Origin of the sequence: Cupriavidus sp. H18C2, assembly GCF_049393795.1 — a bacterium.
Taxonomy (GTDB): Bacteria; Pseudomonadota; Gammaproteobacteria; order Burkholderiales; family Burkholderiaceae; genus Cupriavidus; species Cupriavidus pauculus_C.
The window spans coordinates 3522972-3580282 of record NZ_CP186010.1 but is presented as its reverse complement, the minus strand read 5'-3'; the positions used below and the strand labels follow the sequence as shown (position 1 = coordinate 3580282).

Genomic DNA, 57311 nt, shown 5'->3' with positions numbered 1-57311 from the left:
GAAGCCTTCCAGCGGTTCCAGCAGCGCCGGCGCGACGCCCACCACCGGCGCGTCGCCCAGCGGCACATCCATCTGCCAGACCGGCGTGTTGCGCGCGGCAAAGGCGCGCTCCACGGCGGGGTCGGGTTCGGCCAGTCCGGCCTCGTGGATCGAGATCAGTTGCTGCGCGTAGTCGCGCACGAACGTCAGCTTGGACCGCTCGGCCGCGAACACGGCCTCCACGCCCAGCGCGCGCAGCGTCAGCTCGTGCTGGCGCAGCGACAGCACGCGTTCGCGCAACTGGTACAGGTCGCGCGCGCCGACGATCAACATCATCAGCATCGCCAGCCCGAAGCCCACCACCACCACGCGCTGCGGATGCATCAGCGCCGCACGCGGCAGCCAGCGCGGCCGCGGCAGCATTTTGCGCCACGTCATCGAACGTCTCCCCGGCAAGGCCCGCCGCCGGTGGCGGGCTATGGCACGACGACTGCTGCTCGGAACTTCAGCGGCCAAGTGTAGTGCAGCCGATGCGCGCGTGCCATCGCCGGCACCTGCCGGCGATCAAGCCGGCGTCACGGCGCGGCGTGGCGGTGCAGGGAGACGTAGTAAGCCGACGACTTCAGCGCGGCTCGGTGCGGAAGTAGACCAGCGCCAGCGCGGGCAGGGCAAAGCCGATCCAGCTTGCCAGCGGCCAGCCGGCGCGCGCGTAGGCCCAGGCGCCGACCGACGACCCGATGGCGCCGCCGACGAAGAAGATCGCCATGTACAGGCCGTTGAGCCGGCTGCGGTGCTCGGCCGACAGCGAGAAAATCGCGCGCTGGCCGATCACGAGGTTGGTCGACACGGCAAAGTCCAGCAAGACCGCTGCCACGGTCAGAGACAGCAGCGACAGCATCGACCCCTCGGCGCCCACGCGGCTGAGCAGGAACGATCCGGCGCCCAGCGCCAGCGCCAGCGCGGTCATCTGGCGGCCGTGGCCGCGGTCCGCATAGCGGCCGGCCATCGGCGCGGCAATCGCCCCGGCCACGCCTACCAGCGCGAAGATCGCGATGCCGGTCTGCGACAGGTGGAAGGCCGGCCCGGCCAGGTACAGCGGCGTGGTGGTCCAGAACAGGCTGAACACGCCGAACATGCTGGCCTGGTACGCGGCCCGGCGGCGCAGCACAGGCTGGGTACGCAGCAGGTGGGCCATCGAGCCGAGCGTCTGCAGGTAGTTCGGGCCCGGCGCGGGCTGCCGCCGGGGCAGCTTGCGCGCCAGCACGACGCCGAGCAGCACCATCGCCACGGCCGACGCCGCAAAGATCGCGTGCCAGCCGAGCACGTCGGACACCAGGCTCGACACCGGGCGCGCCAGCATGATGCCCATCAGCAGGCCGCTGGTGACATTGCCGACGGCGCGCCCGCGCGCGTGCTCGGGCGCCAGGTGGGCGGCAAACGGCACCAGCACCTGCACGGCCACCGAGCACAGCCCGATCATGCAGCCGGCGATCAGGAACACGCCCGCGTGCGTGGCCAGCGCGGCGGCCACCAGCGCCACGGCGCAGCCGGCCACCAGCACCAGCACGAGGCGGCGGTTCTCGACGATGTCGCCCAGTGGCACCAGCAGCAGCAGCCCAGCGCAATAGCCGATCTGGATCAGCGTGACGATCAGCCCGGCGATTTCCGGCGACAGATGCAGCGCCTGCGCGATGGGCCCGACCAGCGGCTGGGCGTAGTAGAGGTTGGCGACGATCATCCCGCAGGCCACGGCCAGCAAGGGGGTGATCCAGGCGGCGGGGGCGGCGGGGCGCGCGGCGGTGGTGGAGGTCATGGGGGCGGCTCGGGATGATGCCCCGGCATCGGGCCGGGAGCGCCGCCGATTCTACCGGGAGATAGATAGATGTGCTGGCGGCGGGGTTTCTTACTCGTCCAGCTCGTCCTCGTCGTCGAAGCGGAACGCCTCCTGCACCGGCGCGGGGTTGTCGCCCTGCTCGGCGGCCGGCATCAGCGCGCTGACGCGCACGCCCAGCAGCCGGATACGCCGCTCCAGCGGGATGCGCTTCAGGCATTCGGTGGCGCCGCGCCGGATCTCGCCGCCATCGGCCGTGTGCGCGGTCATCGTCAGGTCGCGCGTGACGGTGCGGAAATCGTCGAAGCGCAGCTTGATGCCCACCGTCCGGCCCACGTAGCCCTTGCGGCGCAGGTCGTCGGCCACGCGCATGCACAGCTTGGTGAACTGCTCGGACAGCACGGGGCGGTCGCCGCGCGGATGCAGGTCGCGCTCGAACGTGGTCTCGCGGCTCATCGACTTCGGCTCGGAACTGACCACCACCGGCCGCTCGTCGCGCCCGTGGGCCACCTCGACCAGCCAGCTTGCGTAGTTGCGGCCGAAATGGGCCTGCAGCAGCCCCAGGTCGGCTTCGGCCAGGTGCCCGACCGTCTCGATGCCGATGGCCTGGAGCTTTTCGGCCGCCTTGGGGCCGATGCCATTGACCTTGCGCGCCGGCAACGGCCAGATCCGCAGCGGGATATCGGCCGGCGTCAGGATCGTCAGGCCGTTGGGCTTGTCGAGTTCCGAGCCGATCTTGGCCAGCAGCTTGTTGGGCGCCACGCAGATCGAGCAGGTCAGGCCGGTGGCGTCGTGGACGGCCGCCTTGATGCGCGCCGCCACATCGCGCGCGTCGCCGTCGACATCAGTCAGATCGATATAGATCTCGTCGATGCCGCGATCTTCTATTTGTCCGGTGAATGTTCGGACCGCCGCCTTGAACAGGCCCGAGTACCGGCGGTAGGCGTCGAAGTCGGTCGGCAGCAGGATGGCGTCGGGCGCCAGCTTGGCGGCCTTCATCATGCCCATGGCCGAGAACACGCCCAGCGCCCGGGCCTCGTAGGTCGACGTGGTCACCACGCCCCGGCCCACGTAGTTGCGCAGCCGCGCGTAGCGGCGCGAGCCGTCGGGCAGGGTCTCGGGAATGGCGTTGCGGCCGCCGCCGATCACCACCGCCTGGCCGCGCAGGTCCGGATAGCGCAGCAGTTCCACCGACGCATAGAACGCGTCCATGTCGAGATGGGCGATGCGCCGGGGCACGGTGGAAGACATTGGGGGGCGCGGCTATACTGTATAAACGTACAGTATAGTGCGGCGGCCTGGTTTCAGGAATAGGGCGCGGCGCGGGTAGACCATTCCCATCATCAATGATCTACGACTATTTTCATGCCGCTTCATTTTTCACATCGATGACCCGCTTGGGGCCGAGGCGGCTGACCAGCACGCCTTCCGTTGCGTAGATCGCCAGCGAAATCCAGATCAGCGCGTACCCGATCTGCTTCTGCGCCGGAAACGGCTCGTGGTAGAGCCAGATGCCGAGCCCGAGCTGGATGGTGGGCCCGGCGTACTGGAGCAGGCCGAGCAGCGACAGCGGAATGCGCCGCGCGCCGGCCGCGAACAGCAGTAGCGGCACCGCGGTGACCGGCCCCGCCAGCAGCAGCAGGACTTGCGTACCCGTGGCTGCGGCGCGCGTGGTGTCCTGCCCGGTCAGGAACAGGAACGCCAGCGCCGAGGCCGCCACCGGGAACAGGATCAGCGTTTCCAGCGACAGCCCTTCCAGCGCCCCGAGCGCGCCGGTCTTGCGCAGCAGCCCGTAGCCGCCGAACGACGCCGCCAGCCCCAGCGCGATCCACGGCAGATGGCCGGCCGTCCACGTCAGCCAGAACACACCGGCCGCCGCGATGGCGATCGACAGCCACTGCACCGGGCGCAGCCGCTCGTGCAGCAGCAGCACGCCCAGCAGCACGCTGAACAGCGGATTGATGAAGTAGCCCAGGCTGGCGTCGACCACGCGGTCCGCGGACACGGCCCAGATGTACAGGAACCAGTTGGCACACAGCAGCCCGGCGCTGGCCGCGAAGTTCAGGATCAGGCGCGGCCGGGCCGCCACCTCGCGCAGCCAGCCGAAATGGCGGCGCCAGAGCACGATCGCGCCCAGGAACACCAGCGACCAGACCATCCGGTGCAGCAGGATTTCCAGCGGCGCCACGCCGTGCAGGGACTTGATGTAGAGGGGCAGCAGGCCCCAGATGATGTACGCCAGCAGGGCGTAGAAAATGCCGAGTTGCATGAGGAGGATTCCCGGGTAGTGTCCCGTTGTGGGGCGGATTCTACCGGGGTGTGGCGCCGGGCGCCGGGCAGGGTCCTTGCCATGAAAAAACCCGGCCGGAGCCGGGTCTTTCGGATGGCGGGCAGCCAGCGCTTACAGCTTGCGGGCGAAGCTGAACTGCGAGAACGCCTGCTCGGCCACGTTGAACCATGCGGCCTCGTTGTTGCGGAAGACGCGCCAGTCGTCGTAGATCTTCTTGAACGACGCGTTCTTGCCGCTTTCCTCGGCGTAGGCGTCCTGGGTGGCCTTGAAGCACGCCTCCATGATCTCCTTCGAGAACGGGCGCAGCTTCACGCCGTTTTCCAGCAGCCGGGCCAGCGCCTGCGGGTTCACGGTGTCGTACTTGGCCATCATGTTCGTGTGGGCCTCGATCGTGGCCGTTTCCAGCGCGCGCTTGTACAGCGCCGGCAGCTTGTCGAATTCCGGCTGCGACGCGTAGAACGACAGCTGCGCGCTGCCTTCCCACCAGCCCGGGTAGTAGTAGTACGGCGCCACCTTGTAGAAGCCGAGCTTCTCGTCGTCGTACGGACCCACCCACTCGGCCGCGTCGATCGTGCCTTTTTCCAGCGCCGGGTAGATGTCGCCGCCGGCAATCTGCTGCGGCACCACGCCCAGGCGCGACAGCACCACGCCGGCAAACCCGGCCACGCGGTACTTCAGGCCCTGCAGGTCGGCCACGGTCTTGATTTCCTTGCGGAACCAGCCGCCCATCTGGGCGCAGGTGTTGCCGCCCATGAAGTTGACGACGTTGTATTCCTTGAAGAACTCGCGCATCAGCTTCATGCCGTTGCCCTGCAGCATCCAGGCGTTCTGCTGGCGCGCGGTCAGGCCGAACGGGATGGTGGTGTCAAAGCACAGCGTGGGGTTCTTGCCGAAGTAGTAGTAGCCGGCCGTGTGGCCGATCTGCACGGTCTGGTTCTGCACGGCGTCCAGCACCTGCAGGCCCGGCACGATTTCGCCGGCCGCGAACACCTTGATGTTGAACTTGCCGTCGGTCAGTTCCTTCACGCGCTGGCTCAGGGTCTCGGCGCCGCCGTAGATCGTGTCGAGCGACTTCGGAAAGCTCGACGCCAGGCGCCATTCCACGGCGGGGTTGCTGCCGACGACGGCGGGCGCGGCCGGGGCACTGGCCGATGCGGCCGGCGCCGCGGGCTTGTCTTCCTTGCCACAGGCAGCCAGCGCACCCGTAGCGGCGACGGCCGAGGCCTTCAACAGGAAGGAACGACGTTCCATGGACATCTCCTCTTATATATATATATGCGGAACTGCCTGGGCGCCAATGTGTTGCCCAACCGACAGGTCGGACGATTATAGCGGTGGCCTTTTGGGCACGGCTTTCCTTCGGGATGGGGGTTTTCGCTAGGAATTCGGCACGGACACAACGGTTTGCGCCCCGGGCCGCGCGATGCCCGCAAACGGTGCGCCGGTAGTTTCGCAATGTGGGATTTCCAACGCTTTTCCAACGCTTTGTGACGACCTGGCGGGATTTTGTAACCCGGCTTGCGGTCAAAAAATTCGCCTGTTAAAACCGGAGCCCTCGTCCGGCTTTCGATCGCACCGCCAGATCCTCCGTCCGATCGCGCCGACGCCGTTGACCGTTGTTTCGATGCTGGAATCCGTACTGCTTCCCGACCGCCTGCTGCCCCGCCGCCGCCTTGCGTCCGCCATCCTGGCCGCGTGGGGCGTGGCCGCGTGCGCGCAGACCGGCGGCCCGGCCACCACGGCCCTGACGCGGCCGCCGCTGATCTCGGCGGCGCCCGTGGTCAGCCCGGTGGCATCCGCCGTGGCGACGGCCGCCGTACCCACCGCTGCGCCGGCCGACCCGCTGGCCGACGTGATCCAGGCTGCGAGCGCAATCGATGCAGTCGATGCCGCCCCGGCCACGGTGGCCCAGGCAGCGCCGGAGACTGCGGCCGACGCCAATCCGGATTTCGTCGGCCCGCCCGACGCGCTGGCCCCGCCGCCGCCCCCTCCACCGCCGCTGGTGCTGTTCCCGAACCGGCTCGGCGAATTCCCGGCCCAGCCGGAGCCCGTCGTGGCGCGCCGGACCGAAGGCGCGGACGCCACCGCGGCGGCATCCGATGCCTCCGGTGCGTCCGATACGCCACCCGCCACGCCTTCCGACGCCCCACCGGTGCTGCGGTCCCAGTTGCCCGCCGACGATCCGGCCGGCGACTCGGTCTGGCGCCTCGGCTACAGCGGCCGGGCCGCCGTGGAAGACCGGTCGGGCACCCAGCGCGCCTGCCCCGGCGGCGGCACGCCGTCGGCCAGCTTCGGCCAGGGTCTGGCGTGCACGAGTTCGGGCGAGGTCAAGATCCGCGAATCGGTGGCCGACATCGGCGGCGGCGCCCAGGTGCAGCTCGTGGCGCAGGCCAAGGGCACCAATGCGACGTCGGTCAACGGCAACGCGGCCGCGGTCGACCCGTACGCGCTGGTGCCGAATTTCTACACGTCGGTCAGCGGGCTGTCCGGCCTGTCGGTGCTCGACGGCGCCAGCGTCTGGGCCGGCCGCCGCGACAGCAGCCCGTTCCTGATGTCGTCGGGCCTGCTGCCGCCCAATTCCTCGTCGATGCGATTCGGCATCGACAACGCCAGGCTCGGCGATTTCGGGCTCAGCTACCAGTACACCGCCCGCAACGACCTGAACGGCGCCAAGCTGCCGAGCTACCACTCAGTGCTGACCGCCCCGATCGGCACCAACGATGACGGTTCGGTGCGGCTCGGTTTCACGCGCGTGGAGCCGCTGTCGCAGATCGAGGACACCGGCAGTGCGTGGTGGGCATCGGCCATGCACGAGCAGAAGGGCGTGCTCTACGGCACCAACCGGCTCGGCTTCCAGTACGGGCAGGGGTCGCGTACGGCCATGACGGGCTATTCGGGCATGGGCAACGAGCTGTCGCGCGTGCGGGTGTCGGAATCGATGGAATGGAAGGGCCGCTCGGGGCTGGCCGGATCGGTGGAATCGAGTCTGCAGCTCGACCGCTCGGGGATGGGCACGCTGCAATGGGCCGCCACGCGGGTACGGCCGGCCTTTGTCGCCAACGACCAGTTCAAGCTGACCTTCGAGGTGGCGCACGACCAGATCTCGTCGGGGTTTGGCGTCGGCGGGCAGCGCACCGCCTTTACCGTGGCGCCCACGCTGACGCTGGGCAAGTCCACCGGCAACGCCAACCTGCGCGCGTTCTACACCTACAGCCGCGCCAACGACGTGGACGGCATCACGTTCGCCGCCCCCGCCGACGCCTGGGCCTCGCAGGCCACCGGGTCGATCTTCGGCGTGCAGCTCAATCGGCGCTGGTAACCCCGGCACGGCGGCGCCACGCCCGCGCGGGCGCTGCCGGACGCTGCTTTTCCCGCGTCGCCGCCGGCCGGCACAGCCAGTGGAACAGCAGCGTGGCATTCATCGCACCAAATATCTGGGCGCCGATGAATGCCGGAACATCCATCATACGAATACCTGTAAAGGAATCGGTCAGCGCGCAGGCCAGCGTCAGGGCCGGATTGGCAAATGACGTGGACGATGTGAACCAGTAGCCGGCGGTGATATAGCCGGCCACCACGCCGGGCACAAGGCCGGGCCGGAAGCGCCCGGTGGCCATGGCCAGCCCGACCAGCCCGAACGACGCCAGGTATTCGCTCCACCACATCGGCATACCGGTCCGCGGCTGCGTGGACAACGCCAGCGGGGGCAGGCCGAACATCAGATGGGCGGCAATCACGCCCGCTACCGCGCCCGCCAGTTGCACGCACATGTAGCCGGCCGCCTCGCGCGCCGGCAGGCGGCCCTGCACCAGTTGCGACAGGCTCACGACCGGATTGAAGTGCCCGCCGGACACCGGCCCCAGCGACACCAGCAGCGCCACCAGTCCCGCGCCGGTGGCCAGCGCGTTGCAGAGCAGGGCCAGCGCCGTATCGCCGGCGGCCAGCCGCTCGGCCCGGATGCCGGACCCGACCACGATGGCGACCAGCAGGGCCGTACCCAGCGCTTCGGCCACGAGCCGGCGCGGCAGGTTCGGTACATCGGGAAGGGGGTCGGGAGAAGCGGGCAGGGCGACAGCGGTGGACATGCGGGAAATCGTCGAAAAGCGATCGCGCAGTGTTCCGTGGCGGGCACCCCCCCGTCAATGCAGCGGGACGATGTTGAGAAGCGACCGCCGGTACCGAATCGGCCCGGCTATTGCAGGTCGTTGCGCAGGATCAGCAGCCACGGCATGTGCGAATTCGTGAAGCCGTCGAGCTGGCCCGCGTCGTTGAGGTCAATCACGTCCATCGACACCGACTGCTGCACATTGCCGCCAATTGCCTTGACCACGTTGGCGGCCCGGTCGACCTCGACGACGATGTCGCAATGCATCGGCGTGGTGCCGAAGCCGATCTCGGACGGATCCGACAGGTATTTGTCGCGCCCGCGGCCGGCGCAGATCATGTCGCCGGGACGCGGCAGCCCCGGCACCGGTTCGACGTGGAACGCCGGGCGCGGCAGGATGCCGTCGCGCGCGTCCACCACGTACATCGAATGGGACTGGCCGGTCAGGAACTGGTCGTTGTCGAGCCCCGCCTTGCGCATGACCCACGAGATGAACACGGCCGACCAGGCCCACGCGCCCTGCGTGACCTGCCGGCAGTCGGGCGCCTCGCCGACGATGCCCCAGTAGCGCTGGGCCATACGGCAGCCCTGGGGCGTGGCTTCCATGCCGGTGCCGTCGGGAAAGCGCAGGCATTCCGCGTCGCCATCGTTTTCCATGTCGACGTCGGCCGACGGCTGCGCGCCCGCGCCAATGCCCAGGCCATTGGCCGCCACGGCGGGCGCCGGGGCCGGCAGCGGGCTGTGCGTGACGCAGGCCGAATCGTCGCGGCCGATATGGACCACCTGGCTGCCCCATTTGCGCCACTCCTGCAGCGCGATATCGACGATCCGCTCGCGCGGCGTGGCGCCGGCGGGCGTGACCACGCGCTCGGGGTCGGGCAGGGCCGGGGCCTGCGGCCGCGCGGTACGCGGCGGCGCCGTGGTGCAACCGCACAGCACGGCCAGGGCAACCGCGGCCGTCAGCGTCTGCCAGCGACGCATCGGCGCCTGTGGAGAATGCTGTGGAAGCTTGTGTGGAAAGCGCTGTGAATAAGGCTGTGGAAATCTGCGCGCGAGCAATCGGTGCAACATGTCAGGCCCGTGAATCCTGATCTGGCGCAAGGCCTTGAGTAGCCAAGCGTGAACGACATTCTCGCGCGGTGGTCGGGATCGTGCAGCGTGGCGTTGCCGGCTGTGCGATTCCGCGCGCGGAGCTGGGCGGGAAATCGTGTGGATAACGTCCCCGCGCGCTGCGCACCTGCGCCGCTTCAGGGCCCGGGCGGCGGCACGGCGGGGTCATGCGAGGCGGGCGCGTAGGCGTGCCCGTCGTCGCCATTACTGGTTCACAGCGTCCTTGAACTTCTGGCCTGCCTTGAACTTCACGGTCTTCGCAGCTTCCACCTTGATTTCTTCGCCGGTGCGCGGGTTGCGGGCCATGCGCTCGCCACGTTCGCCCTTGCTGAAGGTACCAAAGCCGATCAGGCTCAGGGTCTCGCCCTTGGCCACGGCATCCATGATGGCGTTCAGGGTCACGTTCAGGGCCTGTTCGGCCTTGGCCTTGGTCAGACCGTCCACACCGGCTGCGATCGCGTCGATCAGTTCGGTTTTCGTCATGCTTCACTCCGTCTCGAGTTGAAAAAACACTGACGTCCTGCCCGGGCGCTCCCGCTGGAAGCCGCCCCGGCAAAGACGCCGCGGGCCACATCATACCGTGTCGGACACGCCTCACCGGGAACAGTTTGTTACGGGTACGCGCCGCGAACCCGCTTCAGCGCTGGCTTGGCGGGCATCGGCACGGTCTGCGAGGGGGTGGCGCCAGCCATTCGGCCGGGTCCGTCGGCAGGGTGGGGGAGATGCCCCGGCATCACCGGGACGCCCGTATACGCCCGTAGCGGGCCCCTGGCGCGTTCGAGGGCTTGCGACAGCCCGGAGGGTGTCCAGCGACGTATACGCCCTTGGAGGGCCCGCAGAAGGCGCGTATACCGCTGAGCAGGGTGCCGGGCGGGTATACCGCCGACGACCGGGCAATCACGTTCCGGCCTGCCCAAATTTTCATCGCGATCGATTTGCGCCAGATCCACCGGCGGACCTGGCAGGTTGGCGTATACCGGGCCGACTGCCTTCCTCCTCCGTATGGTTTACATCTTTCTTTTATGTATACGAATAGTAGTAACAGGTAAGCCACGCCCGTTTCTGTGGATAACCGCGTATACGTCAACGCAATCAAGCGTTTACGTATACCAAAACCCCGGGGACGGATTGTTGGCGGCGCGGGATGACTCATCCTTCCGGACGGGTTGAGGCACGTATACCGGCCGACTTGTTCGTATACGTTCCCCACGCCAGCCCCAGGCAACCCACACCAAACCCGCGCGCTTATCCACAAAAATCGCCCCGGTTATCCACATCGGTATACGTGCCCGATGCGTATACCTGCCACGGCCGCGCGGGTATCATCCGGTTCGCGCCGGACTGGGCCGGCGCGCATCAACCGCACACGGGAACCTATGTCGGACAAGGCCACGGACGCCAAGAAGGGGAAGAAGACCGCCAGCGATCGCATCGAGGTGCGCCAGTCGGGCGTGCACGGCAAGGGCGTCTACGCGATCGGCGCGATTGCCGAAGGCGAGCGCGTGATCGAATACAAGGGCGAGCACATTTCCTGGAAAGAAGCGCTCAAGCGCCATCCGCACGATCCGGCCGACCCGAACCACACGTTCTATTTCAGCCTGGACGACGGCAACGTGATCGACGCCAAGTACGGCGGCAACCGCGCGCGCTGGATCAACCATGCGTGCGACCCGAACTGCGAGGCGCGCGAGAAGAAGGGCCGCGTCTTCATCCACGCGCTGCGCGACATCGCGCCGGGCGAGGAGCTTTTCTATGACTACGGCCTGGTCATTGATGCGCGCTATACCAAGAAGCTGAAGAAGGAATACGAGTGCCGCTGCGGCAGCCCCAAGTGCCGGGGCACGATGCTGGCGCCCAAGGACAAGCAGGGCAAGTAGGCGCGGCCTAGCCGGCGGCGACGCCCGGCGCCTCGCACGGGATCCGGATCACGAAGCGCATGGAGGGCCGCCGGGCCAGCGCCTCGGGCGCCGAGGGCTCGTCGGTGCCGCCGGCCATGGCCAGCGGCGCGGTCGTCGACGAGCTGGCGGAAGCGGTGGCCGCCGGCACGTCCTCGATCCGGATCGTGCCCTGGTGCAGCGTCACGATCTCGTGCACGATGGCCAGCCCCAGGCCGGCGCCGCCCGGCGCGGCCTGCAGCGTCGGGGCGCCGGGCGTGTGATCGCCCCGGAAGAAGCGCTTCAACACTTCCTCGCGGCGCGCGGGCGGAATGCCCGGCCCGTTGTCCTCGATCATCACGACGGCCATGCCGCGGTGGCCCATCGTCTCGCCGCCGGCGCGCACGGTGATGCGTCCGCCGGCCGGCACGTACTTCACCGCGTTGTCGATCAGGTTCGACAGCGCCTCGCGCATCAGCAGCCGGTTGCCGCGCACCATGGCCGGCGCGCCGCCCGTGAAGGTCGGGCCCGGCAACACCTCGAACCCCAGGTCCACGCGCCGCGCCAGCGCCTGCGGCACCCATTCCGCGCCGGTCTCGAACGCCAGCTCGGCCAGGTCGAAGTGCTCGACCGGCCCGAGCCGTTCCAGCGACAGCCCCGGCTCCGCGCGCGCCAGCGACAGCAACTGGTTCGACAGCCGCACGGCGCGGTCGGCCGCGGTCTGTACCTCGCGCAGCGCGTGGCGGGCCACGTCGAGCGAATCGGCCTCGACCGCGCGGTCGGCATGGAGCTTGACGGCCGTGAGCGGCGTGCGAAGCTGGTGCGCCGCGTCGGCGATGAACTTGCGCTGCGCGTCCAGCGCGTCGCGCAGCCGCGACAGCAGCGCATTGAGCGCCCGGATCAGCGGCTCCACCTCGGCCGGCACCTGGGTTTCGTCCAGCGCCGCCAGCGACCGCGCGGTCTGGCGGTTCAGCTTGTCGGTCAGGATCTGCAGCGGCACCAGCTCTTCCTTGAGCACGTGCGACAGGATCAGGCTGCCCACCAGCAGCAGCAGGATCAGCGGCACCGAGACCGACAGCAGGATCTCGTTGGCCGCCGTCTCGCGCCGGTCCAGCAGCTCGGCCACCTCGACCACGATCGGCCCGCGCGGCACCTGCACCTCGGCCCCCGTCGTCCCCAGTTCATCGGCGGCCGCGCTTGGCAGGCTCACCGGCAGCCGCACCGCGCGCACCTGGCGGCCGCTGAACCACGCGTAGAACAGCCGCGCGTCGTGCAGCGACGTCTGGCCCGTGCCGTAGCCCAGCCACGTGTCCATGCCACCGATCAGCCCGTCCGGGCCGTGGATGCGCCAGTAGATGCGGTCCGATCCCTCCGCTTCCACCAGGGTCTGGGCGATGACGGGGATGTCCTGCTCAAGCCGGGGGCCGGCAATGCGGATCTGCTGGGCGATGTTGTTGGCCACGCCATAGAGCGCGCGGTCGAACACCTGCGTCGTGTAGTGCGCCGCCAGCCAGTACGACAGCGAGCCGCTGGTCAGCACCAGCGCGAACAGCGGCGTGGCCAGCGCGCGCAGCAGGTGGATGCGCAGGCTCGGGTTCGACGTCCCGCGCTGGGTGGCGGCGCGCTGGCGCCCGCGGCCCAGGCCGCCGCGCAGGCGCCGGCCCGGGGCGCTCGCGTCGCCAGGCGGGGCGGAAGAGGATTGCGAACGCGGCCACATGGCGATTCAGGGCGTCATCGAAAGGCGGCCCGGCAGGCGCCGGCCGCGGGGTGCCGGCTCAGTGGCCGGCCCGGATCTGCAACAGGTAGCCAAAGCCGCGCACGGTGACGATCTCGACGTCGGCGTCCTCCAACTTCTTGCGCACGCGGTGCACGTAGACCTCGATGGCGGTATCGCCGACCGTGTCGCCGCCTTCGCCGGCCGGATGGGCAAACGTGGCCAGGTGGTCCTGCAGCTGTGCCTTGCTGACCACGCGGCCCTGGCGCTGCAGCAGCAGCTCCAGCACGGCGAATTCGCGCGGCGACAGCTCCAGCGGCCGGCCATCGACGAACATGCGGCGGTCGTTGCCGGACAGGCGCAGCCGGCCCAGCCGCACGTCGCGCTCGGGCGCGGCCTCGCCATGCTGGCTGCGGCGCAGCAGCACGCGCACGCGCGCTTCCAGCTCGGGCAGTGCAAAGGGCTTGACCAGGTAGTCGTCGGCGCCGGCGTTCAGGCCCGACAGCTTGTCTTCGAGTTCGTCGCGCGCGGTGAGGATCAGGACGGGCGTGGTGCGGTTGCGGGCGCGGTAGCGGGCCAGCAGCGTCATGCCGTCGATGCCGGGCAGGCCCAGGTCCAGGATGACCAGGTCGTGCTGCTCCTTGAGCAGGTGGTCGGTGGCATAGACCCCGTCATGCACCACGCGCACCTGGTGGCCGGCGCGGGACAGCCCGGCCTCCACGCCGCTGGCGATTTGACGGTCGTCCTCGATCAGCAGGATACGCATGGTGATACCGGTGACATGGAAACGGAAACAATGTCGCCGATTGTACAGGCCGGGCCCGCGGCCTGCCTTTCAGTTGGCCTACAGCGCGGGCGGCGCCGGCGGCGTCAGCGGGCCAGCCCGGCGGCGGCCTGCTCGATGAACGTCGCCAGGTCGATATCGCGCTGCGTCAGGCCGTTGGCGTCGTGCGTGGACAGCGTGATGTCCACGCGGTTGTACACGTTGAACCACTCGGGATGGTGATCCACCTTGTCCGCGTGCAGCGCCACGCGCGTCATGAATCCGAACGCGGCGTTGAAGTCGGCGAACCGGAACGATTTGTGGATCGCGTCGCGGTCCTGAACGGGCGTCCAGCCGGGCAGCGCGGCCAGCAGGGGCTTGCGGGCGTCTTGCGAGAGAGGGGTCATGATTGGGCTCGATCTGAAGGGTTGTCTGCGGGAGCGCAACAAAAGCCGGCCCGCCCCGGGCCACGGCGTGGCCGCGGGGCATGGCAGGCATTGTTTCACAAAGCGGGATGGCGGGGCGGCTCAGATGTCGTCGCTGTCGCCCCAGCCCTCGCGGGTGCCGGCGTGGATGACCCGGTCGCCCTCGGCGATGTCGCCGGCGCCCAGCGTCGGCAGCGCGCGCAGCGTCGGGTACAGGTCGGTGAAGTCCGGGCGCGTGGCGTCGAACAGTTGTTCGAAGCTGTCGATCACGAAGTACGTCTTCTGGAACGTGTCGATCCGGTAGCGCGTGCGCATGATACGGCGCAAATCGAAGCCGATCCGGTTCGGGCTGGCCGAATCGAGGCTGTAGATCGATTCGCCCTGGCTGGAGACGATGCCGGCGCCGAAGATCCGCAGCCCCTGCGGCGTGCGGATCAGGCCGAATTCCACCGTGTACCAGTACAGCCGCGCCAGCATGTCCAGCGCGCCCAGCCGCGCGGCCTTCAGGCCACCCTTGCCGTACGCCTCCATGTAGTCGGCAAAGACCGGGTTGATCAGCAGCGGCACGTGGCCGAACACGTCGTGGAAGCAGTCGGGCTCCTGCAGGTAGTCGATCTGCTCGGGCTTGCGCATCCACCAGCTTGCCGGAAAGCGCCGGTTGGCCAGGTGCTCGAAGAACACCTCGTCCGGTACCAGCCCCGGCACCGCCACCACCTGCCAGCCCGTGGCGCGCATCAGCATCTCGTTGAGCTGGTCGAAATCGGGCACGCGGTCGCGCGCCATGCCCAGCGTGGCCAGCCCCTGCAGGAATTCGTCGCAGACGCGGCCTTCCAGCATCGCCGTCTGGCGGTCGTAGAGCTTGCGCCACGTCGCGTGGTCGGTGTCGGTGTAGCGGTGCACCGGCTGGGCGATGGTGAAGTCCGGGCGCAGCTCCTGGCCGGACAGCAGTCCTTCCTCGAACTGTTCCTTGAGCTTGGCGGTCAGCGTGCCGGCAAAGTTGCCCGCAGGCTGGTCGGCGCGGGGCGTGGTGGCCGAGGGGGTCATGCGGCGTCTCCGTTTGATTTGTCGATCCGTTGCGGATTTCCTGCATAGTCTAGCCAGCCAATGGCGCAGAATGCGCGCAAAGTTGGGGTCTTGGCGCCATGCCGTGCATATAATCCGCGTACCGTCATCCACCGATGCAGGATTCTTGCAGCCATGCCTACTGCCCATCTCGACCCCTACGACCTGGCCCTGCTGGCCGCGCTGCAGGCCGATGGCCGTTCCACCCACCAGCAACTGGCCGAGCGGGTGCACCTGTCGCCCAGCCAGGTCGGGCGCCGGCTGGCCCGCCTGGAGACCGACGGGGTGATAACCGGCTACCGGGTCAACCTGTCGCTGCCCGCGCTGGGGCTGGGCGTGATGGTGTTCATCAGCGTCAAGCTGGCCCACCACGGCGACACGATCATCGAGCGCTTTGGCGAGGAAATCATGCTGCTGGAGGAGGTGCAGGAGTGCTACGCCGTGGCCGGCGAGGCCGACTACCTGATCCGCGTGGTCGTGCAGGACCTGCCGATGCTGGCCGATTTCACGATGAAGCGGCTGATGCGGGTGCCGGGCGTGGAGAGCATCCGGTCCAACATCGTGCTTACCCCGCTCAAGAAGGAGGGACCGCTGCCGCTGGCCCATTTGCGCTAGATCGGCGGTTCGTTCTGCCGAAATGTGCAGAGGCTTGCGCTTGCCACGGGCGCATGTCACGCTCGCGCGGAGCCAATTCGGGAGAAGGCAGCATGATCGGGAGGATCGCCACGGTAGCCGCGGCCGCCGCAGCAGGTCTCGTTTTCAGCGCACTGACATGGGCGCCGGCCGCCACGGCCGCGCAGATCACGCGCTTTTCGCCCGAGGGGGTGAATCCGCAGGTCCGTCAGGTGGCCATCCGCTTCGACGAACCGATGGTGCCGATGGGCGACCTCAAGGCCCAGGCGCCGGCCACAGTGTCCTGCACCGGCGGCGCGGTGGGCGGCAGCGGCCGCTGGGTCAACGCCAGCAACTGGGTCTACGACTTCGAGCGCGACCTGCCGCCCGGCGTGCGCTGCGCCGTGCAGGTGGTGCCCGGGCTCAAGAGCGTGGCCGGCAAGGCGTACGCGGGCAAGGGCGAGTACCGGTTCGAAACCGGCGGCCCCGTCGTGATCTCGGCGCGGCCGTCGGGCGGCGAGATCGAGGAAGACCAGGTGTTTGCGCTGCGTTTCAATGGCGCCGCCACGGCCGGATCGATCCGCAGCCACGCCTGGTGCCAGGCCGAGGGCCTGGGCGAGCGCATCCCCGTGCGGCTGCTGACCGGCAAGGAGCGCGACGGCGTGATCGAGGCGCTGCACTGGAAGGAAGTGGTCAAGCGCGACGCCGACGCCGTGCACCTGCTGGCCTGCCAGCAACGCCTGCCAGCCGGCGCGCGGATGCAGCTCGTGCTGGACGCCGGCATCGCCACGCCTTCCGGCCTGGCCACCACGGCGGCGCGCCGCTTCGAGTTCCAGGTGCGGGAGCCGTTCACCGCCGGCTTCACCTGCGAGCGCGAGCGGGCCGAGGCCCCCTGCACCCCGCTGCGGCCGATGACCGTCACGTTCACGGCGCCCATCGCACGCAAGGCCGCCGCGCAGATCGTGCTCAACACACCGTCCGGCAGCCAGGCGCCCGCCTTCGATCCCGACGACGCCCCGGACGCACCCGTTTCCAGCGTCACGTTCAAGGGTCCGTTTCCCGAGAAGGCCAGCCTGACCATCGAGGCGCCGCGCGATCTCAAGGACGAGAGCGGCCGCGCGCTGACCAATGCCGACCTGTTTCCGATCAAGCTGACCACGGCCGCGCTGCCGCCGCTGGCCAAGTTCGCCGCCGCGCCGTTCGGCGTGGTCGAGCGCTTTGCGGACCTGCCGCGCGGCAAGCGGCCGAACGACTATCCACCGCTGCTGCCCGTGACGCTGCGCAATGTCGAAGCCGACCTGCCGGCGCTGGCCGTGCGCGCGCAGCCGGGCACCGTGGCGCGGCTCAAGGTCGATGACGACGGCGCCATCCTGCGCTGGTTCGGCATGGTCAAGCGCATGCACGAGAACACCTGGACGCGCGAGCAGCTTGCGGCCATCCGCGCCGGACAGCCACCGTACAAGGTACGCGTGCCGCGCAACGCGCCGGCCATCGAGACGCGCTCGGTGTCGCTGCTCGAAGGCGTGCCCGGCGCCGGCAAGTTGGCCATCCCGAAATCGACGGACACCACGCCGCGCCCGTTCGAGGTGGTCGGCATCCCGCTGCCCGAACCGGGCTTCCACGTCGTGGAGATCGCCTCGCCGATGCTGGGCGCGGCGCTGCTCGGCAAGCCGGTGCCGATGTACGTGCGCACCGCCGCGCTGGTCACCAATCTGGGCGTCCACTTCAAGCTGGCGCGCGGCGAGGGCGACGGCGACATGAGCGGCCTGGCCTGGGTGACGGGGCTGGACGACGGCAAGCCCGTTGCCAACGCCCGCGTGGCCGTGCGCAACTGCGACGGCACGCTGCTGGGCCAGGGCACCACCGATGCCACCGGCGTCGCGCGCTTTGCGAAGCTGCCGGACCGCCGCTACGAAGACTGCGACAACGGCATGGAGGGCTACTTCGTGTCGGCCCGCATCGGCGCCGATCATCCGCAGGCGCGCGGCAAGGCCGACATGGCGTTCGTCATGTCGAACTGGAACCGCGGCATCGAGACGTGGCGCTTCAACGTGCCCACCGACCTGAGCCCGCAGCAGACCGTGCGCGCCCATACCGTGTTCGACCGTACGCTGCTGCGCGCGGGCGAGACCGTGTCGATGAAGCACCTGATCCGCAACGAGACCTCGCAGGGCTTTGCGCTGCCGCAGGCCATGCCGACGCAGCTCGTGATCACGCACGAGGGCACCGGCCAGACGTACGAGATGCCGCTGGCGTGGCGCACCACGGCCACGGGCGGGCGCAGTGCCGAGAACGCGTTCCAGGTGCCGGCATCGGCCAAGCTCGGCGTCTACGACGTGGCGCTGGTGTACGGCGACGGCCGCACGCTTGCAAGCGGCGGCTTCCGCGTGGAGGCGTTCCGCCTGCCGGTGCTGGCCGGCACGCTGTCGGTGGCCAAGGACCCGAAGGCGAAAGGCAACGCGCTGGTCGCCCCGGCCGAGGTGCCGGTGGGCGTGGAGATCCACTACCTGAACGGCGGCGGCGCGGCCGGGCTGCCGGTGCGGCTGTCGGCGCTGATGCGCAACAAGTCGGTGAACTTTGCCGACTACGACGAGTTCTCGTTCGACGTCCCGCGCGCGGCGCAGCAGAGCAGCAGCGGCGACGAGGAAGAGGACGATGCGTCGTCGCCCGACGCATCCGAAAAGCTGGTGGCCGACAAGCTGCCGCTGACGCTGGACAAGGACGGCAACGGCAAGCTGACGGTCAAGGACCTGCCGAAGGTGGACGCGCCGCGCGACCTGGTGCTGGAGGCCGGCTTTGCCGATCCGAACGGCGAGATCCAGACGCTGCGGCAGACCGTGCCGCTGTGGCCGTCGGCCGTGGTGGTCGGCATCCGCGCGGCCAATTGGGTATCGGTCAGCCAGAAGCTGGCCGTGCAGGCCGTGGTGCTGGACACGCAGGGCAAGCCCGTGGCCGAGTCGCCGGTGCAGATCAAGGCCCGCGCGCGCATCACCACGTCGGCGCGCAAGCGTGTGGTCGGGGGCTTCTACCGCTACGACAACCGCAGCGAGACCAAGGACCTGGGCGTGGTGTGCGATGCGCGCACCGACGCGCAGGGCCGGGCGCGCTGCGACGTGGCGCTGTCGCAGGCCGGCGAGGTGGAGCTGGTGGCCAGCGCGCGCGACAGCGACGGCCGCGCGGCGCAGGCCGCCACCACGGTGTGGGTCACGCGCCAGGGCGAACTCTGGTTCGGCGGCGACAACCACGACCGCATGGACGTGCTGCCCGAGAAGAAGTCGTACGCGCCCGGCGACACCGCCGTGTTCCAGGTGCGCATGCCGTTCCGCCGCGCCACGGCGCTGGTGGCGGTGGAGCGCGAAGGCATCCTCGACACGCAGGTCGTCGAACTGAACGGCAGCGATCCGACGATCAAGCTCAAGGTCAAGCCCGAGTGGGGGCCCAACGTCTACGTGTCGGTGCTGAGCCTGCGCGGCCGCCTGCGCGAGGTGCCGTGGTACTCGTTCTTCCAGTGGGGCTGGCGCCAGCCGATGGACTGGTGGCGCGCGTTCCGCAGCGAAGGGCGCGAGTACGTGGCGCCGTCGCCGCTGGTGGACCTGTCCAAGCCCGCGTTCCGCCTGGGGCTGGCGCAGATCCGCGTCGGCAGCGACGCCTACCGGCTGGACGTCTCGGTGACGCCGGACAAGGCCAGCTATCCGGTGCGCGGCCGCGCCCGCGTGACGGTGCAGGTCAAGCTGCCCGACGGCAAGCCGGCCGCCAATGGCGAAGTGGCGCTGGCCGCCGTCGACCAGGCGCTGCTGGAACTGATGCCGAACGCGAGCTGGAACCTGCTCGACGCGATGGTCCGGCCGCGCAGCTACGGCGTGGAGACGTCGACGGCCCAGATGGAAATCATCGGGCGCCGCCACTATGGCCGCAAGGCCGTGCCGGCCGGCGGCGGTGGCGGCAAGAGCCCCACGCGCGAACTGTTCGACACGCTGCTGCTGTGGAACCCGCGCGTGCAGCTCGACGCCGAGGGCAAGGCCACGCTGGAGGTGCCGCTCAACGACTCGCTGACGAGCTTCCGCATCGTGGCCGTGGCCGACCTGGGCGTGAACCGCTTTGGCAGCGGCAGCGCGACGATCGCCGCGACGCAGGACCTGCAGATGATCTCGGGCCTGCCGCCGCTGGTGCGCGAGGACGACCGCTATCGCGCGATGTTCACGCTGCGCAACACCACCCAGCGCGCGATGACCGTGGAAGCCACCGCGCGCGCCACGCTGGTCGACGCCCAGGCGCTGCCGGCCCAGACCGTGCAGATTCCGGCCGGCGAGGCGCGCGAGATTGGCTGGGACGTCGCCGCGCCCGCGCTGCTGGCGTTCAGCCGCGCCGGGACCGTGATGTGGGAGGTAGCCGCGGCCGAGAAGGGCACGGGCGGCGCCAGCGACAAGCTCAAGATCGCGCAGCAGATCGTGCCGGCCGTGCCCGTGACCGTGCAGCAGGCCACGCTGGCGCAACTGACGCCGAACCTGTCGGTGCCGGTGCAGGCGCCGGCCGGCGCGCTGGCCGATCCGTCGGGCCGGCTGCGCGGCGGCATGCAGGTGTCGGTGCAGTCGTCGCTGGCCGGCGGCATGCCGGGCGTGCGCGAATGGTTCCGCGTCTATCCGTACAGTTGCCTGGAGCAGCGCTCGTCGAAATCGCTCGGCATGGGCGACGCGGCCGCGTGGGATGCGCTGATGGCGCAGCTGCCGTCGTACCTGGACACCGACGGGCTGGCCGCGTACTACCCGCTGGCGAGCGACAGCGCGCGCGGCAGCGAGGTGCTGACGGCCTACCTGCTGGCCATCTCCGACGAGGCGTCGCGCGCGGGCTTGCCGATGCGGATTCCGGACGCGCAGCGCGCGCAGATGGAGCGCGGCCTGGCCGCCTTTGTCGAGGGCCGCATCGCGCCGCCGCGCTGGGCGCCGGCGTCTGCGTCGATGGACCTCGACGTGCGCAAGCTGGCCGCCATCGAGGCGCTGTCGCGGACCGGCAAGGCCCAGGCGCGCATGCTTGGGTCGATCCAGATCCTGCCCGAGCAGTGGCCCACGTCGGCGCTGATCGACTGGCTCGGCATCCTGTCGCGCGTGCAGGACATCCCCGAGCGCGACAAGCGCATGGCCGATGCCACGCAGTTGCTGCGCAGCCGCCTGACCGTGCAGGGCACGCGGCTGGTGTTCTCCACCGAGCGCAGCGACAACTGGTGGTGGCTGATGTCGGGCGGCGACGTCAACGCGGCGAAGCTGCTGGCGCTGGCGTCGCAGCTCCCGGCGTGGAAGGACGACGTGCCGCAGCTGGTGACCGGCCTGCTGGGCCGCCAGACGCGCGGCGCGTGGATGACGACCACGGCCAACGCCTGGGGCGTGATGGCGATCCGCCGCTACGCGCAGGTCTACGAGAAGACGCCGGTGGCCGGCACGGTGCGCGCCACGCTTGGCGATGCCTCGCGCACGTTCGACTGGGCGAAGGCCGCGCGGCAGGACGGCGTGGCCAGCGGCATGGTCGACCTGCCCTGGCCGGCGGCTGCTTCCGGTACGCCCGGTGCGCCGGCCCCGCTGCAGGTGGATCAGCAGGGCGCGGGCCGGCCGTGGGCCACGGTTCGCGCGCTGGCCGCCGTGCCGCTGCGCGAACCGGTAGCAGCCGGGTATCGCATCCGCCGCACCGTGACGCCGGTGGAGCAGGCGGTGGCGGGCAAGTGGTCGCGCGGCGACACGTACCGCGTGCGGCTCGACATCGACGCGCAGGCCGACATGACGATGGTGGTGGTCAGCGACCCGGTGCCGACCGGCGCGACGATCCTGGGCAGCGGGCTTGGCCGCGACTCGGTCATCGCCACGCGCGACCAGAAGTCCGCATGGTCGGACTTCGTCGAACGCACGCCGGAAGCCTATCGCGAGTACTTCGGCTTCGTGCCGAAGGGGACGCTGGCCGTGGAGTACACGGTGCGGCTCAACAATGCCGGCGAGTTCGCGCTGCCGCCGAGCCGCGTGGAGGCGATGTACGCGCCCGACGTGTTCGGCGAGACGCCCAACGCCAGGCTGACCGTGGGGGCCGCCAAGTGAACTGGATCGCCATGCGGATGCCCCCGCGCGTGCGCGAATGGTGGTTCGCCGGTGTGCTGGCCGGCGTGACCTACGGCGTGCTGCTGTTCCAGGTGTCGCTCGAAGTGCCGGCCGGCACGCCGCTGACCGGCCAGATTGCCTACCAGCCGGTGTGGAAGACGGCGATGGCGCTGCTGCTGGCGCGCGCGGCGTGGTTCCACCGGCCCCGGCCCGAGCGGCGCTGGCTGGTGACCGCGCTGGTGTTCTCGGGCCTGGGCGACTTCCTGCTGGCGATGCCGGGCCTGAAGATCTCGTTCATCGGCGGGCTGGGCGCCTTCCTGATGGCGCACCTGGCCTACCTGCGGCTGTTCGTGCCCCTCGGGGCGGACCTGCGGCCGCACCGGCTGGTTGGCTGCGGGCTGGTGATCGGCGCGGCGGGTGCGCTGCTGGGCCGCTTCTGGCCGAACCTGGGCCCGCTGACGTGGCCCGTGGTGGCCTACATCGGCGTGCTGGCGGCCATGGCCTGCGCGGCGCTGCTGGCGCGGCTGCCCACGCCACTGGCGGCCATCGGGGCGCTGTGCTTCGTGATGTCCGATGCGTTGATCGGCACGGCGCGCTTCCTGTCGCCGTTCGACACGTACCAGCTTGGCATCTGGTGGACCTATGCCATCGCGCAGGTGCTGCTGGTGGCGGGCGTGGTGGCGGGGCGCGGCGAGTGAGGGTGTGACATGACGCGAGGCACCTGGGCACTGGCGGGCGTGCTGCTGCTGTGGGCGGCGGTGGCCCAGGCCGTGCCCACGTTCCGCGAGGTGCGCGGCAACTGGCGCAGCGCGGACATCGTCGTGACCGACCGGCACGGGCAGCCCGTGGCACGCGTGCGCGACGACTTCCAGGCACGGCGCGGCGACTGGGTGACGCTGGCCGATACGTCGCCCGCGCTGCGCACCGCCATCGTGCTGTCCGAGGACCGGCGCTTCTACGCGCACAGCGGCGTGGACTGGCAGGGCGTGGCCGCGGCGGCGTGGGCCAATCTCTGGAACACGCGCACGCGCGGCGCGTCGACGCTGACGATGCAGTTGGCCGGGCTGCTCGACGACGACCTGCGCGCCCGTGGCGGGCGCAGCTTCGGGCAGAAGGTGGGGCAGGCCATCAGCGCGTCGTCGCTGGAACGCGGCTGGAGCAAGGACCAGATCCTCGAAGCCTATCTGAACCTCGTGCCGTACCGCGGCGAACTGGTGGGGCTGTCGGCGATGTCGCAGACGCTGTTCGGCAAGGTGCCGAGCGGTCTCGATGCCCGCGAGTCGGCGGTGGCCGTGGCGCTGGTGCGCAGCCCGAATGCGTCGGCGCAGCAGGTGGCCCGCCGGGCCTGCGGCATCCTGCGCGAGATGCGGCAGCCGCGCGAGTGCGACGGGCTCGACGGCTTCACCGCGCTGGTGCTGGCGAAGTCGACCCGGGCGGGCGCCGACAGCATGCACGCGCGCCGCGACGCCAACCTTGCGCCGCATCTGGCGCGGCTGCTGGTGACGCGCGCCCGGGCGGCCACGCCGGCTGGCACGCCTCCACCGGCGCGCATCGTGTCGACGTTGGACGCGGCCATGCAGCGCGTGGCCGCCGACAGCCTGGCGCGCCACCTGCGCGAACTGGCCGGGCGCAATGTCGAGGACGGCGCCGTGGTGGTCATCGACAACGCCAGCGGCGACGTGGTGGCCTATGTCGGCTCGTCGGGGGCGCTGTCGGCGGCGCCGGAAGTGGACCACGCGGCGGCACTGCGGCAGGCCGGATCGACGCTGAAACCGTTTCTCTACGAACAGGCGATCGAGGAGCGGCGGCTGACGGCGGCGTCGCTGCTGGACGACCGGCCGGTGAACCTGCCCACCGGCGGCGGCCTCTACATTCCGCAGAACTACGATCATCGCTACGCGGGCTGGGTCAGCCTGCGCGCGGCGTTGGGGTCGTCGCTGAACGTGCCGGCCGTGCGCACGCTCGTGATGGTCACGCCGCACCGCTTTCATCGGCGGCTGGTGTCGCTGGGCCTGCCGCTGACGCAGTCGGGCGACTACTACGGCTACAGCCTCGCGCTGGGCAGCGCCGATGTGTCGCTGCTGTCGCTGACCAACGCTTATCGCAGTTTCGCCAATGCGGGCACCTACGCACCGCCGCGCATGGCGATGGATGGGCCGCGGCCGGCGTCGCGCGCGGTGATGTCGCCGGCGGCGGCGTACGTAATTGGCGACGTGCTGGCCGATCGCCATGCCCGGGCGCGGACGTTCGGGCTCGACAGTCCGCTGACCACGCGCTTCTGGACCGCCGTGAAGACCGGCACCAGCAAGGACATGCGCGACAACTGGTGCGTCGGCTGGTCGCAGCGGTACACGGTAGGCGTGTGGGTCGGCAACGCCAGCGGCGCGGCCATGCACGACGTGTCGGGCGTCTCTGGCGCGGCGCCGGTGTGGCACGAGGTCATGGAGGCGCTGCATCGCGGCACGCCGAGCCGGGCGCCGGCCATGCCCGGTGGCGTGGAGCGCATCACGCTGCAGTTCGAGGACGGCCTGGAGCCGGCGCGCGAGGAAGTGTTCCTGGCCGGCACGACGATGCAGCGCGTGGGCGTGGGCAAGCCCGGCAAGTCGCAGGGCACGCCAGCCATCGCCAGCCCCGCCGACGGGACGATCTTCGCGCTCGATCCCGACATTCCGCCGGCGGCGCAGCGCGTGTGGTTCCACGCCGACGGGCTGACCGGCCAGACCGCCGACGCCGTGAGCTGGCGCCTGAACGGCCAGCCGCTGGGCAAGGGCGGGCAGGTGGCGTGGCTGCCGTGGCCTGGGCGCCATCGCGTGGCGCTGGTGGACGCGCGCGGGCAGGTGGTGCACGAGATCGGCATCGAGGTGCGCGGCGCCACGGTGCGCGACGGGGTGGCGCCGAAGGCGGCCGTGCAGAAGGTGTCGGCGCCGCGCGCGCCGGTGCGCTGAGCGGTGCGCGACAATGGCGCTTCCAATCGCTCACGTCCGACGCCCATGACTGCCCAGTTGCCAACCCTCGATGCCGCCGCCACGGCGGCCCGCCTGCCGTATCCCGAACTGGCCCGGGCCATCGCGTCGATGCTCGGTGAATTGCGCGCCGGCACGGCCATGGCGCCGCCGCGCATCGCCCTGCCGGTGGGCGACGCCGCGCAGGGGCAGGGCACGCTGCTGGTGATGCCGGCCTGCAACCGCGACATCGTGATGACCAAGAACATCACGGTCCATCCGGACAACCCGTCGCGTGGCCTGCCCAACATCCTGGGCGAAGTGCTGGTGGCCGACGCCCATACCGGCCAGCGCGTGGCGATGCTGGACGGCCCGACCGTCACGGGCCGGCGCACCGCCGCCGTGTCGCTGCTGGCCGCGCAGTCGTTCGCGGCGGATCCCGACGGCGAACTGCTGATCGTCGGCGCCGGCGTGCAGGCGCAAACCCATCTGGAAGCGTTCATCGCCGGGCTGCCGGTGCGCAAGGTCTGGCTGCAATCGCGCACGCGCGACAAGGCCGAGGCGCTGGCCGCGCAGGCCCGGCTGCTGGGCGTGGCCGCCGAGGTCGTGGACGATGTGGCGGCCGTGCTGCCGCGTGTGTCGATGGTCGTCACGGTGACGTCCAGCCGGTCGCCGGTGCTGCCGGACCTCGATAGCGGGTTGTGGAGCGATCGGCACTTCGTGGCCGCCGTGGGCGCGTTCCGGCCCGACATGTGCGAGCTGCCGCCGCAGTTGTGCCGCACGGCTTCGGCCGCCGGCCGGCTGCTCGCGGACACGCTGTTCGGCATTGAGGACGAGGCGGGCGACCTGCTGCAGGCCGGCATCGACTGGCAGACCGTGCAGCCGTTCGAGACCGCCATCCTGCAGGCCGACGCGCTGCGGGCGCGCGCCGGCAGTCCGCTGGTGTTCAAGAGCGTCGGCTATGCGCTCTGGGACCTCGCCGCCTGCATCCTCGCCAGCGGCAGGTGACGCCCAACCGGCTTTCGGACCATTCCGAACGGGTGTTTCAGCGCCGGGTATCCAGCAACAAAACCACTCCTGGCGAGTGGTTTTTCATTTGTGAAACGCGACCGTTGCGCCGGCGCGTCGTTTTGCATGCAAATTGGCGAAATTCATTCGCCATCTTTTGGGTTAACCCTGCCTTTAGGGCATTTCTTCTATCATCGCGTCCCGTGTTTGAAACAGTCCGAGAGAGCCAGGCAGGATAATTGCCGCCTGCAGTGGTGGTATTCCAAAGAGGATGGAGTAAGAGGAACAATGAAAAAGATCTATAAGAAGATGCTGATGGCGGGCGCCGCCATGGCACTGGCTGGCGCCGCACAGGCCCAGTCCGCGGGCAGCAACATCGTGAGCCTGGGCTGGATGCGGGTGATGCCCACCGGCGATTCGCAATTCCTGACGATCGACTCGATCGCGGGCCGCCCCACCGGCGGCGTGCAGCGTCCCAACACGGGCGCGTCGATCGACACGGCCGACACGGCCGGCCTGACGTTCGCGCATTTCTTCACCGACAACATCTCGGCCGAGTTCGTGCTGGGCATCCCGCCGAAGCACGACGTCAGCGGCGACCGCGACTACGCCAAGTACGGCAAGCTGGGCGAAGTGCGCCAGTGGAGCCCGGCCATCGTCGCCAAGTGGCATTTCTTCGACGCCAAGACCAAGTTCCGCCCGTACGTCGGCATCGGCGTGAACTACACCTGGTTCACGAGCGAGACCGTGACCAACCAGGGCTTTGTGAACGCGGAATTCGCGCCGGGCGCGCGGATGTCGGCCACGGCCAGCTCGTCGTGGAACCCGGTGTTCAACGTCGGCGCCAACTACGCCATCAACGAGAAGTGGTTCGTCGGATTCTCGGTGTCGTACGTGCCGATCTCCAGCACGGCCCACTTCACGACCACGCTGCCGAACGGCGCCAAGGTCGAGTCGCACACCAAGATCAAGATCGATCCGGTGGTCACGTTCCTGAACGTCGGCTACAAGTTCTGATCCCGGCCGGGACCAGAAACAGGAAGGGCACCCGAGGGTGCCCTTTTTTCATGCCGCCGACTTGACCGGGTAGCCGGCTGTCTCGATGGCCTGTTGCAGCGCGTGGCGGTCGGCCGCCGATTCGACCTTGACCGACTGCGACGGCACGTCGGCCGAGACCTGCGCGGCCGGGTCCACCGCCTGCACCGCGCGCGTGATGGCGCCGACGCAGTGATTGCAGGACATGCCTTCGACCTGGAACTGGATCATGGAGTGACTCCTTGGTGACGTGGATAGGGAAGAAGGTAACGCAACGGAGTATGAACCTTCCCACCGTGGGAAGCGCAAGCCCGCCGTCGTCCCGCCGCGCACCTTGACCTTCCAATGATGGTAAGGTCCACAGTGCATGCATCGCGCCCCGCGCCCTTGCCAAACCCGCTTCCATGTCGACTTCCGCATCCACCCTGCAATCCGCCCCCGCCGCGGCCGAACCGCTTGCCGAATGGCGCCTGCCTGTCGAAGGCATGACCTGCGCGTCGTGCGTGCGCCGCGTGGAAACCGCGCTGGCCAAGGTGCCCGGCGTGCAAGACGTGGCCGTCAACCTGGCCACCGAGCAGGCCACGCTGCACGCCCGTGATGGCGCCGCGCTGGCGGCAGCGGCCCAGGCCGTGGCCGACGCCGGCTACGACGTGCCGCGCGACGAGGTGGAACTGGACATCGCCGACATGACCTGCGCGTCGTGTGTGGGCCGCGTGGAGCGCGCGCTGAGCGCCGTGCCCGGCGTGCAGGCGGCCCAGGTCAACCTGGCGACCGAACGGGCGACCGTCACGGTCCTGCGCGGCACGGCCGATGTGGCCCAGCTGGCGGCGGCGGTGACGCGCGCCGGATACGGCGCCCGGCCCGTGGTGGACCCGGCCGCGCCGGGGCAGGGCGAGGCGCCAGCGCGTGTCGATTTCTGGTCCGGGCCGTGGCCGGTGGGCATCGCCGCGGCGCTGTCGTTGCCGCTGGTGGCGCCGATGGTGCTCGCTTGGTTCGGCATCCACGCCATGCTGCCCGGCTGGGTGCAGTGGGTGCTGGCCACGCCGGTGCAGTTCGTGTTCGGCTGGCGTTTCTACAAGGCCGGCTACAAGGCCGTGCGGGCCGGCGCGGGCAACATGGACCTGCTCGTGGCGCTGGGTACGTCGGCGGCGTACGCGCTGTCGGTCTGGCAACTGCTGCAGGCCGGCGACGCCACGCCGCATCTCTATTTCGAAAGCGCCGCCGTGGTCATCACGCTGGTGCGGCTTGGCAAATGGCTCGAAGTCCGCGCCAAGCGCCAGACCGCCGACGCCATCCGCGCGCTCGCCGCGCTGCGGCCCGATACCGCGCGGGTTCGTCGCGATGGTGTGGAACACACGGTGCCGCTGGCCGACGTGCGCGTGGGCGACGCCATCGTCGTACGGCCCGGCGAGCGGATTCCGGTCGATGCGGAAGTGGTGGAGGGCACCAGCCACGCCGACGAATCGATGCTGACCGGCGAATCGGTGCCGGTGCCCAAGCAGCCGGGCGATCGGCTGACCGGTGGCGCCATCAATTTCGAAGGGCTGCTGGTGGCGCGCACCGTGGCCGTGGGCGCCGAGACGGTGCTGGCGCGGATCATCCGCATGGTCGAGCACGCGCAGGCCGCCAAGGCGCCGATCCAGCGCATGGTGGACCGCGTCAGCGCCGTGTTCGTGCCGGTGGTGCTGGGCATCGCGCTGGTCACGCTGCTGGGCTGGGGCGTGGTGGCGGGCGACTGGAGCCAGGCGCTGCTCAACGCCGTGGCCGTGCTGGTGATCGCCTGCCCGTGCGCGCTGGGGCTGGCCACGCCGACGGCGATCATGGCCGGTACTGGGGCCGGCGCGCGCGCCGGCATCCTGATCAAGGACGCCGAGGCGCTGGAAGTGGCGCATCGCGTGTCGGTGGTGGCGTTCGACAAGACCGGCACGCTGACCGTTGGCAGGCCCGAGGTCGTCGCGCTGCACGCGGCGGATGGCGACGAGGCCGGCCTGCTGGCGCGGCTGGCGGCGCTGCAGGCGGGCAGCGAGCATCCGCTGGCGCGCGCCGTGGTGGCGCTGGCCGCCGCGCGCGGCGTGGCGGCGCCGGTTGCCAGCGACGTGCGCGCGCTGCCGGGCCGTGGCATCGCCGGTATCGTCGACGGACAGCCGCTGCAGTTGGGCAGCGAGGCGCTGCGCGTGTCGCTGGACGCGCCGGCCGGGCCGCTGCAGGCCCAGGCCGACCGCCTGCGCGGCGAGGGGCGCACCGTGTCGTGGCTGGTCGATCCGGCGCGGCACGTGGTGCTGGGCCTCGTGGCGTTTGGCGATGCGCTGAAGCCCGGCGCGGCGGCCGCCATCGCCCGGCTGCGCGCGGCCGGCATCCACACCGTGATGCTGACCGGCGACAACGCCGGGGCGGCGGCGCATGTGGCCCAGGCGCTCGGCCTGGACGACGTGCAGGCCGAGGTGCTGCCGCAGGACAAGGCGGCGCGCGTGACGGCGCTGCGGCGCGATGGCGCGGCCGTGGTGGCGATGGTGGGCGACGGCATCAACGACGCCCCGGCGCTGGCGGCGGCCGACGTCGGCATCGCCATGTCCACCGGCACCGACGTGGCGATGCACGCGGCCGGCATCACGCTGATGCGCGGCGACCCGGCGCTGGTGGCCGACGCGCTGGCTGTGTCGCACCGGACCGTGCGCAAGATCCGCCAGAACCTGTTCTGGGCCTTCATCTACAACGTGATCGGCATTCCGCTGGCGGTGGCCGGCCTGCTCAACCCCGTGGTGGCCGGTGCCGCCATGGCGTTTTCCAGCGTCAGCGTGGTCGGCAACGCGCTGCTGCTGCGGCGCTGGCACCCGGCGGATACCAGGGAGACGCGATGAATATCGGCGAAGCGGCGGACGCCTCGGGCGTGTCCGCGAAGATGATCCGGCACTACGAATCGATCGGGCTGGTGGCGGCGCCGCCGCGCACCGAGGGCGGCTACCGGCGCTACGACGACCGGGCGGTGCACACCTTGCGCTTCGTGCGGCGTGCCCGTAATCTCGGCTTCTCGCTCGACGAGATCCGCAACCTGCTGTCGCTCTGGCAGGACCGCGGCCGGGCCAGCGCGGACGTGAAGGCGCTGACGCTGCGGCACGTGGCGGACCTGGAAGTGAAGATTGCCGAACTGGCCGCGATGCGCGACACGCTGCGCGCGCTGGCCGAGGCGTGCAGCGGCGACGACCGGCCCGACTGCCCGATCCTGTCGGACATGGCGTCGGACTGTCCGTCCTGCCACCGCTAGGCCGCGCCAGCCCGCACCGACACCTTGCCTTACCCCGCACCGCAAGCAGGGACCACGAGGAGACCCCCGGCATGGATCAACCTGTGATGGCCACGCACCCGTCCGATACCGCCCCGGCCGCGCCCGCCGCCGTGGAGTCGCGCCAGCGCATGCGCGACGGCACCGAACTGCTGCTGCGCACCTGGCTGCCCGATCCGCAGCGCTATCCGGCGCCGCTCGGTACGGTGCTGCTGGTGCACGGGCTGGCCGAGCACAGCGGGCGCTACGCCCACGTGGCGGCGACGCTGCTGGCGCTGGGCCTGCGCGTGCGCGCCTACGACCATCGGGGCCATGGCGCCAGCGGCGGCCCGCGCATGGTGGTGCCGGGCCCGGACAGGTATCTCGACGATCTGGCCGAAATCCACGACGCGGCGGTGCGGCAGTGGCACGAATTGCCGATCCTGCTGGGCCACAGCATGGGCGGGCTGGTGGCGGCACGCTTTGCCACGGCGCGCGTGCGGCCGATCCGCGCGCTGGTCCTGTCGTCGCCGGCGCTGGCGCTGAAGATTTCCAATAGTATGCTCACGATGCATCGTGTGTTGCTGGCTTTGGCGCCGAATATTCGTGTGCCGAATCCCATCGACGCACGGCTGCTGTCGCACGACGTGGAAGTGGCGCGCGCCTATCGCACCGACCCGCTCGTGCAGGGCACGATCAGCGCCTGCGTGCTGGAGTCGATGATCCGCGGCATGGCGCAGGCCCAGGCCGACGCGCCACGGCTGGAGGCGCCGATGCTGATGCTGGTGGGCGGCGCGGACCGCATCGTCGACCCGCAGGGCAGCCGCAGCTTCTTTGCCAGCACGCCCGAGGACCTGCGCGAGATGGTCTGGTTCGACACCGGCTACCACGAGATCTTCAACGAGGCCGAGCCGCTGCGTGGCGAGGTGCTTGCGGCACTGGCCGACTGGCTGCGGCGCCACCTGGAGGCTCCGGCAAAGCCCTGACGACAGCGGCGCGCCAGACGTGCGATGATGCCCGGCATTCCAACAAGAAAAATCCGGGGCCCTCAGGGCCGGCAAAGGAAGCTAGGGACATGGAGACGTACGACTACATCATCGTGGGCGGAGGCTCGGCCGGCTGCGTGCTGGCCAACCGCCTGACGCAGGACGCCGATGTCAACGTGCTGCTGCTGGAAGCGGGCGGCAAGGACGACTACCACTGGATCCACATCCCGGTCGGCTATCTCTACTGCATTGGCAATCCGCGCACCGACTGGCTCTACCGCACGGTCGAGGAAGCGGGCCTGAACGGCCGCTCGCTGGGCTACCCGCGCGGGCGCGTGCTGGGCGGGTGCTCGTCGATCAACGGCATGATCTACATGCGCGGCCAGCGCGAGGACTACGACGACTGGGCGCGCATTGCCGGTGACGACGGCTGGCGCTGGGACAACGTGCTGCCGCTGTTCAAGCGCAGCGAGGACCATTACCGCGGCGCCAACGCGTACCACGGCGCGGGCGGCGAATGGCGCGTGGAGGCGCAGCGGCTGCGCTGGGACATCCTGGAGCGCTTCATCGACGCCGCCGAACAGGCCGGCATTCCGCGCACCGACGACTTCAACCGGGGCGACAACTTCGGCGTGGGCTATTTCGAAGTGAACCAGCGGCGCGGCATCCGCTGGAACACGGCCAAGGCGTTCCTGCGCAAGGCTGCCGAGCGGCCCAACCTGACCATCGTGACCGGCGCGCAGGTCAGTGGGCTCGTGTTCGACACGCCCGACGGCCGCCGCTGCACCGGCGTGCAGTACGTGGGCGGCGGCCGGCCGCTGGAAGCGCGCGCCACCGAGGAAGTCATCCTGGCGGCCGGCGCCATCAATTCGCCGCAGTTGCTGGAGCTGTCCGGCATCGGCCAGCCCGAGCGGCTGCAGGCGCTGGGCATCGGTGTTCGCCATGCGCTGCGCGGCGTCGGCGAGAACCTGCAGGACCACCTGCAGTTGCGCACCGTGGTCAAGGTGCAGGGCGTGCGGACGCTGAACACGCGCGCGTCGAAGTGGTGGGGCAAGCTCGGCATCGGGCTGCAGTACGCGTTCAACCAGAGCGGGCCGATGAGCATGGCGCCGTCGCAGCTTGGCGCGTTCGCGCGCAGCGACGAGGGCCAGGCGCGTCCCAATGTCGAATATCACGTGCAGCCGCTGTCGCTGGACAAGTTCGGCGATCCGTTGCACGCGTTCAACGCGTTCACGGCCAGCGTCTGCAACCTGCGGCCCACGTCGCGCGGCAGTGTCCATATCGACGATGCCGACTTCCGGCGCGCGCCGCGCATCGCGCCGAACTACCTGTCCACGGACGCGGACCGCAAGGTCGCGGCCGACTCGATCCGGCTCACGCGGCGCATCGTCGCCTCGCCGGCGCTGGCGCCGTACCAGCCGTCCGAATGGCTGCCCGGCGCCGCGTTCCAGACCGACGAGCAACTGGCCGAGGCGGCCGGCGCGATCGGCACGACGATCTTCCACCCGGTGGGCACCTGCCGCATGGGGGCCGCCGATGACGCCGACGCAGTGGTCGACAGCCGCCTGCGCGTGCGCGGAATTGCCGGGCTGCGCGTGGTGGATGCGTCGGTCATGCCGCTGATCACGTCGGGCAATACCAACTCGCCCACGATCATGATCGCCGAGCGCGCCAGCGACATGATCCGCGCCGACCGCAAGGCGCGCGCGAGCGGTGCAGCAAATGCGCCCGAAATCGTCGCGCCGGTGTCGGCCTAGGGGTCTTCCACGATACCCGGCGCAAGGCAGCGCGGCGGGCGTCGGTGCGGCTCCGCACACCGGATTCGCGCGGCATCGGGAATGTATTAAGCCTAGTGCAAACCCCGATGTTTTGCGACGCAGCAGGCGCACACAATAGTCGCCGGTATACGGTGCCGCCACCTTCACTTGGCGCACCGGCCGACACGGCAGCCGCACCGTTCCCACACACCTATAACGCGGCAACCATGGCGACAAAGCGCCGGAGTTCGAACCATTGTCAGTAGCCGGGCACAACCCGGCATGCAGCAAGAGGGCGGGCAGGAGACTATGACTCAGGAAATCATCCTGGAAACGAAGAACCTCACGAAGGAATTCAAGGGGTTCACGGCGGTGAGCGACGTCAACCTGCGCGTGCGTCGCGGCTCGATCCATGCACTGATCGGGCCCAACGGCGCGGGCAAGACCACCTGCTTCAACCTGCTGACCAAATTCCTGGAGCCCACCACGGGCACCATCCTTTTCAACGGCGTCGACATCACGCGCGAGAAGCCCGCGCAGATTGCCCGGCGCGGCGTGATCCGCTCGTTCCAGATCTCCGCCGTGTTCCCGCACCTGACCGTGCGCGAGAACGTGCGCATCGGGCTGCAGCGCCAGCTGGGCACCGCGTTCCAGTTCTGGCGCAGCGAGCGGTCGCTGGACGTGCTCGACGCGCGCGCCATGGAGCTGCTGGACCAGGTGGGCCTGACCGAATTCGCCGAGACCACCACCGTCAACCTGCCGTACGGCCGCAAGCGCGCGCTGGAGATTGCCACCACGCTGGCGATGGAGCCCGAGCTGATGCTGCTGGACGAGCCCACGCAGGGCATGGGCCACGAGGACGTGGACCGCGTGACGCAGCTCATCAAGAAGGTATCGGCCGGGCGCACCATCCTGATGGTCGAGCACAACATGAACGTGGTGTCGTCGATTGCCGACACCATCACGGTGCTCCAGCGCGGCGCCATCCTGGCAGAGGGGCCGTACGCCGACGTGTCGAAGGACCCGCGCGTGATGGAAGCCTACATGGGCACCGTCGACGCCGAACTGCAGGGAGCGCACTGATGACGGCCAACACTCCCGCACTGGAAATCAAGGACCTGCACGCCTGGTACGGCGAATCGCACATCCTGCACGGCGTGGACCTGACCGTGAACCGTGGCGAAGTGGTCACGCTGCTGGGCCGCAACGGCGCCGGGCGCACCACCACGCTGCGCGCGATCATGGGTCTGACCGGCACCCGCAAGGGATCGATCAAGGTCAACGGCCAGGAAACCATCGGCCTGCCCACGCACAAGATTGCCCACTACGGCATTGGCTACTGCCCGGAAGAGCGCGCGATCTTCTCGTCGCTGTCGTGCGAGGAAAACCTGCTGCTGCCGCCGGTGCTCAAGGGGTCCGGCAATGGCGACACGCCGGGCATGAGCGAGGCCGAGATCTACGAGATGTTCCCGAACCTGCGCGAGCGCCGGCAGAGCCAGGGCACGCGGCTCTCAGGCGGCGAGCAGCAGATGCTGGCCGTGGGCCGCATCCTGCGCACGGGCGCGAACCTGCTGCTGCTCGACGAGATATCCGAGGGGCTGGCGCCGGTGATCGTGCAGGCGCTGGCGCGGATGATCCTGATGCTCAAGAACAAGGGCTACACGGTGGTGATGGTGGAGCAGAACTTCCGCTTTGCCGCGCCGCTGGCCGACCGCTTCTACGTGATGGAGCACGGCGCCATCGTCGAGCGCTTTGCCGCCAGCGAGCTGCAGGCCAAGATGCCTGTGCTCAATGAACTGCTAGGGGTCTGACCCACTGCGCGCATCCCGCGCCAGGGTCGCACGATTTGTCGTCGTCAACGATTGGCAGGAACGGGTGGCGCAGCGCGCCGCCGCAACTCAGGAGACACAACATGAAGATGACTCGGCTGGCCGTCGCAGTGGCGGCAACTGTCCTTGGTGCATTCGCGGGCAGCGCTTCGGCGCAGGTAACCAACGATACGGTCAAGATCGGCTACATCACCGACCTGTCCGGCCTGTACGCCGACATCGACGGCCCGGGCGGCCTGGAAGCCATCAAGATGGCGATCGAGGACCACGGCGGCAAGGTGCTGGGCAAGCCGATCGAGCTGGTCTCGGCCGACCACCAGAACAAGGCCGACATCGCCGCGTCGAAGGCGCGCGAATGGATGGACCAGCAGGGCCTGGACGTGCTGATCGGCGGCACCAACTCGGCCACGGCGCTGGCCATGAACAAGGTGGCGCAGGAAAAGAAGCGCGTCTACATCAACATCGGCGCCGGCACGGCACGCCTGACCAACGAGGAATGCTCGCCGTACACGGTGCACTACGCGTATGACACGGTGGCGCTGGCCAAGGGCACCGGCAGCGCGGTGGTCAAGCAGGGCGGCAAGAAGTGGTTCTTCCTGACCGCCGACTACGCGTTCGGCCATTCGCTGGAAAGCGACACGGCGGCCGTGGTGAAGGCCAACGGCGGCACGGTGGTGGGCCAGGTGCGCCATCCGCTGTCGGCGTCTGACTTCTCGTCGTTCCTGCTGCAGGCGCAGTCGTCGAAGGCGGACATCCTGGGCCTGGCCAATGCCGGCGGCGACACGATCAACTCGATCAAGGCCGCCAAGGAATTCGGCATCACCAAGAACATGAAGATCGCCGGCCTGCTGATGTTCATCAACGACGTGCACAGCCTGGGCCTGAAGAACACCGAGGGCCTGCTGATGACCGACAGCTGGTACTGGGACATGAACGACGACACGCGCAAGTTTGCCAACCGGTTCTTCGGCAAGATGAAGAAGATGCCGAGCAGCCTGCAGGCCGCCGACTACTCGTCCGTCAGCAACTATCTGAAGGCCGTGGAAGCCGCCAAGACCGACGATCCGGACAAGGTCATGGCCGAGCTGAAGAAGATGAAGCTGAGCGATTTCTACAGCAAGGGCCAGATCCGCGCCGACGGCCGCTACGTGCACGACATGTACCTGATGCAGGTCAAGGCCCCGGCCGACTCCAAGAAGCCCTGGGACTACATGAAGGTCGTGACCACGATCCCGGGCGACCAGGCCTTCACCACCGTGGCCGAGTCGAAGTGCTCGGTGCTGAAGAAGTAAGGCGTGAGGTGTGGCTCCCCTCTCCCGCCACGCGGAAGAGGGGCTGGGGATGAGGGCAGGGCGGTTTGGGTGCGACTTGTCGCCATTTGAGCCGCCGGCCCTCGCCCCCGACCCCGCGCCCTCAGGGCGCAGGGAGAAACAGACAGGCAATCGACGCCCATGGACATTTTCGGAATTCCGCTACCCGCCATGCTGTCCCAGCTGCTGCTTGGGCTGGTCAATGGTGCTTTCTACGCGATGCTGAGCCTGGGGCTGGCCGTGATCTTCGGCCTGCTCAACGTGATCAACTTTGCGCACGGCGCGCTGTTCATGCTCGGGGCCGTGCTGGCCTGGGCGGGCATGGAGTACGCCGGACTCAATTACTGGGTGATGCTGGCGCTGTCGCCCATCGTGGTGGGCGTGATCGGCGTGATCATCGAGAAGACGATGCTGCGCTGGATCTACAAGCTCGACCACATCTACGGCCTGCTGCTGACGCTGGGCATCACGCTGGTCATCGAGGGCGTGCTGCGGTCGATCTACGGTGTGTCGGGGCTGCCCTATTCGCCGCCGGACGCGCTGCAGGGCGCCACGGACCTGGGCTTCATGATCCTGCCGAACTACCGCGCGTGGGTGGTGGCGGCGTCGGTGGTGGTGTGCCTGGCCACGTGGTTCGTGATCGAGAAGACCAAGCTGGGCGCGTACCTGCGCGCCGGCACCGAGAACCCCAAGATGGTGGAGGCGTTCGGCGTCAACGTGCCGCTGATGGTGACGCTGACCTACGGCTTCGGCGTGGCGCTGGCCGCGTTTGCCGGCGTGCTGGCGGCGCCGGTGATCCAGGTATCGCCGCTGATGGGCCAGAACCTGATCATCATCGTGTTCGCGGTGGTGGTGATCGGCGGCATGGGCTCGATCATGGGATCGATCATCACCGGCCTGGGGCTGGGCGTGATCGAGGGGCTGACCAAGGTGTTTTATCCGGAGGCATCGTCGACCGTGGTGTTCTTCATCATGGTGATCGTGCTGATGCTGCGCCCGGCCGGGCTGTTCGGGAGGGAAAAGTGATGAGCGGGCAGACGGGACAGACTGCCGTGGCAGTCGAGGCCAAGGGCTTCAGGGAAGGGACGGGCGTGCAGAAGAAGGTGCTGTACGGCCTGCTGTTGCTGGGGCTGATTGTGGCGCCGCTGGCCGGGGCGTATCCGGTGTTCGTGTTGAAGGTGCTGTGCTTTGCGCTGTTCGCGTGCGCGTTCAACCTGCTGATTGGCTTTACCGGGCTGCTGTCGTTCGGCCACGCGGCATTCTTCGGCGGGGCGGGCTACGCGGCCGGCCACGCAATGAAGGTGTGGGGCGTGACGCCGGAGCTGGGCCTGCTGTTCGGCACGCTGGCCGGCGCGGTCATCGGGCTCGTGGTGGGCTGGCTGGCCATCCGGCGCCAGGGCATCTATTTCTCGATGATCACGCTCGCGCTGGCGCAGATGCTGTTCTTCGTCTGCCTCCAGGCGCCGTTCACCGGCGGCGAGGACGGGCTGCAGGGCGTGCCGCGCGGCAAGCTGTTCGGCGTGCTGCCGCTGTCTGACGACATGACGCTGTACTACGTGGCGCTGGTCATCATCGTGGCCGCGTTCGCGCTGATCGTGCGCACCGTGCACTCGCCGTTCGGCCAGATCCTGAAGGCGATCCGCGAGAACGAGCCGCGCGCCATCTCGCTGGGCTACGACGTGGACCGCTTCAAGCTGCTGGCCTTCGTGATATCCGCCGCGCTGTCGGGCCTGGCCGGCGCGATCAAGGCGCTGGTGCTGGGCTTTGGCACGCTGACCGACGTGCACTGGTCGATGTCGGGGTCGGTGATCCTGATGACGCTGGTGGGCGGCCTGGGCACGCTGTCGGGCCCGATCGTCGGCGCGTTCGTGATCGTGGCGCTGGAGAACAAGCTCGGCGACATCGGCGCCTTCCTGGCCAACCTGACCGGCGTGTCCTGGTTCAATTCGCTGGGCGAGTCCGTGACCATGGTGACCGGCATCATCTTCGTGATCTGCGTGCTGACGTTCCGGCGTGGCATCATGGGCGAGCTGATCGCCCTGACCAGCCGCAAGCCGGGCCACAAGTAGCCGGCCGCGAGTGAAGATGGGGCGACATGCCCGATTTTGGGGCTAGGGTTATTGCTGACTTGTTTCATACGCACCGCTTCGTTACATTGCATATACGGTTTTCGCAGGTTAATTGGAGGCGGAAGCGAGGAGACGACAGGCGCGCACCCGGTGTCGGGTAGCAGCAGCCAATACGATAAAGAGGCGTTGCTGGGTGATCCCTGGCAACGCCTTTTTCATTTCCGGCGCCCCGCATCGCCGTCCCTCCGCCCCATGTGCCGCCGATGCATCTTCGGCATGACCGGCCGCCAGCCCGCGTGCGACAATGCCCGGCTGCATCTTCCGGCCCGGCCATGTCCACCCCATCCGACGTTTCCCCATCCCATCAAGTGCCGTATCGGGTACATCCCGCGACTGGCGCCGACGGTCCATTGCTGGACGCCTGGCTGCAGGCCCGCGCGCCGTTGCCGGTGCCCGAGGCGCGCGCACGGCGGCTGTCGCTCGACGCCTTGCTGGCGCAGGGCGGTCAGGGGCTGTGCCTGGTGGGTCGCACCAGTTCCGGGCAGCCGGTCTGCCTGATGCCGGTCACGCTGGTCCACAGCCTGGCGCTGGGTGGGCGGGTGGCGATGGTGGCCGAATGGTGGCCGCCCGCCGATCCGGCGGAAGCCGCCGAGGCATGGCGCGACGCCTGCTGCGCCGAGCTGGCCGACTGGTGCCGCGCCCATGGCATCCGCCATATCCGGCTGGCCCCGGCGCTGGTGGCCGACGCCGCGCAAGCACCCGACGGCTTTCGGCGCGATGCCGACGGCCTCTGGACCCGCAGCTTGGTGCCGACGCCCAAGCAGCTTGGCTGACCGGGCCCGGCGTCGTCATCGACCGTCCCGCTCCGGCGCATCCCCTTTGACCTTTCACCCCCTCGCACGGTAGATCCATGGAGTTCGTTTTTCTGGCGGCGGCCGCCTTCCTGGCCGGCTTGATCGACGCGGTGGCCGGTGGCGGCGGCCTGGTGCAGGTGCCGGCGCTGTTCTCGACCTATCCGAACATGTCGCCGGCCACGCTGATCGGCACGACCAAGGTGGCGTCACTGGCCGGCACGTCGAACGCGGCGCTGCGCTACGCGCGCAAGGTGCGGATCTACTGGGGCGCCACTGGGCCGGCCACGCTGGCGGCGTTCATCTTCTCGATGGCCGGCGCGTGGACGCTGACCATGATCCCGGCCGAGCCGCTGCGCAAGGCGCTGCCGTTCGTGCTGCTGGTGCTGCTGGCCTACACGGTGGCCAGGAAGGACCTGGGCACCGACCACGCGCCGGCGCTGTCGGGCGGCCGCGAACGGCTGGCCGCGCTGCTGGCCGGTGCCGCCATCGGCTTCTACGACGGCGTGTTCGGCCCCGGCACGGGCAGCTTCCTGATGATCGTCTTCGTGCGGGTGTTCGGGTACGACTTCCTGCATGCGTCGGCGTCGGCCAAGATCGTCAACCTGGCCACCAACCTGGCGGCGCTGCTGCTGCTGGCCGCCAAGGGCCACGTCTGGTGGCAGCTTGGCATCGTGATGGCCGTGGCCAACGTGGCCGGCAGCCAGGTGGGCAGCAAGCTGGCGCTGCGCCATGGCAGCCGCTTCGTGCGCAAGGTGTTCATCGCCGTGGTGAGCGCGCTGATCGTCAAGACGGCCTACGACGCGTTCCTGCGCTAGCGCGCCGGGAAACCCTTGCCTGTTGCGCCCGTGCCGCTGCGGGTTAATCCCGCCTTTTCGTATCACATCGCTGTGTTAGACTCGATTCGCATTCCCGACCGAGCGGTCGGCGAATGAACTGCGCAATCCGGGGGTAACGGCGCAGGACGGGAAAATAACGGGACGAACTTCGAGGTGCCCGACCAGATCGGATGCCAGCGCTGCATCCGCCAGAGAGCCTGCCAGAGCGGGCCGACAAACAAACTGAAGGCATCCGCCGGCCGGAAGCCGGCGGGTGCCTTTTTCCGTTTTGGAATCGAAGGAGACAAGCCATGACGTTCAAGCGCGCCAGCTTGCTGGCGCTTGCCGCCGCCAGCCTGTTCGCGGGTGCGGCCAGCGCCCAGGTCAAGGTCGGGGTCACGGTTTCGGCCACCGGGCCGGCCGCGTCGCTCGGCATCCCCGAGAAGAACACGTTCACGCTGCTGCCCAAGGAAATCGCCGGCAAGAAGATCGAGTACATCGTGCTCGACGACGCCACCGACACGACCACGGCGGTCAAGAACACGCGCAAGCTGATCAGCGAGGACAAGGTGGACGTGGTGGTGGGCTCCACCGTCACGCCGAATTCGCTGGCGATGGTGGACGTGGCCGCCGAGAGCGAGACGCCGATGATCTCGATGGCCGCCTCGGCCCGCATCATCGAGCCGATGGACGCCAAGCGCGCATGGGTCTACAAGACCCCGCAGAACGATTCGCACATGGCCACCGCGCTGGCCGAGCACATGACCAGCAACAACGTGAAGACGGTGGCGTTCATCGGCTTTGCGGACGCCTACGGCGACAGCTGGGCGCAGGAATTCGCCAAGGTGGCGGAAATGCGCAAGATCAAGGTGGTGGCCAACGAGCGCTTTGCGCGCACCGACAACTCGGTGACCGGCCAGGTGCTCAAGATGATGGGCGCCAACGCCGACGCGGTGCTGATCGCCGGCTCGGGCACGCCCGCGGCGCTGCCGGTCAAGGCGCTCAAGGAGCGCGGCTACAAGGGCAAGATCTACCAGACGCACGGCGTGGCCAACCCGGACTTCCTGCGCGTGTGCGGCAAGGACTGCGAAGGCACGTTCCTGCCGGCCGGCCCGCTGCTGGTGGCCGAGCAACTGCCCGAGAGCAATCCGGTCAAGAAGCCGGCCATGACGTACAAGACGGCCTACGAGAAGGCGTTCGGCGGGCAGGTGTCCACCTTCGGCGGCCATGCCTGGGATGCCGGTTTGCTGCTGCAGAACGCGATTCCGGAGGCGCTCAAGAAGGCGCAGCCCGGCACGCGGGAATTCCGCAAGGCCCTGCGCGACGCGCTGGAGCAGACGCGGAACCTGCCGGTATCGCACGGCATCATCAACATGAGCCCCACTGACCACCTCGGCATGGACCAGCGCGCGCGCGTGATGGTGCAGATCGTCGATGGCAAGTGGAAGCTGCAGAAGTAAGCCGGCGTTCATCACCCGCACGCGGGAGCCGCGCAGGGCAGACGCAGCACACGGAGGGCGCATGGACATCCATGCGCCTTTTTTTCGCCTCCGCTGCCGCACGCCGTCCCTAGGCACCGTGCGGCGCAGCCGATAAGCTGGCACCGCGAATCCGCACATCACACGGGCAGACAATGGACCTTTCGATTGCCGCCATCCTGGCGCAGGACGGCATCACTTCCGGCGCGATCTACGCCTTGCTGGCACTGGCGCTGGTGCTGGTGTTCTCGGTCACGCGCGTCATCTTCATTCCCCAGGGCGAATTCGTGGCCTATGGCGCGCTGACGCTGGCCGCGATGCAGGCCGGCCACGCGCCGCAGACCACGTGGCTGCTGCTGGCGATGGGCGTGCTGACCTTTCTCTACGACGGCGTGGCCGTGCTGCGCAGCCCCGAGCTGCGGCTGACCGCGCCGCGCCGGGTGCTGGTGCTGGCCGGCAAGTACCTGCTGTTCCCGGGCGCGGTGCACGTGCTGGTGCAGCAGTACGGCGGCCTGCCGCTGCCGATGGCGGCGCAGATCGCGCTGACGCTGCTGATCGTGATTCCGCTCGGGCCCATGCTCTACAGGCTGGCCTACCAGCCGCTGGCCGAGGCCAGCACGCTGGTGCTGCTGATCGTGTCCGTCGGCGTGCATTTCGCGCTGGTGGGGCTGGGGCTGGTGATGTTCGGCGCGGAAGGGTCGCGTACCAACCCGTTCTCGGACGCGCGCTTCGAGGTGGGCAGCCTGAGCGTGTCTGGCCAGAGCCTGTGGGTGGTGGCGGTGTCCGGGCTGCTGATTGCCGCGCTGTACTTCTATTTCGAGCGCACGCTGCAGGGCAAGGCGCTGCGCGCGACGGCCGTGAACCGGCTGGGCGCGCGGCTGGTGGGCATCGGCACCACGCAGGCCGGGCGGCTGTCGTTCACGCTGGCGGCGGCCATGGGCGCACTGTGCGGCATCCTGATCGCGCCGCTGACCACGGTCTACTACGAGTCGGGCTTCCTGGTGGGGCTCAAGGGCTTCGTGGGCGCCATCGTCGGCGGCCTGGCCAGCTATCCGGTGGCGGCGCTGGGCGCGCTGCTGGTGGGGCTGCTGGAGTCGTATTCGTCCTTCTGGGCCAGCGCGTTCAAGGAGGTCATCGTCTTCACGCTGATCATTCCCGTGCTGTTGTGGCGGTCGCTGACCAGCAAGCACGTCGAGGAAGAGGAGTAAGCCATGACGATGCTGACCAACAAGCCGCTGCAGAAGGATGTGCCCGCGCAGGCCACGCCGCGCGTGGCGGGGGCCGCGCGCAACCGCGTGGTGGCGCTGGTGTTCGTGGCGGTGCTGGCGCTGCTGCCGGTGCTGCCCACGCCCGAGTTCTGGATCACGCTGGGCAACTACATCGGGCTGTACAGCATCGTGGCCATCGGCCTGGTGCTGCTGACGGGCGTGGGCGGCATGACGTCGTTCGGGCAGGCGGCGTTCGTGGGGCTGGGCGCCTACAGCACCGCGTACCTGACCACGCAGTTCGGACTGTCGCCCTGGCTCGGGCTGCTGGTGGGGCTGCTGATCACGGTGGCGTCGGCCTATGTGATCGGGCTCATCACGATGCGGATGTCCGGCCACTACCTGCCGCTGGCGACCATTGCCTGGGGCCTGTCGCTGTTCTTCCTGTTCGGCAACCTGGAGTTCCTGGGCAAGTACGACGGCCTGAACGGCATTCCGGTGCTGTCGTTCCTGGGCATCGAGCTGCAGTCCGGGCGGTCGATGTTCTACCTGATCTGGGCCGTGGTGCTGCTGGCCGTGGTGGCCATGCAGAACCTGCTGAACTCGCGGCCCGGGCGCGCCATCCGCGCGCTCAAGGGCGGCGGCACGATGGCCGAGGCGATGGGCGTGAACACGGCCTGGATGAAGGTGGTGATCTTCGTCGTGGCGGCGATCCTGGCGTGCGTGTCGGGCTTCCTGTACGCCCATCTGCAGCGCGCGGTGAATCCCACCCCGTTCGGGCTCAACTACGGCATCGAGTACCTGTTCATGGCCGTGGTGGGCGGCGTGGGCCACGTGTGGGGCGCGGTGCTGGGCGCCGGCATCCTGACCATCCTCAAGGACGTGCTGCAGGGTCTGCTGCCGCGGCTGCTGGGCAGCACCGGCAACTTCGAGATCATCGTGTTCGGCGTGCTGCTGGTGCTGCTGCTGCAGTACGCGCGCGACGGCATCTGGCCGTTCCTGCGCCGGCTGATGCCGTCCGGGCCGCCGGTGCTGGCGCCCACCCAGGCCGACCCGCTGCCGGTGCGCGAGAAGCCGGCGGCCGGCGAGCTGATCCTCGACGTACGCGCCGCGCGCAAGCAGTTTGGCGGGCTGGTGGCCGTCAACGACGTGAGCTTCCAGGTGCGCGCGGGCGAGATCATCGGGCTGATCGGGCCGAACGGCGCGGGCAAGTCCACCACGTTCAACCTGGTGACCGGCGTGCTGCCGCTGACCGGCGGGGAAGTGCGCTATCGCGGCGAGGTCATCTCGGGGCTGCCGTCGCGCGAGATCGTCAAGCGCGGCGTGGGCCGGACGTTCCAGCACGTGCACCTGCTGCCGACGATGACCGTGCTGGAGAACGTGGCCATCGGCGCCCACCTGCGCGGCGACTTCCGCGCGCAGGGCGGGGTATCGGCCGCCATCCTGCGCATGAACCGCGCCGAGGAGCAGAAGCTGCTGTTCGAGGCACGCCGGCAACTGGAGCGCGTGGGGCTGGCCGATGCGATGTACATGGAAGCCGGCAGCCTGGCGCTGGGCCAGCAGCGCATCCTGGAGATCGCCCGCGCCCTGTGCTGCGACCCCGCGCTGCTGTTGCTGGACGAGCCGGCTGCTGGGCTGCGCTACAAGGAAAAGCAGGCGCTGGCCGACCTGCTGCGCAAGCTGCGCGGCGAAGGCATGAGCGTGCTGCTGGTGGAGCACGACATGGACTTCGTGATGAACCTGACCGACCGGCTCGTGGTGATGGAATTCGGCACGCGCATCGCCGAGGGCGTGCCGGCCGACGTGCAGAAGGACCCGGCCGTGCTGGAAGCGTACCTGGGCGGCGTGGAGTAAGGAGCGGAGATGAGTCTGATTCTGGAGGTGGGCGACCTGCACGTCCGCTACGGCAAGGTCGAGGCCGTGCACGGCGCCAGCCTGAAGGTGGAGGCCGGCAAGATCGTCACCGTGATCGGGCCCAACGGCGCGGGCAAGTCGACGATGCTCAACGCAATCATGGGCGCGCTGCCGGTCAGTGGCTCGGCCAGCGGCACCGTGCGGTACCTGGGGCACGACATGGCCGGCATTCCCGTGGAAGGACGGGTGGCGCGCGGCATGTGCCTGGTGCCCGAGAAGCGCGAGCTGTTTGCGACGATGAGCGTCGAGGACAACCTGCAGCTTGGCGCCTTCCGCCGCAAGCGCGCCGGCGAGCGCAACTACCTGGACCAGCTGGAAGTGGTCTACGCGCTGTTCCCGCGCCTGAAGGAGCGGGCGCGGCAGGAAGCCGGCACGCTGTCCGGCGGCGAGCGCCAGATGCTGGCCGTCGGCCGCGCGTTGATGGCCAAGCCGCAACTGCTGATGCTGGACGAGCCCAGCCTGGGCCTGGCGCCGCTGATCGTGAAGGAAATCTTCCACATCATCAGCAACCTGCGCCAGACCGGCGTGGCGACGCTGCTGATCGAGCAGAACGCCCGGGCCGCGCTGCAGGTGGCGGACTACGGGTACGTGATCGAGACCGGCGACATGGCGATGGAAGGCGAGGCGTCCGCGCTGGCCAGCAACCCGAAGGTGATCGAGACGTACCTGGGGCTGGCGAAACGGGCCGCCTAAACCGGTTACGTATACGTCATGGAAATACCGGCGCCATCTTGGCGCCGTTTTCTATTCATGTAGCCGATCTTGTTCACACTTTTATCCACAGTGTGGATAAGCCTCAGCGCATCAGTGCGGCGATATCGGTGGCGGCGACTCCCAGCAGCCAGGAACGGAAGGCCGCCAGGGCCGGATGGTCACGCTTTTCGCGCGGCGCGCAGAGGAAATATCCCCGGCTCAGCGTGATGGGCAGGTCGAACGGCGCCACCACCTGACCGGCCTGCAACGCATCCCTGACAAGGCATCGCTGCAAAACGGCCACGCCCATATCGGCCTTCACGGCCTCCAGCAAAATCGACACCTGGTCAAAGCCGCGCGCCAGGGTGGGCGCAGCGTCCGGTACGCCCGCGGCCTGCAGCCAGTGCTGCCAGTTCCTGGGGGCAGTTGTGTGGAAAAGTAGCGGTTCGGCCATCAGGTCGGCCGGAGTTTTCCACAGATGCGCGGCCTGCCGTGCGTGGGCGCGGGCAGGGTGGCAGATCGGCACCATTTCGCGGCCGATCACGTAATCCACCTGCCAGCCTGACCACTGGCTGGCCTCGCCGGTCAGGATGGCGGCGTCCGGCCGGGCACCCGAAAAATCCTCCTCGCGGCGGTACGGGACGAAGTCCAGCTGGATGTCGGGATGCTGGCGATGGAAGTCGGGCAGGCGGGGCACGAGCCATACGCTGGCCAGCGTCGGCACGGCGGAAAGCGTCAGATGGTGGCGTCGATCCTCGCCGAACATTGCGGCGCTGGCGGTCTCCACGGCGGCCAGCGGATCGGCGATGGCGTCCAGATAGGCGCGCCCCGCCTCGGTTAGCGTCAGGCGGTGAGCATTGCGATGGACCAGCGGCTGGCCGAAATGGGCCTCCAGCCGGGCGATGGCGCGGCTGATGGCGCCCTGGGTCACGCACAGCGTTTCGGCCGCCCGCGTGAAGCTGCCTAGCCGCGCGGCCGTCGCAAACGCGTGCAGTTCCGACATCGAAGGAGACCGTATACGCATAGCCGCCGAGCATGATCTTTGGTAATGGAAGCGTGCAATATAGTCGTTTGTGCCGGACCGGTAAACTCTCCGACACTCGCTGCTCGATACCCAGATTCGACAACGATAAATCGAGGAGTGTTTGCCATGAAGCGAGCCCAGAATTGCCGCGCGCAGCGTCGCCGGCTGGTGTTTTCCACAGTGTTGTCCACAGCCTTGATCGCCACGCTTGGCGGCGTGGCGCTGCCGGCTGCGGCGCAGGTTAACTACCCGACCAAGCCCATCCGCCTGATCGTGCCGTTCGCGGCCGGCGGCACTACCGACCTGTCGGCCCGCCTGGTGGCCGAGTACGCCGGGCGCGAGCTGGGCCAAACCATCGTGGTCGACAACAAGGGCGGGGCGGGCGGCTCCATCGGCATGGAGCAGGTGGCGCGCTCCGCGCCGGACGGCTACACCATCGGCATGGCCACGGTCAGCACGCACGGCTCGAACCCGGCCGTCTATCCGAAGCTCGGCTATGACCCGATCAAGGATTTCGCGCCGATCACCAACGTGGCGGCCATCCCCAGCGTGTTCGCCGTGCATCCGAGCGTGCCGGCCAAGACGATGCAGGAATTCGTGGCGCTGGCCAAGGCCAACCCCGGCAAGTACACGTTTGCCTCGCCGGGCGCCGGATCGCTGGGCCACGCCAACATCGAGAACTTCATGATGCTGGCCAAGATCGACCTGCTGCACGTGCCGTACAAGGGCGCCGGCCTGGCGCTGAACGACGCGCTGGCAGGGCAGGTGACCGCGATCACCGACAACCTGTCGACCACGCTGCCCCACGTCAAGGCCGGCCGCCTGCGCGCGCTGGCCGTGCTGGGCGCGCAGCGGTCTCCGCAACTGCCCAACGTGCCGACCTACGCCGAGCTGGGCTACAAGGACATGGGCGACGGCGGCTGGTTCGGCATCGTCGCGCCGGCCGGCACGCCCCAGCCGGTGGTCGACAAGCTCAACGCCGCCATCCACAAGGCGATGCTGAACCCCGAGTTCAAGCGCAAGATCGAGGAATCGGGCGGCACGCTGGTGCCGACCACGCCGGACCAGTTCAAGGCGCAGATCCAGCAGGCGATGGCCCGCTACGCCCGCGTGGCCAAGGCCGCCAATATCCGCCTGGACTGAGCGATGACGATGATCGAAGCCCAGGCGGTGCAGGGCGACGCCCCGGCCGGCCCGTTCACGCTGGCCCTGCCGCAAGCCGACGCGCTGCCGCTGGTATGCGACTCGCCGCACAGCGGCACCCACTATCCGCTGGATTTCGGCGCGGCCGTGCCGCTGGAGCGGCTGCGCGGCGGCGAGGATACCCATATCGACACGCTGTGGTCCGCCATCCCCCAGGTGGGTGGCACGCTGATCGGCGCCACCTTCCCGCGCGTCTACATCGACCCGAACCGGACGCTGGACGACCTGGACCCCGAGCTGCTGGTGTCGCCGTGGCCGACGCTGCTGTCGCCGGGCGAGAAGACGCGGCTGGGCTACGGCCTGATCTGGCGTCGACTGGACGCGACCACGCCGATCTACGACCGCCTGCTGACCGTAGCCGAGGTACAGCGCCGGATCGACGCCTACTACCGGCCGTATCACGCCGCGCTGTCCGAGGCGGTGGAGGCGGCGCACCGGCGCTTTGGCGCGGTCTGGCACCTGAACCTGCACTCGATGCCGAACAACGCTTACGCGCGGCTCAAGATCGACAGCCCGCATCCGCTGGCGGACTTCGTGCTGGGCGACCGGGACGGCACCACCTGCGAGCCGGGGCTGGTGGATGTGGTCGAGACCGGGTTGAAGGCCATGGGCTACACGGTGGCGCGCAACGACCCGTACAAGGGTGTGCAACTGATTGCCCAGATGGGTCGTCCGGCCGAGCGGCGCAACAGCCTGCAGATCGAGATTCGCCGGCCGCTCTATATGGACGAAGCGACCAAGGTGCCGAATGCCGGTTTCGCTGCGCTGCAGCGTGACCTGGCTACGCTGTCCGGCCAGCTCGCCGCCTATATCCGCGCGCAGCTATAGCGAGACGTTTCACGTGAAACATCGGCGGTAGGGTAGGGCCCAGTGCAAGCGGGGCCTTGTTGTATCCGGATGGTGTTTCACGTGGAACACGCTTTGTGCCGCCAGCATACCTTGGCCCCCATGTTTCACGTGAAACACTTGCCACGGCCGACGATCCCAAATCGATTGCCGCTATAATTCGGCATCCCGTATTTTCCCGCCCAGCCTCCCGGAGGAGGTGTCCCATGCTTTACCCGAAAGAATTCGACGTCATAGTCGTCGGCGGTGGTCACGCCGGCACCGAAGCCGCCCTTGCTGCCGCGAGGATGGGCTGCCAGACGCTGCTGCTCACGCACAACATCGAAACGTTGGGCCAGATGAGCTGCAATCCGTCGATTGGCGGCATCGGCAAGGGGCATCTGGTGAAGGAAGTGGACGCCATGGGCGGCGCGATGGCTGCCGCCACCGACGAGGCGGGCATCCAGTTCCGGATTCTGAATTCCAGCAAGGGGCCGGCCGTCCGCGCGACGCGCGCCCAGGCCGACCGGGTGCTGTATCGCAAGGCCATCCGCACGCGGCTGGAAAACCAGCCGAACCTGATGCTGTTTCAGCAGGCCGTGGATGACCTGATGGTCGAGGGCGACCGCGTGGTCGGCGCCCGCACCCAGGCTGGCATCGACTTCCGGGCCCGCGCCGTGGTGCTGACGGCCGGTACGTTCCTGGACGGCAAGATCCACGTCGGGCTGGACAACTACACGGGCGGACGTGCCGGCGACCCGGCAGCCGTCTCGCTGTCCGCGCGGCTCAAGGAGCTGAAGCTGCCGCAAGGCCGGCTGAAGACCGGCACGCCGCCACGCATCGATGGCCGCACCATCGACTTTTCGGTGATGGAAGAGCAGCCGGGCGACCTGGACCCGGTGCCGGTGTTCTCCTTCCTGGGCAACCCCGCCCAGCACCCGCAGCAACTGCCATGCTGGATCACCCATACCAACAGCCGTACGCACGACATCATCCGGGGCGGCCTGGACCGTTCGCCGATGTACACGGGCGTGATCGAAGGGGTAGGGCCGCGGTACTGTCCTAGCATCGAGGACAAGATCCATCGCTTTTCGAGCAAGGAAAGCCACCAGATCTTCCTGGAGCCGGAAGGGCTGACGACCAACGAGTTCTACCCGAATGGCATCTCGACGAGCCTGCCGTTCGACGTCCAGCTCGATCTCGTCCACTCGATCCGAGGCATGGAGAACGCGCACATCCTGCGCCCGGGCTACGCCATCGAGTACGACTACTTCGACCCGCGCGGGCTCAAGGCGTCGCTGGAAAGCAAGGCGATCTCGGGCCTGTTCTTCGCCGGCCAGATCAACGGCACCACCGGTTACGAAGAAGCCGCCGCGCAGGGGCTGCTGGCCGGGATCAACGCTGGCTGCTACGTGTGTGAGCGCGATGCCTGGACACCGCGCCGCGACCAGGCATACCTGGGCGTGCTGGTCGACGACCTGATCACGCGCGGGGTGACCGAGCCGTACCGCATGTTCACGAGCCGGGCGGAATTCCGCCTGAGCCTGCGCGAAGACAACGCCGACATGCGCCTGACCGAAGTGGGCCGGGAGCTGGGCGTGGTGGACGACGTCCGGTGGGACGCCTTCAACCGCAAGCGCGACGCTGTTTCACGTGAAACAGAGCGGCTCAAGAGTACCTGGGTCAACCCGACGCTGCTGCCGGAAGCCGACGCCGTGCCGCTGCTGGGCAAGGCCATCGAGCGTGAATACTCGCTGGCCGATCTGCTGCGCCGCCCGGAAGTCCGCTATGAAGCGCTGGTCGCCATGCAGGACGGCAAGTACGCCCCCGAAGCACCGCTGGCCGACGATGCCATGCTGGCCGAGCAGATCCGCGAGCAGATCGAGATCGGCATCAAGTATCACGGCTATATCGCGCGCCAGGCAGCCGAGGTGGACAAGCTGGAAGCCAACGAGGCCACCCGGCTGCCGCTGGACTTCGACTACACCGAGGTGCGCGGGCTGGGCTTCGAGGTCAGCCAGAAGCTGAACCAGCATCGGCCGGAAACGCTGGGCCAGGCCTCACGCATCTCGGGCGTGACGCCGGCGGCGATCTCGCTGCTGTTGGTCCACCTGAAGAAGAAGGGCATGGGGCGCGCCGCGCCGGCGGCTGCAAAGTCCGGTGACGGTCAGGAGGCTGCCTGAGTGGGTGGCTACCGTTACACCGTGACCGACGAGGCGGCGCAGCGCAAGCGGCTTGAAGCGGGGCTCGATGCGATCGGGCTGGCACTGTCGCCGGCCCAGGTCGACACGCTGTTCGCCTACCTGACGCTGCTGCGCAAATGGAACAGCGTCTACAACCTCACCGCCATCCGTCATCCTGACGAGATGCTGACCCACCACCTGCTGGACTCGCTGGCTGCCGTGCCGGCGCTGGCCGACGCCGCGCGCGTCGCATCCGTACCCGACGCTGCGCGGGGCAGGGTGATGGACGTGGGTTCGGGCGGCGGCATGCCGGGCATGCCGCTGGCCATCGCGTGTCCGGATGTGTCGGTGCTGATGGTCGACATCGTCCAGAAGAAGACCGCTTTCCTGACCCAGTGTCGCGCCCAGTTGCACCTGACCAATGCGGCTGCACACTGGGGGCCTGTGGAGAAGATCGAGGATTCCGCCGGGTACGCCGTGATTACGTCGCGCGCGTTCGCCGAGCTGACCGACTTTGTAAACCTGTCCGGCCATCTGGTGGCACCGGGGGGCCGGTTGCTGGCGATGAAGGGCGTCTATCCGCAGGCCGAGATTGACCGCATGGCCGCGGCGGGGCTGATGGAAACGTGGCAGGTGGAGGCCGTGACCAAGCTCAACGTACCAGAGCTGGATGCGGAGCGGCACATCGTCGCCATATCACGACGTTGAATCGTCAAAGCTGTAAATTGGAAAATGTCATTCATCTGATGAATATGAGTGGCGGAAACTGGGCAAACAGGAGCTGCTAGCGCTTATGGCCAAGGTATTCGTGATCGCCAACCAGAAGGGTGGTGTGGGCAAGACCACCACGACGGTGAACCTGGCCGCCGGTCTGGCCGCGCAGGACCAGCGGGTGCTGCTGGTCGACCTGGATCCCCAGGGCAACGCATCGATGGGATCGGGCATCGACAAGCAGTCGCTGGAACACAGCGTGTACCAGGTGCTGCTGGGGCTGGCGTCGGTGCCGCAGGCGCGCCAGCGGTCGGAAGCCGGACGCTACGACGTGCTGCCGGCCAACCGCGAACTGGCCGGCGCCGAAGTCGAACTGGTGGATCTGGACCAGCGCGAGCGCCGGCTCAAGCAGGCGCTGGCCGAGGTGGACGACCAGTACGACTTCGTGCTGATCGACTGCCCGCCGTCGCTGTCGCTGCTGACCCTGAACGGCCTGTGCGCGGCGCACGGCGTGATCGTGCCGATGCAGTGCGAGTACTTCGCGCTGGAGGGGCTGTCCGACCTGGTCAACACGATCAAGCAGGTGCACGCGAACCTGAACCGCGACCTGAAGGTGATTGGCCTGCTGCGCGTGATGTTCGACCCGCGCGTGACGCTGCAGCAGCAGGTGTCGGCCCAGCTTGAGGCGCATTTCGCGGAGAAGGTCTTCAAGACCGTGATCCCGCGCAATGTGCGGCTGGCCGAGGCGCCGTCGTACGGCATGCCCGGCGTGGCATTCGATGCGTCCTCGAAGGGCGCCAAGGCGTATCTCGATTTCGGCGCGGAGATGATCGCGCGCGTCCGCCAGCTCGGTTGAGCGGCACGAACTGACAGGGAAGGGTGGCGAGCATGGTGACCGCTAAGAAGAAGGGGCTGGGCCGGGGACTGGAAGCACTGCTCGGCGGGCCGGCCGAGATCGTCGAGACGGCGCGGCAGGAAGGGCTGCCGTCGGTGCTCAACGTCAATCAGCTTCAGCCGGGCAAGTACCAGCCGCGCACGCGCATGGACGAGGGCGCACTGCAGGAGCTGGCCGCCAGCATCCGCGCGCAGGGCCTGATGCAGCCGATCCTGGTGCGCCGCGTGGCCGAGCCGGATCGCTACGAGATCATCGCCGGCGAACGCCGCTACCGCGCGTCGAAGCTTGCCGGGCTGGACAAGGTGCCGGTGCTGGTCAAGGACGTGGCCGACGAGGCCGCGGCCGCCATGGCGCTGATCGAGAATATCCAGCGCGAGGACCTCAATCCGCTGGAAGAGGCGCAGGGCATCATGCGGCTGATCCGCGAATTCAGCTTCACGCACGAGCAGGCCGCGGAGTCGGTGGGCCGCTCGCGCAGCGCGGTGTCGAACCTGCTGCGGCTGCTGAACCTGGCCGCCCCGGTGCAGACCATGCTGATGGCGGGCGACCTGGACATGGGGCATGCACGGGCGCTGCTGGCCGTCGACGGCGCCAACCAGATCACGCTGGCCAACCAGATCGTCAACAAGCGGCTGTCGGTGCGCGAGACGGAAAAGCTGGTCGCCTCGACGCTGAAGCCGTTCGACCTGAAGTCGCTCAAGCAGAAGCAGGGCAACGGCACGCGCGACGTGGCGCGGCTGGAAGAGGAACTGTCCGACGCGCTGGGGCTGGCCGTGCAGATCAAGCTCGGCGCGCGCGGCAAGGGCCAGTTGACCATCCACTTCAACAACAACGACGCGCTGGACGGCGTGTTGACGCGGCTGCGCGAGCCGGCAGCCAACGCCTAGCCGTTTCCACGGTATACGGCAATCGTTTTACAGGTGGAATCGGTGGCCTGTCGGCCCGGCGCGACAGGCACGCCAGCGTGCACCATGCCGCGGCATGAATCTGCGCGATAACCGAACGGCGCCCGGCGCGTGTCGCAATGCGGTGCACGCCGGAGCCGGGTCCAGTGACGGCCGATTCACCATCATGCCCGCTCGGGCGCGCGCAATCCGATTACGTTGCGCGTCATTGCCGCGCAATATCCCACCATCCATCATGAAGGCGTGATAGCAACCGTTGTGCGAAATTCACTGCAAGCCAACTGAAAGCAGATTGACTCGTCTTGGCGATTGCTAATAGAATCGTGCGGTTTGAATTCTGGCCGGCGACGAAAAGTTCCGGCCTGGAACGAGGCTAGGCAGGTGGTGGTTCGAGACCGTCAGCAGGAACATTCGCAAGCCGGCCCGGCGTCCCCCGGCAGTCGTCGTCACGACGATTGGCGAGACGACTGGGATGATAACGCCGAGCGCGAGGACGAAGCTGTCGATCCGCTGTCGCATGCCGAGGCGGTGAGGCTGCTGGGCGAGCGCGCGTTGCGCCCGTCGCGGATGACACCGGGCAAGGTCGTGGTGGCCCAGATCGTGGTCACGCTGCTGTCGGCCCTGGCCTGGGCGATGTTCGCCGGGGCGCCGGGGCCTTCGGGCTGGTCGGCCTTCTTCGGCGGCATGGCGTGTTTCGTCCCGAGCGGCTTCTTCGCGCTGCGGCTGTACATGTCGCGCGCGCAGCCGTCGGTCGGCGGCCTGGTGGCCGGCGAGGCGATCAAGGTCTTCGGCACGGTGGCACTGCTGGTGCTGGTAATCGTGCTGTACCGCGAGCTTCGATGGGTGCCGCTGCTGGTCACGTTCCTGCTGGCGCTCAAGACTTACTGGGTGGCGCTCGCGATCCGCTAGGCGGAGAGTCGCGAATCCCGTCGCCCGGGCCACGCCGCAAGGCAGGGCCACGGCTTGGGGTTCGGTCTCAGATGAGGCACCCATCCGGAATATCAAGGTTTCAACGCGCAGGGCGTCACAACGGTGCAGCGCTGCGTGAGCAAGGTTTTGCCCGGAACAATACGAAGGATTTGCCGCGGCGGTGACCGGTCATGTGACCGAAGGCCCAGGCAAGTCTCATACCGGTAGGCCGCCAGGGCGGTCGCCGGCAACGCAGATTTCGCAATATACCGATCGTTTCAACATGTCATCTGAAGCTACGCAAGGCGCAGGGCACGTGCTCACACCCTCAGGCTATATCGCCGAACACCTGCAGAACTTTAATTCGGTCGGCGGCAAGCAGCAGTCCGTGGTCGATTTCAGTGTCATCAACTATGACACCGTGTTCTGGTCGGTGCTGTGCGGCGTCATCGCACTGCTGTTCCTCTACATGGCCGCCCGCCGCGTCACGGCCGGCGTGCCGGGCCGCTTCCAGGCCTTCGTGGAAATGATCGTCGAGATGGTCGACGACCAGGCCAAGGGCATCATCCACGGCGACCGCTCGTGGATCGCCCCGCTGGCGCTGATGGTGTTCTGCTGGATCACCATGATGAACGCGATCGACCTGATCCCCGTGGACTGGGTCACCGGCCTGAACCACGTGCTGGGCATCTTCCACATCCACCTGCCGCACCACCGCGCCGTGGCCACGGCCGACCTGAACGGCACGCTGGGCATGTCGTGCTCGGTGCTGGTGCTGATGATCTACTACAGCTTCAAGATCAAGGGTGTCGGCGGCTTCGCGCACGAGCTGTTCTCGGCCCCGTTTGGTGCCAAGTGGTACCTGGCGCCGTTCAACTTCGTCCTGAACATCATCGAGTTCCTGGCCAAGGCCGTGTCGCTGGGCATGCGGCTGTTCGGCAACATGTACGCCGGCGAGCTGGTGTTCCTGCTGATCGCGCTGCTGGGCTCGATCTGGACGTTCGGCGCGGACCTGTCCGCACTGGGCTTCGTCGGTCACGTGATTGCTGGCGCCGTCTGGGCCATCTTCCACATCCTGATCGTGCTGCTGCAGGCCTTCATCTTCATGATGCTGACGCTGGTGTACATCGGCCAGGCTCACGATCACCACTGATTTTCCGGTTCTTCGTTTTTTGGTTTTTTGGTTCTAAGTCTCTCTAAATTAAAGGAGTCATCATGCAAGCATTTCTCGCCAACATCCAGGGTCTGACCGCTATCGGTATCGGCATCATCATCGGTCTGGGCGCTATCGGCGCCTGCCTGGGTATCGCCCTGATGGGTGGCAAGTACATCGAAGCCTGCGCACGTCAGCCCGAGCTGATGAACCCGCTGCAAACCAAGATGTTCCTGCTGGCTGGCCTGATCGACGCTGCATTCCTGATCGGTGTGGGCGTTGCAATGCTGTTCGCATTCGCCAACCCGCTGCTGTCGGTCATTCAGTAAGTCTTTTCGGTCTGCATGATGCTGACGGGCGGCGCAGGCCTCAGTCCGATGGCCTGGCCGCCCTTGTGCATTTATCTGTAGTTTGATTACCGAAAGGAACACACCATGAATCTGAACGCAACGTTTCTTGCGCAGATGGTCGTGTTCTTCATCCTGTGGTGGGTTGTTGCCAAATTCATTTGGCCGCCGCTGGTGAAGGCGCTCGACGAACGCGCAAAGAAGATCGCCGATGGCCTCGCCGCTGCCGAAAAGGGCAAGGCGGAGCTTGAACTCGCCAACAAGCGTGTGGACCAGGCCATGGCCGAAGCCCGCACCGAAGGCGCACAGCGCGTGGCCGACGCCGAAAAGCGCGCCCAGGCCGCCGCCGACGAGATCAAGCAGAACGCCCAGGCAGAAGCCGCACGCATCATCGCCCAGGCCAAGGCCGAGGCAGAGCAGCAGGTGACCCGCGCACGCGAAACGCTGCGCGACCAGGTTGCCGTGCTGGCCGTGAAGGGTGCAGAGCAGATCCTCAAGCGTGAAGTGAACGCGCAGGTGCACGCCGACCTGCTCAATCAACTCAAGGCTGAGCTCTAATCATGGCTGAAACCGCAACCATTGCCCGTCCCTACGCCGAGGCGCTGTTCCGCGTCGCGAGCGAAGCCGGTGCAGGCAACCTGGGTGCATGGTCCGAACTGGTGTCGGAGATGGGGCAGGTTGCCGCCAACCCCGACATGCAGGCGCTCGCCACCGATCCGAACGTGCCGGGCGACAAGCTCGAGCAGGTGTTCCTGTCGGTGCTGAAGAGCCCGGTCAACGACGAGGCTCGCCGCCTCGTGAAGCTGCTGGTGGAAAACAACCGCCTGACGGTGTTGCCGGAAATCGCCGAGCAGTTCCATGCGCTCAAGAACGCCCGCGAGGGTTCGTCCGACGTCGAGATCACCAGCGCCTACCCGCTGGACGATTCGCAGACGAAGGAACTGGTCGCCGCACTCGAACGCAAGTTCGGCCGCAAGCTGTACGCAAAGGTGGCGGTGGACCCGTCGCTGATTGGCGGCGTGAGCGTCAAGGTCGGCGACGAAGTGCTCGACACCTCCGTGCGCGCGCGCCTGGCTGCCATGCAAGCCACGCTGACCGCCTGACCGCAACGGCCGACGGATTGAAGAATTAGGAGCATTGTGATGCAACTGAACCCCTCAGAAATCAGCGAGCTGATCAAGTCCCGCATCTCGGGTCTTGGCGCCGACGCTGAAGTGCGCAACACCGGCACGGTGATTTCCGTGACCGATGGTATCTGCCGCGTGCACGGCCTGTCCGGCGTGATGCAGGGCGAGATGCTGGAATTCCCGGGCAACACGTTTGGCCTGGCACTGAACCTCGAGCGTGACTCGGTGGGTGCCGTGGTGCTGGGCGAGTACGAACACATTTCGGAAGGCGATACGGTCAAGTGCACCGGCCGCATTCTGGAAGTGCCCGTGGGCAAGGAACTGCTGGGCCGCGTGGTCAACACGCTGGGCCAGCCGATCGACGGCAAGGGCCCGATCAACGCCAAGGAAACGGACGTGATCGAGAAGGTCGCCCCGGGCGTGATCGCACGTCAGTCGGTGAGCCAGCCGGTGCAGACCGGCCTGAAGTCGATCGACGCGATGGTGCCGATCGGCCGTGGCCAGCGCGAGCTGATCATTGGCGACCGCCAGACCGGCAAGACCGCCGTGGCCGTCGACGCCATCATCAACCAGAAGGGCAAGGGCGTCTTCTGCGTGTACGTGGCAATCGGCCAGAAGGCTTCGACGATCTCGAACGTCGTGCGCAAGCTCGAGGAAAACGGCGCGATGGAATACACCATCGTCGTGGCCGCCTCGGCTTCGGACTCGGCCGCCATGCAGTACCTGGCCGCCTACGCCGGCTGCACGATGGGCGAGTACTTCCGCGACCGCGGCGAAGACGCGCTGATCGTCTATGACGACCTGACCAAGCAAGCCTGGGCCTACCGCCAGGTGTCGCTGCTGCTGCGCCGCCCGCCGGGCCGCGAAGCTTACCCGGGCGACGTGTTCTACCTGCACTCGCGCCTGCTGGAGCGCGCCGCGCGCGTGAACGAGGACTACGTGTCGAAGTTCACGAACGGCGCCGTGACCGGCAAGACCGGTTCGCTGACCGCGCTGCCCGTGATCGAAACGCAGGCCGGCGACGTGTCCGCGT

The 57311-nt window shown here is 68.4% G+C and carries 49 protein-coding genes (2 of these 49 cut by a window edge); 35 read left to right on the top strand and 14 right to left on the bottom strand.

Annotated elements, in window-relative coordinates:
• The 5 genes from EPAKOI_RS16280 to EPAKOI_RS16260 form a co-directional block, all read right to left on the bottom strand.
• On the bottom strand, positions 1-417 hold the 5' end (the start) of the coding sequence (locus EPAKOI_RS16280) for a diguanylate cyclase (protein WP_423192623.1). It extends 1338 nt beyond the left edge of the window; the window shows 417 of its 1755 coding nt (coding positions 1-417); the start codon lies at positions 415-417; its stop codon lies beyond the left edge, outside the window.
• A gap of 184 nt (positions 418-601) precedes the next feature.
• On the bottom strand, positions 602-1792 hold the full coding sequence (locus EPAKOI_RS16275; RefSeq protein WP_423192622.1) for an MFS transporter: 1191 nt from the start codon (positions 1790-1792) through the stop codon (positions 602-604).
• Between the two features lie 90 nt (positions 1793-1882).
• The gene (dinB, locus tag EPAKOI_RS16270) at positions 1883-3061 is read right to left on the bottom strand and encodes a DNA polymerase IV (RefSeq protein ID WP_124682866.1); all 1179 of its coding nucleotides are present in this window, start codon (positions 3059-3061) and stop codon (positions 1883-1885) included.
• Between the two features lie 112 nt (positions 3062-3173).
• The gene (gene rarD, locus EPAKOI_RS16265) at positions 3174-4079 is read right to left on the bottom strand and encodes an EamA family transporter RarD (RefSeq protein ID WP_423192621.1); all 906 of its coding nucleotides are present in this window, start codon (positions 4077-4079) and stop codon (positions 3174-3176) included.
• A 132-nt stretch (positions 4080-4211) separates the two neighbouring features.
• The gene (locus tag EPAKOI_RS16260) at positions 4212-5351 is read right to left on the bottom strand and encodes a TRAP transporter substrate-binding protein (protein WP_124682868.1); all 1140 of its coding nucleotides are present in this window, start codon (positions 5349-5351) and stop codon (positions 4212-4214) included.
• A gap of 373 nt (positions 5352-5724) precedes the next feature.
• On the opposite strand from EPAKOI_RS16260, the gene EPAKOI_RS16255 reads away from it, so the two are divergent.
• A complete protein-coding gene (locus tag EPAKOI_RS16255) occupies positions 5725-7419 on the top strand; it encodes a carbohydrate porin (protein ID WP_423192620.1) in 1695 nt (564 codons plus the stop codon).
• On the opposite strand, the gene EPAKOI_RS16250 is transcribed toward EPAKOI_RS16255, so the two are convergent.
• From EPAKOI_RS16250 to EPAKOI_RS16240, 3 genes are all read right to left on the bottom strand, one after another.
• Positions 7403-8185: an aquaporin gene (locus EPAKOI_RS16250; RefSeq protein ID WP_423192619.1), complete on the bottom strand. Its 783-nt coding sequence runs from the start codon at positions 8183-8185 to the stop codon at positions 7403-7405. The two genes, EPAKOI_RS16255 and EPAKOI_RS16250, sit on opposite strands and share 17 nt — an antisense overlap.
• Before the next feature lie 107 nt (positions 8186-8292).
• The gene (locus tag EPAKOI_RS16245; protein WP_409559016.1) at positions 8293-9186 is read right to left on the bottom strand and encodes a DUF2272 domain-containing protein; all 894 of its coding nucleotides are present in this window, start codon (positions 9184-9186) and stop codon (positions 8293-8295) included.
• 333 nt (positions 9187-9519) lie between these two features.
• A complete protein-coding gene (locus EPAKOI_RS16240) occupies positions 9520-9798 on the bottom strand; it encodes an HU family DNA-binding protein (RefSeq protein WP_066737795.1) in 279 nt (92 codons plus the stop codon).
• 893 nt (positions 9799-10691) lie between these two features.
• Here EPAKOI_RS16240 and EPAKOI_RS16235 point away from each other — a divergent pair.
• A complete protein-coding gene (locus EPAKOI_RS16235; protein WP_124682872.1) occupies positions 10692-11192 on the top strand; it encodes an SET domain-containing protein in 501 nt (166 codons plus the stop codon).
• A gap of 7 nt (positions 11193-11199) precedes the next feature.
• Here EPAKOI_RS16235 and EPAKOI_RS16230 read toward each other — a convergent pair whose 3' ends face one another.
• From EPAKOI_RS16230 to phhA, 4 genes are all read right to left on the bottom strand, one after another.
• On the bottom strand, positions 11200-12831 hold the full coding sequence (locus EPAKOI_RS16230) for a sensor histidine kinase (RefSeq protein ID WP_423193531.1): 1632 nt from the start codon (positions 12829-12831) through the stop codon (positions 11200-11202).
• Between the two features lie 133 nt (positions 12832-12964).
• Entirely contained in the window at positions 12965-13669 is a 705-nt protein-coding gene (locus EPAKOI_RS16225; protein WP_066737789.1) for a response regulator transcription factor, read from the bottom strand.
• Positions 13670-13773: 104 nt separating this feature from the next.
• Positions 13774-14073, bottom strand: coding sequence for a 4a-hydroxytetrahydrobiopterin dehydratase (locus EPAKOI_RS16220; RefSeq protein WP_124682874.1), 300 nt, complete (start codon positions 14071-14073; stop codon positions 13774-13776).
• 120 nt (positions 14074-14193) lie between these two features.
• Positions 14194-15135: a phenylalanine 4-monooxygenase gene (gene phhA, locus EPAKOI_RS16215; protein WP_423192618.1), complete on the bottom strand. Its 942-nt coding sequence runs from the start codon at positions 15133-15135 to the stop codon at positions 14194-14196.
• Positions 15136-15288: 153 nt separating this feature from the next.
• On the opposite strand from phhA, the gene EPAKOI_RS16210 reads away from it, so the two are divergent.
• The 6 genes from EPAKOI_RS16210 (at position 15289) to EPAKOI_RS16185 (ending at position 26809) form a co-directional block, all read left to right on the top strand.
• A complete protein-coding gene (locus tag EPAKOI_RS16210) occupies positions 15289-15768 on the top strand; it encodes an Lrp/AsnC family transcriptional regulator (protein WP_313837289.1) in 480 nt (159 codons plus the stop codon).
• 92 nt (positions 15769-15860) lie between these two features.
• On the top strand, positions 15861-21842 hold the full coding sequence (locus EPAKOI_RS16205) for an alpha-2-macroglobulin family protein (RefSeq protein ID WP_423192617.1): 5982 nt from the start codon (positions 15861-15863) through the stop codon (positions 21840-21842).
• Positions 21843-21853: 11 nt separating this feature from the next.
• Positions 21854-22540 carry a lysoplasmalogenase gene (locus tag EPAKOI_RS16200; RefSeq protein WP_423192616.1) on the top strand — a complete coding sequence of 229 codons (687 nt, stop codon included), beginning with the start codon at positions 21854-21856 and terminating at the stop codon, positions 22538-22540.
• A 9-nt stretch (positions 22541-22549) separates the two neighbouring features.
• Positions 22550-24787 (top strand): penicillin-binding protein 1C, encoded by a 2238-nt coding sequence (gene pbpC, locus EPAKOI_RS16195; RefSeq protein WP_423192615.1) that lies wholly within the window; start codon positions 22550-22552, stop codon positions 24785-24787.
• Between the two features lie 45 nt (positions 24788-24832).
• On the top strand, positions 24833-25792 hold the full coding sequence (locus EPAKOI_RS16190) for a delta(1)-pyrroline-2-carboxylate reductase family protein (RefSeq protein ID WP_423192614.1): 960 nt from the start codon (positions 24833-24835) through the stop codon (positions 25790-25792).
• A gap of 288 nt (positions 25793-26080) precedes the next feature.
• Complete coding sequence (locus EPAKOI_RS16185; protein WP_124682881.1) at positions 26081-26809, top strand: OmpW/AlkL family protein; 729 nt, start codon at positions 26081-26083, stop codon at positions 26807-26809.
• 48 nt (positions 26810-26857) lie between these two features.
• Here the strand turns inward: EPAKOI_RS16185 and EPAKOI_RS16180 are convergent, their stop codons facing one another.
• Entirely contained in the window at positions 26858-27058 is a 201-nt protein-coding gene (locus EPAKOI_RS16180; RefSeq protein WP_124682882.1) for a heavy-metal-associated domain-containing protein, read from the bottom strand.
• A gap of 173 nt (positions 27059-27231) precedes the next feature.
• On the opposite strand from EPAKOI_RS16180, the gene EPAKOI_RS16175 reads away from it, so the two are divergent.
• The 15 genes from EPAKOI_RS16175 (at position 27232) to EPAKOI_RS16105 (ending at position 44996) form a co-directional block, all read left to right on the top strand.
• Entirely contained in the window at positions 27232-29685 is a 2454-nt protein-coding gene (locus EPAKOI_RS16175) for a heavy metal translocating P-type ATPase (protein WP_423192613.1), read from the top strand.
• Positions 29682-30089: a Cu(I)-responsive transcriptional regulator gene (cueR, locus tag EPAKOI_RS16170; protein ID WP_124682884.1), complete on the top strand. Its 408-nt coding sequence runs from the start codon at positions 29682-29684 to the stop codon at positions 30087-30089. The genes EPAKOI_RS16175 and cueR overlap by 4 nt, the downstream gene beginning before the upstream one ends.
• Positions 30090-30160: 71 nt before the next feature.
• A complete protein-coding gene (locus EPAKOI_RS16165) occupies positions 30161-31072 on the top strand; it encodes a lysophospholipase (protein ID WP_423192612.1) in 912 nt (303 codons plus the stop codon).
• 89 nt (positions 31073-31161) lie between these two features.
• Positions 31162-32829: a GMC family oxidoreductase gene (locus tag EPAKOI_RS16160; protein ID WP_423192611.1), complete on the top strand. Its 1668-nt coding sequence runs from the start codon at positions 31162-31164 to the stop codon at positions 32827-32829.
• Positions 32830-33138: 309 nt separating this feature from the next.
• Positions 33139-33912: an ABC transporter ATP-binding protein gene (locus tag EPAKOI_RS16155; RefSeq protein ID WP_124682887.1), complete on the top strand. Its 774-nt coding sequence runs from the start codon at positions 33139-33141 to the stop codon at positions 33910-33912.
• Entirely contained in the window at positions 33909-34640 is a 732-nt protein-coding gene (locus EPAKOI_RS16150) for an ABC transporter ATP-binding protein (RefSeq protein ID WP_423193530.1), read from the top strand. Before EPAKOI_RS16155 ends, EPAKOI_RS16150 begins: the two co-directional genes overlap by 4 nt.
• Positions 34641-34741: 101 nt before the next feature.
• On the top strand, positions 34742-35950 hold the full coding sequence (locus tag EPAKOI_RS16145) for an ABC transporter substrate-binding protein (RefSeq protein WP_124682889.1): 1209 nt from the start codon (positions 34742-34744) through the stop codon (positions 35948-35950).
• Between the two features lie 159 nt (positions 35951-36109).
• Positions 36110-36994 (top strand): branched-chain amino acid ABC transporter permease, encoded by an 885-nt coding sequence (locus EPAKOI_RS16140; RefSeq protein WP_423192610.1) that lies wholly within the window; start codon positions 36110-36112, stop codon positions 36992-36994.
• Positions 36994-38037 carry a branched-chain amino acid ABC transporter permease gene (locus EPAKOI_RS16135; RefSeq protein WP_124682891.1) on the top strand — a complete coding sequence of 348 codons (1044 nt, stop codon included), beginning with the start codon at positions 36994-36996 and terminating at the stop codon, positions 38035-38037. Before EPAKOI_RS16140 ends, EPAKOI_RS16135 begins: the two co-directional genes overlap by 1 nt.
• Before the next feature lie 332 nt (positions 38038-38369).
• Positions 38370-38870 carry a hypothetical protein gene (locus tag EPAKOI_RS16130; protein WP_423192609.1) on the top strand — a complete coding sequence of 167 codons (501 nt, stop codon included), beginning with the start codon at positions 38370-38372 and terminating at the stop codon, positions 38868-38870.
• A gap of 77 nt (positions 38871-38947) precedes the next feature.
• Entirely contained in the window at positions 38948-39706 is a 759-nt protein-coding gene (locus EPAKOI_RS16125) for a sulfite exporter TauE/SafE family protein (RefSeq protein ID WP_124682893.1), read from the top strand.
• Positions 39707-40017: 311 nt separating this feature from the next.
• Positions 40018-41166 (top strand): ABC transporter substrate-binding protein, encoded by a 1149-nt coding sequence (locus EPAKOI_RS16120; protein ID WP_124682894.1) that lies wholly within the window; start codon positions 40018-40020, stop codon positions 41164-41166.
• A gap of 173 nt (positions 41167-41339) precedes the next feature.
• Complete coding sequence (locus tag EPAKOI_RS16115; protein ID WP_124682895.1) at positions 41340-42392, top strand: branched-chain amino acid ABC transporter permease; 1053 nt, start codon at positions 41340-41342, stop codon at positions 42390-42392.
• Positions 42393-42395: 3 nt separating this feature from the next.
• Positions 42396-44243, top strand: coding sequence for an ABC transporter permease subunit (locus EPAKOI_RS16110; protein ID WP_423192608.1), 1848 nt, complete (start codon positions 42396-42398; stop codon positions 44241-44243).
• Positions 44244-44252: 9 nt separating this feature from the next.
• Positions 44253-44996: an ABC transporter ATP-binding protein gene (locus tag EPAKOI_RS16105; RefSeq protein ID WP_124682897.1), complete on the top strand. Its 744-nt coding sequence runs from the start codon at positions 44253-44255 to the stop codon at positions 44994-44996.
• Between the two features lie 103 nt (positions 44997-45099).
• Here EPAKOI_RS16105 and EPAKOI_RS16100 read toward each other — a convergent pair whose 3' ends face one another.
• Positions 45100-46020, bottom strand: a complete 921-nt coding sequence (locus EPAKOI_RS16100) for a LysR substrate-binding domain-containing protein (RefSeq protein ID WP_313837261.1) — start codon at positions 46018-46020, stop codon at positions 45100-45102.
• 126 nt (positions 46021-46146) lie between these two features.
• Here EPAKOI_RS16100 and EPAKOI_RS16095 point away from each other — a divergent pair, with 126 nt between their 5' ends.
• From EPAKOI_RS16095 to atpA, 12 genes are all read left to right on the top strand, one after another.
• The gene (locus EPAKOI_RS16095; protein ID WP_423192607.1) at positions 46147-47163 is read left to right on the top strand and encodes a Bug family tripartite tricarboxylate transporter substrate binding protein; all 1017 of its coding nucleotides are present in this window, start codon (positions 46147-46149) and stop codon (positions 47161-47163) included.
• A gap of 9 nt (positions 47164-47172) precedes the next feature.
• A complete protein-coding gene (locus tag EPAKOI_RS16090; RefSeq protein WP_423193529.1) occupies positions 47173-48051 on the top strand; it encodes an N-formylglutamate amidohydrolase in 879 nt (292 codons plus the stop codon).
• Positions 48052-48275: 224 nt separating this feature from the next.
• Positions 48276-50231: a tRNA uridine-5-carboxymethylaminomethyl(34) synthesis enzyme MnmG gene (mnmG, locus tag EPAKOI_RS16085; RefSeq protein ID WP_423192606.1), complete on the top strand. Its 1956-nt coding sequence runs from the start codon at positions 48276-48278 to the stop codon at positions 50229-50231.
• Positions 50232-50939 carry a 16S rRNA (guanine(527)-N(7))-methyltransferase RsmG gene (gene rsmG, locus EPAKOI_RS16080; RefSeq protein WP_423192605.1) on the top strand — a complete coding sequence of 236 codons (708 nt, stop codon included), beginning with the start codon at positions 50232-50234 and terminating at the stop codon, positions 50937-50939.
• A gap of 85 nt (positions 50940-51024) precedes the next feature.
• Positions 51025-51798: a ParA family protein gene (locus EPAKOI_RS16075; protein WP_124682901.1), complete on the top strand. Its 774-nt coding sequence runs from the start codon at positions 51025-51027 to the stop codon at positions 51796-51798.
• Between the two features lie 32 nt (positions 51799-51830).
• A complete protein-coding gene (locus EPAKOI_RS16070; RefSeq protein WP_124682902.1) occupies positions 51831-52724 on the top strand; it encodes a ParB/RepB/Spo0J family partition protein in 894 nt (297 codons plus the stop codon).
• A gap of 399 nt (positions 52725-53123) precedes the next feature.
• Positions 53124-53651: an ATP synthase subunit I gene (locus EPAKOI_RS16065; RefSeq protein WP_313837252.1), complete on the top strand. Its 528-nt coding sequence runs from the start codon at positions 53124-53126 to the stop codon at positions 53649-53651.
• Between the two features lie 283 nt (positions 53652-53934).
• Positions 53935-54804: a F0F1 ATP synthase subunit A gene (gene atpB, locus EPAKOI_RS16060; protein WP_124682904.1), complete on the top strand. Its 870-nt coding sequence runs from the start codon at positions 53935-53937 to the stop codon at positions 54802-54804.
• 62 nt (positions 54805-54866) lie between these two features.
• Positions 54867-55133, top strand: coding sequence for a F0F1 ATP synthase subunit C (atpE, locus tag EPAKOI_RS16055; RefSeq protein WP_124682905.1), 267 nt, complete (start codon positions 54867-54869; stop codon positions 55131-55133).
• 105 nt (positions 55134-55238) lie between these two features.
• A complete protein-coding gene (locus tag EPAKOI_RS16050) occupies positions 55239-55709 on the top strand; it encodes a F0F1 ATP synthase subunit B (RefSeq protein WP_124682906.1) in 471 nt (156 codons plus the stop codon).
• Positions 55710-55711: 2 nt separating this feature from the next.
• Positions 55712-56254, top strand: a complete 543-nt coding sequence (locus EPAKOI_RS16045; RefSeq protein WP_124682907.1) for a F0F1 ATP synthase subunit delta — start codon at positions 55712-55714, stop codon at positions 56252-56254.
• 39 nt (positions 56255-56293) lie between these two features.
• Positions 56294-57311, top strand: partial view of a F0F1 ATP synthase subunit alpha gene (atpA, locus tag EPAKOI_RS16040; protein ID WP_124682908.1) — the 5' portion only. 524 nt of this gene lie beyond the right edge of the window; only the first 1018 of its 1542 coding nucleotides appear in the window; the start codon lies at positions 56294-56296; its stop codon lies off the right edge, out of view.

What these genes read in the sequence shown, in the direction of transcription:
- EPAKOI_RS16275 (WP_423192622.1), bottom strand. Translation starts at nt 1,792, where the DNA reads ATGACCTCCACCACCGCCGCGCGCCCCGCCGCCCCCGCCGCCTGGATC.
- dinB (WP_124682866.1), bottom strand. Translation starts at nt 3,061, where the DNA reads ATGTCTTCCACCGTGCCCCGGCGCATCGCCCATCTCGACATGGACGCG.
- rarD (WP_423192621.1), bottom strand. Translation starts at nt 4,079, where the DNA reads ATGCAACTCGGCATTTTCTACGCCCTGCTGGCGTACATCATCTGGGGC.
- EPAKOI_RS16260 (WP_124682868.1), bottom strand. Translation starts at nt 5,351, where the DNA reads ATGGAACGTCGTTCCTTCCTGTTGAAGGCCTCGGCCGTCGCCGCTACG.
- EPAKOI_RS16255 (WP_423192620.1), top strand. Translation starts at nt 5,725, where the DNA reads ATGCTGGAATCCGTACTGCTTCCCGACCGCCTGCTGCCCCGCCGCCGC.
- EPAKOI_RS16250 (WP_423192619.1), bottom strand. Translation starts at nt 8,185, where the DNA reads ATGTCCACCGCTGTCGCCCTGCCCGCTTCTCCCGACCCCCTTCCCGAT.
- EPAKOI_RS16245 (WP_409559016.1), bottom strand. Translation starts at nt 9,186, where the DNA reads ATGCGTCGCTGGCAGACGCTGACGGCCGCGGTTGCCCTGGCCGTGCTG.
- EPAKOI_RS16240 (WP_066737795.1), bottom strand. Translation starts at nt 9,798, where the DNA reads ATGACGAAAACCGAACTGATCGACGCGATCGCAGCCGGTGTGGACGGT.
- EPAKOI_RS16235 (WP_124682872.1), top strand. Translation starts at nt 10,692, where the DNA reads ATGTCGGACAAGGCCACGGACGCCAAGAAGGGGAAGAAGACCGCCAGC.
- EPAKOI_RS16225 (WP_066737789.1), bottom strand. Translation starts at nt 13,669, where the DNA reads ATGCGTATCCTGCTGATCGAGGACGACCGTCAAATCGCCAGCGGCGTG.
- EPAKOI_RS16220 (WP_124682874.1), bottom strand. Translation starts at nt 14,073, where the DNA reads ATGACCCCTCTCTCGCAAGACGCCCGCAAGCCCCTGCTGGCCGCGCTG.
- phhA (WP_423192618.1), bottom strand. Translation starts at nt 15,135, where the DNA reads ATGACCCCCTCGGCCACCACGCCCCGCGCCGACCAGCCTGCGGGCAAC.
- EPAKOI_RS16210 (WP_313837289.1), top strand. Translation starts at nt 15,289, where the DNA reads ATGCCTACTGCCCATCTCGACCCCTACGACCTGGCCCTGCTGGCCGCG.
- EPAKOI_RS16205 (WP_423192617.1), top strand. Translation starts at nt 15,861, where the DNA reads ATGATCGGGAGGATCGCCACGGTAGCCGCGGCCGCCGCAGCAGGTCTC.
- EPAKOI_RS16200 (WP_423192616.1), top strand. Translation starts at nt 21,854, where the DNA reads ATGCGGATGCCCCCGCGCGTGCGCGAATGGTGGTTCGCCGGTGTGCTG.
- pbpC (WP_423192615.1), top strand. Translation starts at nt 22,550, where the DNA reads ATGACGCGAGGCACCTGGGCACTGGCGGGCGTGCTGCTGCTGTGGGCG.
- EPAKOI_RS16190 (WP_423192614.1), top strand. Translation starts at nt 24,833, where the DNA reads ATGACTGCCCAGTTGCCAACCCTCGATGCCGCCGCCACGGCGGCCCGC.
- EPAKOI_RS16185 (WP_124682881.1), top strand. Translation starts at nt 26,081, where the DNA reads ATGAAAAAGATCTATAAGAAGATGCTGATGGCGGGCGCCGCCATGGCA.
- EPAKOI_RS16180 (WP_124682882.1), bottom strand. Translation starts at nt 27,058, where the DNA reads ATGATCCAGTTCCAGGTCGAAGGCATGTCCTGCAATCACTGCGTCGGC.
- EPAKOI_RS16175 (WP_423192613.1), top strand. Translation starts at nt 27,232, where the DNA reads ATGTCGACTTCCGCATCCACCCTGCAATCCGCCCCCGCCGCGGCCGAA.
- cueR (WP_124682884.1), top strand. Translation starts at nt 29,682, where the DNA reads ATGAATATCGGCGAAGCGGCGGACGCCTCGGGCGTGTCCGCGAAGATG.
- EPAKOI_RS16165 (WP_423192612.1), top strand. Translation starts at nt 30,161, where the DNA reads ATGGATCAACCTGTGATGGCCACGCACCCGTCCGATACCGCCCCGGCC.
- EPAKOI_RS16160 (WP_423192611.1), top strand. Translation starts at nt 31,162, where the DNA reads ATGGAGACGTACGACTACATCATCGTGGGCGGAGGCTCGGCCGGCTGC.
- EPAKOI_RS16155 (WP_124682887.1), top strand. Translation starts at nt 33,139, where the DNA reads ATGACTCAGGAAATCATCCTGGAAACGAAGAACCTCACGAAGGAATTC.
- EPAKOI_RS16145 (WP_124682889.1), top strand. Translation starts at nt 34,742, where the DNA reads ATGAAGATGACTCGGCTGGCCGTCGCAGTGGCGGCAACTGTCCTTGGT.
- EPAKOI_RS16140 (WP_423192610.1), top strand. Translation starts at nt 36,110, where the DNA reads ATGGACATTTTCGGAATTCCGCTACCCGCCATGCTGTCCCAGCTGCTG.
- EPAKOI_RS16135 (WP_124682891.1), top strand. Translation starts at nt 36,994, where the DNA reads ATGAGCGGGCAGACGGGACAGACTGCCGTGGCAGTCGAGGCCAAGGGC.
- EPAKOI_RS16130 (WP_423192609.1), top strand. Translation starts at nt 38,370, where the DNA reads ATGTCCACCCCATCCGACGTTTCCCCATCCCATCAAGTGCCGTATCGG.
- EPAKOI_RS16125 (WP_124682893.1), top strand. Translation starts at nt 38,948, where the DNA reads ATGGAGTTCGTTTTTCTGGCGGCGGCCGCCTTCCTGGCCGGCTTGATC.
- EPAKOI_RS16120 (WP_124682894.1), top strand. Translation starts at nt 40,018, where the DNA reads ATGACGTTCAAGCGCGCCAGCTTGCTGGCGCTTGCCGCCGCCAGCCTG.
- EPAKOI_RS16115 (WP_124682895.1), top strand. Translation starts at nt 41,340, where the DNA reads ATGGACCTTTCGATTGCCGCCATCCTGGCGCAGGACGGCATCACTTCC.
- EPAKOI_RS16110 (WP_423192608.1), top strand. Translation starts at nt 42,396, where the DNA reads ATGACGATGCTGACCAACAAGCCGCTGCAGAAGGATGTGCCCGCGCAG.
- EPAKOI_RS16105 (WP_124682897.1), top strand. Translation starts at nt 44,253, where the DNA reads ATGAGTCTGATTCTGGAGGTGGGCGACCTGCACGTCCGCTACGGCAAG.
- EPAKOI_RS16100 (WP_313837261.1), bottom strand. Translation starts at nt 46,020, where the DNA reads ATGCGTATACGGTCTCCTTCGATGTCGGAACTGCACGCGTTTGCGACG.
- EPAKOI_RS16095 (WP_423192607.1), top strand. Translation starts at nt 46,147, where the DNA reads ATGAAGCGAGCCCAGAATTGCCGCGCGCAGCGTCGCCGGCTGGTGTTT.
- EPAKOI_RS16090 (WP_423193529.1), top strand. Translation starts at nt 47,173, where the DNA reads ATGATCGAAGCCCAGGCGGTGCAGGGCGACGCCCCGGCCGGCCCGTTC.
- mnmG (WP_423192606.1), top strand. Translation starts at nt 48,276, where the DNA reads ATGCTTTACCCGAAAGAATTCGACGTCATAGTCGTCGGCGGTGGTCAC.
- EPAKOI_RS16075 (WP_124682901.1), top strand. Translation starts at nt 51,025, where the DNA reads ATGGCCAAGGTATTCGTGATCGCCAACCAGAAGGGTGGTGTGGGCAAG.
- EPAKOI_RS16070 (WP_124682902.1), top strand. Translation starts at nt 51,831, where the DNA reads ATGGTGACCGCTAAGAAGAAGGGGCTGGGCCGGGGACTGGAAGCACTG.
- atpB (WP_124682904.1), top strand. Translation starts at nt 53,935, where the DNA reads ATGTCATCTGAAGCTACGCAAGGCGCAGGGCACGTGCTCACACCCTCA.
- atpE (WP_124682905.1), top strand. Translation starts at nt 54,867, where the DNA reads ATGCAAGCATTTCTCGCCAACATCCAGGGTCTGACCGCTATCGGTATC.
- EPAKOI_RS16050 (WP_124682906.1), top strand. Translation starts at nt 55,239, where the DNA reads ATGAATCTGAACGCAACGTTTCTTGCGCAGATGGTCGTGTTCTTCATC.
- EPAKOI_RS16045 (WP_124682907.1), top strand. Translation starts at nt 55,712, where the DNA reads ATGGCTGAAACCGCAACCATTGCCCGTCCCTACGCCGAGGCGCTGTTC.